Genomic DNA, 56,236 nt, shown 5'->3' with positions numbered 1-56,236 from the left:
GCGAGGGCGTGCGTTTCGAGCCAACCAATGGACCGTACGGAGGGGAACACGTTCGGTGCGCCAAGATCACCGTCCATAACGGTACGGCTGGGCCGCTCGTCCGCCCCTCGCTGTACGACGCCCGCATGAAGCAAATCCGGTCCTTCGGCGCTATCCGGGCGGGGGAGGCGGACGAAACGCTAGTCCCGGACGGTCACGCCCTGTTCCCGCAGGTGTGGCTGATGTTCACGGATGCGGAGGGCGGCCTCTGGCTGGCCTCCAGTGCCGGGGACCTGTTGGAAGCTGGCTCGGAGGAATTTAATCTGGTAACGGGAATTACACCTCGAAGCCGTGCAGATTCCCCTGACCGGGTCAGCCCTCAGCCCAACGCGCCAGCTCCTCCTGCGACGGCTCAGGCAGAGGACCCACCTGATCCGGGTGCCGCCAGCTGAACGTCAGGCGGGAGGTGTCGAGGCCGCGCCCGGTGCGCCCTCGCCGTACGGTGATGCGCTCCAGGGCGTCGTCCAGCACGGCCCGCTGAGCCTCGACGCCTTCGGCCTCGGCCCACGCCTCAGCGAAGAACCCCGCATCTTCGTACCGGAGCTCCGTTCTGGGAGCCTCAGCACGCTTCTGGTCACGCAGGTCCAGCAGGGCGTCCTGCTTCTGCTGGAGGCGGCGTCGAGCGGCCCGGTCAGGGGCGTCACGGATCGCGGCATCGAGCTCATCCAGCCGCGCCTCGATCTCGGGAAGCACTGCCGCCCCGCTCTCGTAGACCTCCCTGACCGGGGTCCAGCGGACGTGCTCGCCCTTGGCCCAGAGGAACTGTTCGACTACGTAGTCCTGGATGCGGCTGATGGTCTGGTGGCAGCGGGGGCAGGAGTACGACTCGCGGCCCTGGGTGGTGCCCCGGTGCATGCGGGCGTCGCACACTCCGCACCACACCAGGCCCGAGAGCAGCGCCGAGGTCTTCGAGCGGAGGGCGTGGGGCTTGGCGCGGGGGGAGTCGTTGTTGTCGAGTGCCGCTACCATCGCCCGCCACTCAGTCGGCGTCATGACGGCCACAGCGGGGTCCACCACGGGGAGGCCGTTCTCGTCTCGGAGGACGTCTGAGCCGCGCTCCTTGGAGGAGTTGCCGGGGTTGTAGGGGACCATGCCGGCCAGCACCGGATTCCTCAGCAGCCGCTCGACGGTCGTGTAGGCCCACCCGGTGCTCTTGCGGCGGGACTGCGAGGCGCGGGGGAGCGGGGCACCTACCTCATCCAGCCACTGCACGACGGAGTAGAGGGTGGCCCCACCCCTGACCCGGTCAGCGGCCCCCCGCACGTACTCGACGCGCTCAGGATCCTGGGCGAGGACGTATCCGGCCCCGTCAGGGTTGGGCAACGCGCGCCAGCCGTAGGGCACCGTCCCACCCGGGAGCCGCCCGTTCTGGAGCAGGTGCCGACGGGCGGCGGTCACGCGGTCACTGATGGCCTCGGCCTCCAACTGTGCGAAACCCGCCAGCACCCCCGCCACGATCTGCCCCACCGTCGAGGACATGTCCAGGTTGTCGCCGATTGAGACAAGCGCTCGGCCTCGGTCCTGCAGGTCCGTGACGGCGTCCCAGAAGTCCCGGATGCGTCGGGCCACACGGTCAATCTTCCAGACGATGACGTACTCGTGGGGGCGGTCGTAGCTCAGCAACGCGGTCCACCCTGACCGGGCCTGAGGGCTGTTGTGCGTGGCGCTCACACCGTCGTCGGTGAACACCTCGACGACCTCCCAGCCGCGTGAGGCGGCGTACTGCCGGGCGGACTCGACCTGACGATCGACCGAGACGGACTCCTCTTTGGTCACGGAGATACGGGCGTAGATGACGGCGCGGTGGGGCATGGAGCTCAGCCTAGCCGTGAACGTTGGTGTTTCTCAGCTGGCCCTACCCAGGCGGGCAAGACCACCCTGCTCAACTGCCTGGCTTCGGCCATCGGCCCGCGGGAGCGGGTGATCACCGTGGAGGAGATCTTCGAGCTGCAGATCCCGGTGCGCGACGTCGTCGGGCTGCAGTGCCGCCAGCCGAACCTGGAGGGCCACGGCGAGATCCCGCTGCGCCGCCTCGTCAAGGAGGCGCTGCGGATGCGCCCGGACCGCCTGATCGTCGGCGAGGTGCGCGAGGCCGAGGCACTGGACATGCTCGTGGCGCTGAACTCCGGCCTGGCCGGCATGTGCACGATCCACGCGAACTCGGCCGCGGACGCGCTCACGAAGCTCTGCACGCTGCCGCTGCTGGCCGGGGAGAACATCTCCCGGGACTTCGTCGTCCCGACGGTCGCCACGTGCATCGACGTCGTCGTGCACTGCGAGCGCGACCGTCAGGGCCGCCGGCGGGTGCGGGAGATCCTCACCGTCGGCTCACGGGTGGAGGGCGGGGTCATCGAGACGTCGGCGCTCTTCCAGCGTGACGCCGAGGGCGACCTGCGCCTCAACGAGGGTGCGAACCTGGAGTTCGAGGCGCTCGCCCGTCGCGGCGTGGACGTCCACGAGCTGGTGGGGCTGCGCTGATGGCCGCGCTGCTGGGGCTCGCGCTCGGCTGCGGCCTGTTCCTGCTGTGGTGGTCCCTCTGGTCCCCTCCCACGGAGAAACCCGGGGCCGCCCGCCCCGACTCGCGCCTGCGTGTGCTGATCGCCCAGTCCGGCATCCAGCGTCTCAGCCCGGCCGGCGTCGTGTCCGCCATGGCCGTCGGCGGTCTCGTGGTCGGGCTGCTCGTCCTGTCGCTGACCAGTACGTGGACCATCGCCGCGTGCTTCGCCGTCTTCGGCGCGGCCGTGCCCTGGCTGCTGTTGTCCTGGCAGGCCCGCCGGCGGTCCACGGCACTGCGCGAGCTGTGGCCGGACGCGATCGACCACGCCCGGTCGGCCATCCGCGCGGGCCTGACTCTCCCGGAGGCGCTCATCCAGCTCGGGGAGACCGGGCCGGAGGGGCTGCGCGAGCCGTTCCAGCAGTTCGCCCGGGACTACCGGGCCGGAGCCCGCTTCGTGGACGCACTGGACCGGCTCAAGGCCCGGATGGCCGACCCCGTCGCGGACCGCCTGGTGGTCTCGCTGCGCCTGACCCGCGAGGTCGGCGGCGCCGACATCGGCCGTCTGCTGCAGACCCTCTCCGAGTTCCTCCGGCAGGACGCCCGCATCCGCGCCGAGCTCGAGGCCCGGCAGTCGTGGACCGTGAACGCGGCCCGGTTGGCGGTGTGCGCCCCGTGGCTCGTGCTCCTGCTGCTGGGGACCCAGCCCGCCGCGGTCGCGGCCTACCGGTCCGCCGCCGGCGGGACCGTGCTCCTCGCCGGCATGGTGGCCTCCGTCGTCTGCTACCGCGTCATGCTCCGCATCGGCGCGCTGCCCCGGGAGAAGCGGGTGTTCGCATGACGTCCGCGCTGATCTGGGCCGCGCTCCTGGGCCTCACCCTCGGGGCGGGACTGCTCCTCATCCTGGTCACCCAGCCGGTGGGCTGGCGCCCCAGCCTCGAGCAACGGGTCGAACCGCAGCTGCGCCACCACATCCCGGCCTCCCGCCTCCTCGAGGAGGAACGTGCGGGCGCCTCACCCTGGGGAGCGTGGGGACGCATCCTCGATCCCGTGGTGCAGGCCGGAGTCGGCTGGGTCCAGCGCATCTCCCCGGGCGGGGTGGCGCTCGACCGCAAGCTGGCCGCCGCGGGGCTCGCGGTCACGTCGACGGACTTCCGTGCCCAGCAGGTCCTGAGCGGAGCCGCGGGGGCCGCCGTGGCGGCCGTCCTCGCGCTCAGCCTCACCGTCACGGGCCGCGTGCCGGTGATCACGGGGGTCGCCCTCGTGATCGCCGGCGGCATGGCCGGGTTCCTGCTCCGGGAGCAGCTGCTCTCCCTGCGGGTGCGACGGCGGCGCGAGGCCATCCTCTCCGAGTTCCCGTCCGTGGCCGAGCTGTTCGCGCTCTCGGTGGGCGCGGGGGAGAGCGCCGCCGGAGCGCTCGAACGCATCGCGGGGACGGCGCGCGGGGAGCTGGCCGGCGAGTTCCGCACCACGCTCGCCGACATGCGTGCCGGGGCGTCGCTGTCCGCGGCGCTCAAGGCCATGGGACGGCGCGTGCAGCTGGCCCCCGTCGAACGGTTCATCGGGGGCGTGCTCATCGCGCTCGACCGCGGCACGCCCCTCGCCGACGTCCTGCGCGCGCAGGCCCAGGACGTGCGTGAGATGGGTCGCCGCGAGCTCATGGAGGCCGCCGGCCGGAAGGAGATACAGATGATGGTGCCCCTCGTGTTCGGCATCCTCCCGCTCACGGTGATCTTCGCCGTCTTCCCCGGCATCTCCCTGATGCGCCTGGGGTTCTGAAGACCCACAACTGAATAGTCCATCCATCCACCCACGATCACCATCCACTCCGGCCGCACGGGCGGCCGGCCACCCGAGGAGGGGACCATGCTCCACCACCACGCCATCACCGTCCTGGCCGCCCTGCGCGCCCTCATCCACGACGACGTCCGCGACGAGCGCGGCGACGTCCCCGGCTGGGTGATGATCACCCTCATGTCCGCCGTGCTCGTGGCCGGCCTGCTGGCCCTCGCCCTGCCGGCGCTCCAGGGACTGTTCAACCAGGCCATCTCCCAGGTGTCCCAGGGCGGCTGAGCATGCCCCGGGGTGCTGCCCACGGCGCGCAGGCGCCCCGTGGCGGCCACACGGGTGTCCGCTGGCGGGACGACCGGGGCGCCGCGGTGGCCGAGTCCACCATGGTGATGACCCTGGTCGTCCTGCTCTTCGCGGCGCTGCTCCAGGCCGGCGTCGTGATCCACACGCGCAACGTGATGATCGACGCCGCCTCCGCCGGCGCCCGGTACGGGGCGCTCGCGGACCGGAGCCCCGAGGACGGCGTCCAGCGGGCTCGGGAGCTGCTCTCGGCCGGCGTGCCCGGCCAGTCCGGGGCCGACGTCGCCGCGGAGCTCACCAGCCAGGACGGGGTCCCGGTCCTGCGCGTCACGGTCTCGAGCTCGCTGCCCGGCCTGGGGTTCCTGCCGGGCCCGATCCCCGTGGAGGTGAGCGGTCATGCGTTCCGTCAATGACGTCCGCGACGAGCGGGGAGCGGCCACGGTCGAATTCCTGGGCCTCACCCTCGTCCTGTTGATCCCCGTGGTGTACCTGATGATCTACGTCTCCCAGGTCCAGGCCGCGGCGTTCGCCTCGGTCGCCGCCGCTGACCAGGCCGTCAAGGCCGTGGTCGCCGAGGCTGATCACCCCAGCGCAGGCGCCGCCCACGCCACCGTCGAGCTCACGCTGGCCGACTACGGCGTGGGCGCCGGCCAGTACGACCTGACCGTCGGCTGCGATCAGGGCGGCTGTGGCACGCTCGAACCGGGCGAGGTCGTCGCCGTGCGGGTGGACGTGGGGGTGCCCGTCCCTCTCACGCCGGCAGCGTGGTCGCTGACCCCCGTGACGGTGGGTTCCGACGCCCGGCAGACTGTGCCGAGGTTCTGATGCGCCGCCGCCTCACCGCTCGCCTGGGTCACGACGACGGGCAGACCACCGTCCTCACCGTCGGCCTGTGCGCCGTGCTCGTGGCCCTCATGCTGGTCATGCTCGCGGTCACCACCGTGCAGTTGCAGCACCGCCGCCTGCAGTCGCTCGCGGACTCGGCTGCCATCGCCGGGGCAGAGGAGCTCGGCTTCCGGCTGGGGGAGGACCCGGGCGTCGTGCTCGCCGACGACGACGTCGCCGCCTCCGCCAGCGCACACCTCGCGGCCGTCGGTGCCCAGGAGGCCGTGCCCGGGCTCGGCGGGATGAACGCCCGCGTGGCCGACGACGGCACCACCGTCGTCGTCACCCTCGACGCCCGGGCCGATCTGTTCGCCATGACCGGCCCGTTCGCGGGGACACTGCCCCTGTCGGTCCCCCTCGAGGCGACGGGCAGCAGTCGCACTAGCCTGGCCCGGTGATCCGCTTCCTCCACGGCATCGGTGGCCGGCCCGCCCACTTCGAGCCCCTTGCTGACGCCCTCGGCGCCGTGGCCGACCTCGCCGCCTCGCCCGCCCTGCCCGGCCACCCGGGCACGGACGCCGGCGGTCAGGGCCGCCCCCGGGCCGCACGGCCGGCGACCGATGCGGACCCCGTCCTCGACGCCGCCCGCACCTGGGCGGCGCAGGCCGGCCCCGTGCCGGGGCTGCTGATCGGCCACAGCACGGGCGGGGTCATCGCGCTGCGCGCCGTCGCCGACGGGCTGGTGCGGCCCCGCGCCCTCGTGGTCATCTACTCGAACGTCCCGGTGACGGACACCGCCCTGGCCGCCCGGGCGGCCAAGGCCCGCCTCGCCGCCCGCCCGGACTGGCGGAGCGTGCTCCGCGCCTCGCTCGCGCGGGACCTCCTCGTCCCGGAGCCGTGGCGCGAGCGGATCCTGACCGACCTGGACGCCACGCCGGACCATCCGATGCGCGAGCTCTGGGCCGCCGTCCTCGCCGCGGACACCCGTGCCCTCTGGGCCGGCATCACCGTCCCGACGCTATACGTGCGCAGCACCCGGGACGTCCACCAACGGGACCTGGACGCGGTCACGCAGCACGCCACCGTCGTCGATGTCAGCACGGGCCACTGGCCGCACGTCACGGAGCCCGAGGCCGTCGCGGCGGCGATCCGCCGCTGGCACGCGACCGTGGCCACCCAGGCTTCCCACCGCTGACCGCGCGCCCGCCGCCGACCGATCATGTGTGCCCCTCCGAAGCGGGCAACGCGTCGAGACGTCCCGCGCGCCGTACACTGATCTGACCGCATCCGGTGTGACGCACGTCTCGAGTGGTCAGTCCGGCGGAAGCCCGTCCTCCCCGCCTGAAAGCCCCGCATGAACCGCTCCATCCTCGGCACGCGCCTCGGCGCCTCCGTCCTCGTCGTCGCCGCCCTGGTCTCCGCGGCCCCGGCCGCCCCGGCGGTCACCTCCACCTCCGGGACGACGACCACCACCGCGACCACAGGGCTCGCGCCGGGCACCTACCTGGCCCAGTCTGGGGACACGTGGGCGTACATCGCCCCACGCGTGGGCGTCGAACTCGCGGACCTGCTCCGTGCCAACGGCGCCACGACCAGCACCGCGATCCGCGCCGGCCAACCCCTCGTCCTTCCGGCCGTTTCGAAGCACCTGCCGGCCACCTCGCGCACCGGCACCCCCTACTCCGGGCCGATGGCCCCCTCCTCGGCCGGTCGCCGGGTGACCGTGATCGGCGACTCCATCGCCCTCGGCGCGGCGTCCCTGATGAACCTCGAAATGCCGGGCCTGACCATCGACGCCCGCGAGGGCCGCACCTTCGCCCAGGGCCTGACACGCCTGGCCGAGCTCAAGCAGGCCGGCCGCCTCGGTGACGTCGTCGTGCTCGGCCTCGGCGTGAACGACGGCGGTGCCACGGCCACCCAGGTCCGCCAGGCGATGAACCTCGTCGGGACCGGACGCACACTCGTGCTGGTCACGGCCTCCGGCCCGGTCGCCTGGGAGACGTCCACCAACACGGCGATGCGCAACCTCGCCGCCACCTACCCCAGCCGCGTGGTGGTGGCGGACTGGAAGCGAGCCTCGGCCTACGTGACGGACTTCCGCGAGGACCGCATCCACCCCCGCGGGCAGGGTGCGAGCGTTTACGCGCGTCTGGTCCGCCTCGCCGTGGACACCGCGCCGGTGCTGCGGTCCACGACACCCCGGACCGTCACGGTCCAGGCCGGCGACACCCTGAGCCTCATCGCCATCCGCTACGGGGTTACCGGCGGCTGGCAGGCGCTGGCCACCCTCAACAAGATCTCCGACCCGTACGTGATCCGCATCGGCCAGACCCTGCTGCTGCCCACCACCTCCACCACGACGACGCCGGCCACCTACACCGTGCTCCCCGGCCAGGGCTGGTACGCGGTGTCCCGCGCCACGGGCGTCCCGGTCGCCCAGCTGCTCAGCCTGAACGGCGCCACGTTGACCACCGAGATCCACCCGGGCCAGCGGCTGCGCCTCCGCTGACCAGACGGGGACGGTGGGCCGGCGGCCCTCCGGCGACCCACCTTCCCGAACCCCACCTGCTCCCCACCGCACCGCTGTTCCTGGACGTCGCGCGGGTCTCGGCCCGGGAGGACTCGTCGTCACCGGCCGCGACCGGCGTCCACCCCACGCGGTAGGCTGGCCGAATCATGGCTGACACTGACTTCTCCGCGGAGATCGACTCCCTGCGCCACACCCTGGCCTCCATCGAGCAGGTCTCGGACCTCGACCGCATCAAGGCGGACATCGCCGAACTGGAGCAGCAGGCCTCCGCACCGGACCTCTGGGACGACCCGGAGGAGGCCCAGAAGGTCACCTCCAAGCTCTCCCACCGTCAGACTGACCTCAAGCGCATCACCTCCCTGGAGAGCCGCATCGAGGACCTGGAGACCATGGTCGAGCTCGCCGCGGAGGAGGACGAGCCCTCCCTCCTCGACGACGCGAACCAGGAGCTGACCTCCATCCGCAAGGCCCTGGAGGAACTCGAGGTCGTCACGCTGCTCAGCGGTGAGTACGACCAGCGCGACGCCGTCGTGACCATCCGCGCGGGCGCCGGCGGCGTGGACGCGGCCGACTTCGCCGAGACCCTCATGCGCATGTACCTGCGCTGGGCCGAGCAGCGCGGCTGGTCCACCAAGGTCATGGACACCTCCTACGCGGAGGAGGCCGGCCTGAAGTCCGTCACCTTCGAGGTCAACGCGCCCTTCGCGTTCGGCACCCTCTCCGTGGAGGCCGGCACGCACCGCCTCGTGCGCATCAGCCCCTTCGACAACCAGGGCCGCCGCCAGACGTCCTTCGCGGCGGTCGAGGTGGTGCCGCTGATCGAATCGGACGACTCCATCGAGATCCCCGAGTCCGACATCAAGGTGGACGTGTTCCGCTCCTCGGGCCCCGGCGGCCAGTCCGTGAACACCACGGACTCCGCCGTCCGCATGACGCACCTGCCCACCGGCATCGTCGTGTCCATGCAGAACGAGAAGTCGCAGATCCAGAACCGTGCCGCCGCCCTGCGCGTGCTCCAGTCCCGTCTGCTGCTGCTGCGCAAGGCCGAGGAGGACGCGAAGAAGAAGGAGATGGCCGGCGACGTCAAGGCGTCCTGGGGCGATCAGATGCGCTCCTACGTGCTGAACCCGTACCAGATGGTCAAGGACCTGCGCACAGGCCACGAAGAGGGCAACCCCTCCTCCGTGTTCGACGGCCACATCGACGATTTCGTGGATGCCGGGATCCGCTGGCGCGCCGAGCAGGTCAAGGCCGCCCAGGAGGACTGAGTCCCGCGGCGCGGCCCCGCCGCCCGGGCCACCACGACGCCGGCCCGCACCTCCGCAGTGAGGCGCGGGCCGGCGTCGTCGTTCAAGCCCCCGCAGGGGCCTCGGGCCTGGCCCGGGAGACCGGCCCGGTGGGATGCTCGAAGCACCGGGCAGGCGCCCCCGCGCTCCGGTCCGGCACCAGACTCCATCCCCACCCAGGAGGTCGACCAGCATGACCATGCGCGCCGCCCGTTGGCACGGCAAGAAGGACATCCGCATCGAGGAGATCGACTCGCCCACGGCCGGTCCGGGGCAGGTCCTCGTGGACGTCGCGTGGTGCGGCATCTGCGGCACGGACCTGCACGAGTACCTCGAGGGCCCGATCTTCATCCCGCCGGCCGGACACCCGCACCCGATCTCCGGTGACGACGCCCCCGTCACGCTCGGCCACGAGATGTCTGGCACCGTCGCCGCCCTGGGCGAGGGCGTCACGGACCTCGAGGTCGGCCAGAAGGTCGTCGTGGAGCCGTACATCGTGCGCGAGGAGGACCGGGACCGACCGGACTACAACCTCGCGCCGGACATGAACTTCATCGGCCTGGGCGGCGACGGCGGCGGACTGGCCGAGCAGATCGCGGTGCAGCGCCGCTGGGTCCACCCGGTGGCCGACTCCGTGCCCCTCGACCAGGCCGCGCTCATCGAGCCGCTCTCCGTGGCCCACCACGCGTGGGTGCGGGCCGGCCCTCCGACGTCGGGCGTGGCGCTGATCGGCGGCGCCGGCCCCATCGGCGCGCTCACCGCGGCCGTGCTCAAGGGCAAGGGCCTGACGGTGTACGTCTCCGAGCTCTCCGAGCTGCGCCGCCGGAAGGTGCTCGAGGCCGGCGTGGTAGACGAGGCATTCGACCCCCGCGAGGTGGACGTGCCCGCGAAGATCCGCGAGCTGCACGACGGCCAGGGCGCGGACGTGGGCTTCGAGTGCACCTCGGTGGACGTGGTGCTGGACATGCTGCTGGACGCGGTGCGTCCCGGCGGGGTGATCGTCAACGAGTCCATCTGGGGCCACGAGCCCGCCGTGGCCCTGCACAAGCTGGTGATGAAGGAGATCGACCTGCGCGGCACCATCGCGTACGCGAACGACCACGCGGACACCATCCGCATGGTCGAGGACGGCGCCGTGGACCTCGCGCCGTTCATCACCGGCAAGATCGGCCTCGACGACCTGGTCGACCAGGGCTTCGAGACCCTCATCCACCACAACGAGACGGCCGTGAAGATCCTCGTCTCGCCCACCGGCCAGGGCCTCTGAGGCTCCGGCCCGATCCCCGGACGTCCCGACGACGGCCCGCACCCGCGCGCTGCGGGTGCGGGCCGTCGTGGTCCCTGTGCCGCGGCGCGCCGTCACAGACGCGTCGCTCCCTGGCGCGCCTGTGACCGGGGTCATAGACTGCATTTGAGTGAATCGTGATGAACCGAGTTGAACGTCCCAGGAGGACCGCATGACCGCCGAGCTGCCCCAGCCTCAGCCCACCGATGCCGTGATCGTGGGCGGTGCCCGCACGCCCTTCACCCGGCTGCTCTCGCAGCAGGCCGACCTGCGCGCCGTGGACCTGGGCGCCCACGCGATCACGCACGCGCTCGAGCGCGCCGGCGTGGCCCCCGAGGACGTGGACATGGTCTACATGGGCCAGGTCGTGCAGGCTGGCGCGGGCCAGAACCCGGCCCGCCAGTCCGCGCTCGCCGCGGGCATCCCGTTGAACGTCCCGGCCATGACGATCAACAAGGTGTGCCTGTCCGGCCTCACCGCCGTGATCGACGCCGCCCGTCTCATCCGCCTCGGCGAGGCGGACGTGGTGGTGGCCGGCGGTCAGGAGTCCATGACCAACGCCCCGCACCTGCTGCCCGGCGCGCGCAAGGGCTTCAAGTACGGCCCGGCCACCATGCTCGACGCCGTCGCGTGGGACGGCCTCACCGACTCCCTGAGCCACGAGGCCATGGGCGAGCTGACCGAGTCCGGCAACGGCGAGCGGAACATCGCCCGCGCCGAGCAGGACGAGGTCGCCGCGGCCTCGCACCAGCGGGCCGCCCGGGCCCAGTCCGAGGGCGTCTTCGAGGGCGAGATCGCCCCGGTGGAGATCCCGCAGCGCAAGGGCGACCCGCTGGTCGTCTCCCAGGACGAAGGGGTCCGCCCGGACACGACCGCCGAGTCGCTGGGCGCCCTGCGCCCGGCGTTCGCGAAGGACGGCACCATCACGGCCGGCAACTCCTCGCCCCTGTCCGACGGCGCCGCCGCCCTCGTGGTGACCTCGCGGGCCTTCGCCGAGGAGAAGGGCCTGACGATCCTCGCCACGGTGGGCGCACCCGGCCAGACCGCCGGCCCGGACAGCTCGCAGCTGCACTCGCAGCCTTCGGACGCGATCGCCGCGGCGGTGCGGAAGCAGGGCTGGGACGTGGCCGACCTTGACTTCATCGAGATCAACGAGGCGTTCGGCGCGGTGGCCGTGCAGTCCCTGCGCGACCTCGGCTACCCGCACGAGAAGACCAACATCCACGGCGGCGCCATCGCCCTGGGCCACCCGATCGGCGCCTCCGGCGCCCGGCTGGCCCTGCACGCCGCCCTCGAGCTCGACCGGCGCGACGGCGGCCGCGCGGCCGTCTCGCTCTGCGGCGGCGGCGGCCAGGGCGAGGCCCTGATCCTCTTCCGCTGACAGACCGCCCCTGACAGAAAGGACCCCGGACATGGCTCTCGACAAGACCGTGGCCACGCCCGCCGAGGCGGTGGCGGACGTGCCGGACGGCGCGTCCCTGGCCGTCGGCGGCTTCGGGCTCTCCGGCAACCCCGTGCAGCTCATCGAGGCCCTGCTCGAGCAGGGCGCCACGGACCTGTCCGTCGTCTCCAACAACTGCGGCGTGGACGGCTGGGGCCTGGGCATCCTGCTCGGCGCGCGCCGGCTGCGGAAGATGACCTCCTCCTATGTGGGGGAGAACAAGGAGTTCGCCCGCCAGTACCTCAAGGGCGAGCTCGAGGTGGAGCTCGTCCCGCAGGGCACCCTCGCGGAGAAGCTCCGCGCCGGCGGCGCCGGCATCCCGGCGTTCTACACCCGCTCCGGCGTCGGCACCCAGGTGGCCGAAGGCGGCCTGCCCATGCGCTACGACGCGGACGGCACCGTGGTGAAGTCCTCGCAGGCCAAGCCCACGGACACGTTCGTGCTCGGCGAGGGCTACCTCAGCCAGACCCCGGACGAGCCCGAGACCTATGTGCTCGAACGCTCCATCGTCACCGACTTCTCCCTCGTGCACGCGTGGAAGGGCGACCGCCACGGCAACCTCGTGTTCCGCAAGGCCACCCGCCAGTTCGGCCCGCCCGCGGCCATGGCCGGCCGCGTGTGCATCGCGCAGGTGGAGGAGCTCGTCGAGCCCGGCGAGATCGACCCGGATGACGTGCACCTGCCCGGTGTCTTCGTGCACCGGATCGTGGAGGTCGGCACGGACATCGAGAAGCGGATCGAGAAGCGCACCGTGCGCGCGTCGGGGGAGGGGCGGGCATGAGCGAGCAGACCACCGGGCGTCCCCAGGGCCTGAGCCGCGACCAGATGGCGGCCCGCGCCGCGCAGGAGCTGCCGGACGGCGCCTACGTCAACCTCGGCATCGGCATGCCCACGCTGATCCCCAACCACATCCCCGCCGGGCGGTCCGTGGTGCTGCAGTCCGAGAACGGCATCCTCGGCACGGGCCCGTACCCCACGGAGGACGCCGTGGACCCGGACCTGATCAACGCGGGCAAGGAGACCGTCACCGTGAACCCGGGGGCGTCCTTCTTCGACTCCGCGCTGAGCTTCGGCATGATCCGCGGCGGCAAGATCGACGTCGCCGTCCTGGGCGGCATGGAGGTCTCCGCCGCGGGCGACCTGGCCAACTGGATGGTGCCCGGCAAGATGGTCAAGGGCATGGGCGGTGCGATGGACCTCGTCCACGGCGCCGGCCGCGTGATCGTCATGATGGACCACGTGTCCAAGGACGGCACCCCCAAGATCGTCGACCAGTGCACCCTGCCGCTGACCGGCCGCGCCGTCGTCGACCGCATCATCACGGACCTGGCCGTGATCGACGTCGTCGGCACCCCGGAACAGCCCCGCCTGGCGCTCGTGGAGACCGCGCCCGGCATCACCGAGGAGCAGGTCCGCGCGCTCACCGGCGCGCCGCTGGACTGAGCCGACGACGCCGCCCCGCGGCCCCGGCGCACCGCCTCGGCGGGCATCGGGCCGGCACGGGATAGACTGGACGGCCGCGCCCTGATCGGGGCGCGGCCGTCGCCGTGGACGCTGGAAGGACGTGAGGCCATGGGCAAGAACAGCAAGGGCAAGGCCGCCAAGCAGCCGGCCCCCGGCGAGCGCCAGGTGATCGCCAACAACAAGAAGGCGCGCCACGACTACACCATCCTCGACACGTACGAGGCCGGCATGGTGCTCACCGGCACCGAGGTGAAGTCGCTGCGCGAGGGCAAGGCCTCGCTCGTGGACGGCTTCGCGGTCTTCTACCGGGACGAGCTGTGGCTCGAGCAGGTCTACATCCCGGAGTACCTCAACGGCTCGTGGACCAACCACGCCGCCCGCCGCCGCCGCAAGCTGCTGCTGCACCGCGCCGAGCTGACGAAGATCTCCCGCCAGATCCAGGATCCGGGCCTGACCATCGTGCCGCTGTCCCTGTACTTCCTGAACGGGCGCGTGAAGGTGGAGATCGGCGTCGCGCGCGGCAACCGCGAATACGACAAGCGGCACAAGCTGCGCGAGCAGCAGGACAACCGCGAGGCCCAGCGGGCCATGCGGATGCGCAACCGGCGCGCCGGCGTGGCCTGAGCGCGGTGGACCCCTTGGGAATGCCTCGGGGGCGTGCTACGTTGTATCTCTCGCAGGGCCGGTTTCAGGACCGGCGGGCCTCGCGCCCTCCGCCTGCAGTGGTGATTGACAACCTCATAGAGGAGTCGCCCCCATGGGGCCGATCGGTTTCGACGGTGTGTGTCGCGTCGGGAGAAGCGGGCCGAGGATGCAGAGTCATCTCGTCAAACGCTCTCTGCAAACCAATAAGTGCCGAATCCAAGCGCACTGACTTCGCTCTCGCTGCCTGATCAGTGATCGAGTCCGTCACCCCGAGGTCGCTGTCGCCTCGGATCGTGGCGTCAGCTAGATAGCCACTGGGCGTCACCCTCGCCGGGGGTCGTGACGCCGACATCAATCCGGCTGGGTCCGGGTTGGCCGCCCGTCTGCGGGACGGCCAGGACCGAGCAACACCCACAGCAGACTGCGCCCGGAGAAGACCTGGCAACACCTCATCGGACGCGGGTTCAATTCCCGCCGGCTCCACTCACCACCACGGGAAGGCCCCGGAATCACCCCGATTCCGGGGCCTTCGTCGTGTCCATGCCGGTGTGCGGCGGCCCGCCCCTCAGCCGGCCAGGACGGCGTGCAGGCCCAGGCCGGCGCCCCAGCCGACGACGACGGCCACCAGCCCCAGCCCCAGATGCGCGGTCCACAGGCGGGCGGCTGTGCCCCATCGACGGGCGAGCGCGGCGTCAGCCGCCTCAGCGGCCACGGTGGACCACGTCCCCAGGGCGAGGCAGAACCCGGACACCACGGCGGACACCGCCGCGACGAGCACGAGCCCCTGCCCGTCGCCCCAGCTCTCGGAGGCGTACACCAGCTCCGGCACGGCCAGGCCGACGGTGACGCCGAGGAGCAGGGCCGCCGTCGTGTTGGCGGTGAGCAGACCCCGGGGGCCGAGCCGGTCGGTCAGGCGCCGGCGCACCAGGGCGCCGAGCGCCCCGCCCGCCGCGAGGCAGGCCAGGAGGGCCACCTGGAGGAGAGCGAAGACCTCGTATCCCGCGCCGCTCATGCGTCCTCCGCCGAACGATCCGTCCCGACCGCGCGCGACCCCGGGGCGCCACCGGCGCGCAGGCCGAGCACGGCCGCCGCCGTCGAGAGTGCAGCCATCAGCGCGAGCACCAGCAGCACCGCTACCGCCGCGGCGAGGACGCCACCCGCCCCGGACGCCGCGGCGCCCAGCCGCACCGGCCACAGCACCAGGGCGACGGCGCTGGAGATGGTGGTGAACGCACCGAGGAAGCCGGTTCCCAGCCCCGCCACCAGGCGTGGACGCCAGTCCGGCCCGCGGCGTCGCGAGGCCGCCCACAGCAGGCCGAGCAGGAACGAGCCGAGCACGTTCACCACGAACAGCGGCAGGGCCTGGACCAGCACGTCGACCGCCCCGAACGCGGCGCCGAACGTGCCGCGGAAGTTGGGCGCCCCGGCCAGCGCGGTCACCGCGTTCATCACCCCCGCACCGCACAGCACGCCCGCGGCACCGCCGAGGGCCACCGCACCCGCAGTGCCGGGCCGGCGATCTGTCCCGCGCCCGCCCCTCCGGTCGGCCGTCGTCTCCCCCCGCACTGCTATCAGGCGCCGCCCTCGGTCTCGTCACCCGCGCGGAGGCGGGCGAGGACGTCGTCGTGGAGCAGGCCGTTCGTGGCCAGCGCGTGCCCGCCGAACGGGCCGTCCTCGCCGTCCAGCGAGGTGAAGCGGCCGCCGGCCTCGCGCACGATCGGCACCAGAGCGGCCATGTCATGCAGCTCGAGCTCGGGCTCGGCCGCGATGTCCACGGCGCCCTCGGCGACGAGCATGTAGGACCAGAAGTCGCCGAAGCCGCGCACGCGCCACACGTCCGAGGTGAGCTGCAGGAACGCGCGGATCGAGCCGCGTTCGCGCCAGCCCTCGATCGAGGAGAAGGACAGCGACGCGTCCTCGACCCGGTCCACGCCGGACACGGTGATCCGCTGAGCACGCGTGAGCGAGGTGCCCGCGAAGGCGCCCTGGCCGGCCGCGGCCCACCAGCGACGGTGCAGGGCGGGGGCGGAGACGACGCCGACGACGGGCTCGCCGTCGATCAGCAGCGCGATGAGGGTGGCCCACACGGGCACGCCGCGCACGAAGTTCTTGGTGCCGTCGATGGGGTCGACCACCCACTGCCGGCCGGAGCGGCTCAGAGATCCGCCGAACTCCTCACCCACGATGCCGTCGCGCGCCCGGGCACGGGACAGGGTCGAGCGGATGGACTCCTCGGCGGCGCGGTCCGCATCCGTGACAGGGGTGAGATCCGGCTTGGTGCTGACCTCGAGGTCCTGGGCCTTGAACCGGGACATCGTGATCGAGTCCACGTTGTCCGCCAGCATGTGGGCCAGCCGCAGGTCCTCCGTGAGGTCGCGGCCGCGGGTCGCAGGGTTCTCAGGTCGCTCCATGCCGCCCACGCTATACCGCGCGGGCCGCCTCAGTCCTCGGACGACGCCGCGTCCTCCGCCCCCGAGGGGGCCAGCCGGTTGCCGAGCAGACGCCGCAGCGAGGCCAGGCGTGCCGCTCCCGAGGGGCCGGCGTGGCCCGCGGCCACCCATGCGTCCAGGCCGCAGCCGGGGGAGTCGGCGGTGTGGGTGCAGCCGCGCGGGCAGTCCGCCAGCCCGCCGGCGAGGTCGTCGAACGCCTCCACCACGCGGTCCGGCTCGACCCAGCCCAGCCCGAAGGACCGGATGCCGGGGGTGTCCACCACCCAGGTGTCCGGCAGGGGGGCGCCGTCGTCGCCCGTCAGCGGCAGTGCGAGCGCGGACGAGGAGGTGTGCCGGCCCCGGCCGGTGACGGCGTTGACGTGGCCGGTGGCCCGTTCCGCGCCGGTGAGCGCGTTCAGCAGCGTGGACTTGCCGACGCCGGAGGGCCCCACGAACGCGCTGGTGTGCCCGATCAGCCGCTCGGCCACCCGGGCCACGAGCGAGGCGTCCAGGGCGGTGTCCCCGGTCTCGGCCTCGAAGGTCGCCGCACCGGAGGTCATCACCTCCAGGTCCAGGGCCTCGTAGTGCGCCACCAGCTCGGCCGGATCACGCAGGTCGGTCTTCGTGATGAGGAGCACCGGGTGGATGCCCGCGTCGTAGCAGGCGACGAGGGCGCGGTCGATGAAGCCGGTCCGGGGCTCCGGATTGGCCGCGGCCACCATGATCACCAGCAGGTCGGCGTTGGCCACCACCACCCGCTCGACCTCGTCCGAGTCGTCCGCCGACCGGCGCAGGACCGTGCTGCGCTCCTCGACACGGACGATGCGTGCGAGCGTGCCCTCGTCCCCGGAGAGGTCCCCGACGACGGCCACCCGGTCGCCCGTGGCGATCGGCGTGCGGCGCAGCTCGCGGGCGCGCATCGCCGTGATCCGCTCGTCCAGGCGATCCGGCAGCACCACGGCGTACCGGCCGCGGTCCACCGTGGTGACCATGCCGACCTGCGCATCCTCGTGCTTGGGCCGCTCCTTGGTGCGCGGGCGGGTGCCGCGTTTGGACGGGCGCACCCGGACATCGGACTCGTCCCACGCGGAGGGATCGAGGCGCCGGGCCATCAGCGGGCCTCCTCGGCCGCATCGCCGGGTGCCACGAGCGCGGTCCACAGTGCGGGGAAGTCCGGCATCGTCTTCGCGGTGGTCGCCACGTCCACGATGCCGGTCCCCGGCACGCGCAGGCCGACGACGGCGGCGAAGGTCGCCATCCGGTGGTCGTGGTAGGTCTCGAGGGCGGCGGGCGACAGCGGCCCCGACGCGTCCGTCCCCGGGAAGCCGAGCGACGTCTCGTCCTCGTCCACGGTGATCCCCAGGCGGGCGGCCTCGGCGGTGAGCGCGGCGAGCCGGTCCGTCTCATGGCCCCGCAGATGGCCGATCCCCGTCAGGCGGGTGGGCCCGGAGGCCAGCAGGGCGAGCGCGGCCGCGGTGGGGGCGAGCTCGGCCGTGTCCGCGATCTCACCGGCGCCGGTGATGCGGGGCGTGCCGTCGTCGTGGACCGCCCCGGTCACCGTGAGGCGGCCGCGGGAGCGATCCATGCGGTCGACCGTGAGGGCCACGCTCGCCCCGAACTGCGGCAGGATCCGCCGCCAGCGGTCGCCGATCTGCGTCGTGCGGGTCGGCCAGTCCGGCACCGTCACGGAGCCGCCCGTCGCCACGGCGGCGGCCAGGAAGGGGCCCGCGTTGGACAGGTCCGGCTCGACGGTCGCCTCGTGTGCCGGGACGCGCCCCGGGGCCACGGTCCACGCCCCGGGAGACGTCTCGGCGACGTCCACCTCGAGCGCGCGCAGCACCCCGACGGTCATCGCGACGTGCTCCGGACTCGGCACGGTCTGCCCGGTGTGCCGCAGCCGGAGGCCGCGCGGCATCCCCGCGGCCGCCAGCAGCGCGGCGGACAGGAACTGGGAGGAGCCGGAGGCGTCGACCGCGACCTCCGGCACGTCGCCGTCGGGGGCCACCGTGGCCGCGTCCGCGCGGGTCGTCATCGTGAAGGGCAGGCGACCGGGCTCGCCCTCCTCGTTGACGGCCACCCCGAGCTGGCGCAGCGCGTCCAGGACCGGGGCCATCGGGCGCAGGCGCGCGCCGGCGTCGCCGTCGAAGCGGACCCGGCCGGGCCGCAGCGCGGCGACGAACGGGACGAAGCGCATGACCGTCCCCGCCAGTCCGCAGTCCACGGCGACATCCCCGGCCAGCGGCTCGCCGACCGGCATCGGATGCACCCGCAGTCCGCCGTCGGACAGGGGCTCGAACCGGGCCCCGAGCGCTGTGAGCGCCGTGCGCATCAATGCCGTGTCCCGCGACTCGAGGACGCCGTGCAGGACGCACGGACCGTCGGCGAGCGCGGCGAGCACGAGATGCCGGTTCGTCAGCGACTTCGATCCCGGCAGCCGCACCTCTCCGCGCACCGGGCCGCGCGCCACGGGCGCGGGCCAGGTCTCGGCGGCGTCGGGACGGGGGGCGGGGGAGTGCGCGGCGGCACGCGTGGGGCGGGTCACCGGACCAGCCTATCCGGCGGCTGTCGGCCGGGGTCGGCCTGTCGCGGGGGAATACCTGGAACGCTCCTGGCGCTCCACTGGACGACCCCGTACCCGTGTCGGCGCACCGGTCCCGCTCGCCGCGGACCGCAGCCGGAGAGGAGCCCCGCATGAGCGCCGCCCTGCTGACGCATCCCTCCCGGACCGTAGACTGGCCCGCGATGAGCACTGACAACAGCCGGCCGGAATTCGCCCGGCCCGAGGACGCCCCCGAGCACGACCGCGCCGACATCGACGTCGCCGCCGAGTCCGAACAGCAGCGCCGTGCCCGGTTCGAGCGTGACGCCCTCGAGTTCGTGGACCAGTTGTACTCCGCTGCGCTGCGCATGACGCGCAACCCGCAGGACGCCGAGGACCTGGTCCAGGAGGCGTACACGAAGGCCTACTCCTCGTTCCACCAGTACCGGCCCGGCACCAACCTCAAGGCCTGGCTCTACCGGATCCTCACGAACACGTACATCAACCTCTACCGCAAGCGGCAGCGCCAGCCCCTCGAGGCGGACAACCCTGAGGTGGAGGACTGGCAGATGGCCCGGGCCGCCGAGCACACCTCCGGTGGCCTGCGCTCGGCCGAGACGGAGGCCCTCGACCGGCTGCCCGACTCCCAGGTGAAGGACGCCCTGCAGGCGATCCCGGAGGAGTTCCGGCTCGCCGTCTACTTCGCGGACGTGGAGGGCTTCGCCTACAAGGAGATCGCCGAGATCCTCGACGTGCCGATCGGCACCGTCATGTCGCGGCTGCACCGCGGCCGCAAGCAGCTGCGCGAGCGCCTCGCGGACTACGCGGCCGCGCGCGGCATCAAGGCCCAGCCGAAGAAGAAGACCGGGCGCGGCGGCACGAAGCAGACCGAGACGAGCACGAAGGAGGCCACGCGATGACCGCGGACCAGCACGGCCATGAGTGCCGCGACGCCCAGGACGCCTCCCTGGAGCGGCTGTACCAGTACCTGGACGGCGCCCTGACGCCCGAGGACATCGAGCAGGTGCGCGCCCACGTGGCGGAGTGTCCGGACTGCCGGCACCAGAAGGAGCTCGAAGAGCTCATCCGCTCGGCGGTGCGTCGGAGCTGCCAGGAGAAGGCGCCCGCGCAGCTGCGGGCCACCATCATGACCCGCATCACCCAGATCTCGACGACGACCGTCACCTGGGGCTGACACCGCGACATGCGGACCCGTGGGCACCCGATCGGGCGCCCCGACGATGACGAAGGGCCGTCCCCTGAGGGGACGGCCCTTCGTGGTCTGCGGTCGCCGGGTGGCACCCGGCCGGTCCGCGACGCCGATCAGCGGATCAGGCGTTGGGACGCTTGCCGTGGTTGGCGCCGTTCCTGCGGCGGTCGCGACGCTTGCGTGCACGCTTGCTCATGACGTCTCCCTTCAACGAGTCGGTCGGTGGTCCATTCTGTCACATCAGGCCGTGGGCTCAGGCAGACCGAGCCACTGGTACCAGCCCCGGTGCAGCACGAGCCACGCGATGAGCCCGTGGCCCGCCTGGCCCGGCCGGCCCTGGCCGGAGGCGAGGTCCGCGCGCCACTGCTCGTGTCCCACCAGCGGGGTGAACGTGTCCACGTACACGTGGTTGCGCCGGTCGGCCACATCCAGGTAGGCGGCGTTGAGCTCGGCGAGCCGGGCGTTGCGCTGCTCGTCCAGGGTGGGCGTGGGGCCCACCACGAGCACCGGGATGTTCCGCTGCGAGGCGGTGTCCAGGACGTTGGCCAGGTTCAGCCGCGAGCGGGCGGTCGAGGTGGCCTCCAGGTCCAGGTCCGCGTCGGACAGGGCCACGACGAGGCGGTTCTCCGTCTCCTCGGAGAAGCGCCGCGAGGCCTCGCCCCACCAGCGCTCGTTGAGGTCCTCGGTGGTCTCGTGCGGCACGGCCAGCACGTAGTTCTCCAGCTCCACGTCGGGGGCCTGGGTGCGGGCGAGCACGCGGCCCCACCAGCCGATGGCGCGGGCGTCGCCCGCACCGGCCAGCAGCTGGTCGCCGACGGCGGCGATCCGGATCCGGCGGTTGTGCACAGTGTGTCCTTTCGTCGGCCGATCCGGCGCCGCCGCCGCACCGGAGGGTGCGGCGGCGGCGCAGGGTCGGTCCGGGTCAGCGGCCGAAGGCGGCGTCCAGCAGCGTGCTGAGCTCCTGGTCGTGGCGGCCCTTGGTGCCCGCGGAGGTCGCGGCCGAGGCCGGGCGGGACACGAGGGTCACGGGGCCGTCGAGCTGCGGCACGAGGTTCAGTGCCATGAACGGCCACGGGCCCTGGTTCGCGGGCTCGTCCTGCACCCAGGTGACGTCGGCGACCGGGTAGGCGCGGAGCGCCTTGCGGATCTCGTCGAGCGGCAGCGGGTAGAGCTGCTCCACCCGCACGATCGCGGTGGACGTGTCACCGGACTTCTCGCGGCGGGCGAGCAGGTCGTAGTACAGCCGGCCGGAGACCAGCACCACGCGCGTGACGTCCTTGGCGTCCACCCCGGCGTCCGGGATGACCGGCTGGAAGCCGCCCTCGGTGAAGTCCTCCACCGAGTTCGCGGCGGCCTTGAGGCGCAGCAGCTGCTTCGGGGTGAACACGATGAGGGGCCGACGCGGGCGGGCGTAGGCGTGCTCGCGCAGCAGGTGGAAGTGGTTCGCGCCCGTGGAGGGGTTGACCACGCGCATGTTGTCCTCGGCGCACATCTGCAGGAAGCGCTCGATGCGGGCGGAGGAGTGGTCCGGCCCCTGTCCCTCGTAGCCGTGGGGGAGGAGCAGGACCACGGACGAGGTCTGCGACCACTTCTGATCGGCCGAGGAGATGAACTCGTCGATGATCGTCTGCGCGCCGTTCACGAAGTCGCCGAACTGGGCCTCCCACAGCACGAGGGCGTCGGAGCGCTCCACGGAGTAGCCGTACTCGAAGCCGAGGGCGGCGTACTCGGACAGCAGCGAGTTGTAGACCCAGAACTTCGCCTGGTCCTCGGAGAGGTGCCTCAGCGGCGCCCACGTGTCGCCGGTGATCCGGTCGTGGAACACCGAGTGGCGCTGCGTGAAGGTGCCGCGCTGGGAGTCCTGGCCCGCCAGACGGACCGGCACGCCCTCCATGAGCAGCGAGCCGAAGGCCGCCAGCTCGGCGAAGCCCCAGTCGATGCCGCCGTCGACGGCCATCTTGGCGCGGCGCTCGAGCAGGGCCGCGAGCTTGGGGTGGACCGTAAAGCCCTCGGGCACGTCGATGTGCGCCTGCCCGATGGCCCGCAGCGTCTCGGCCGAGATGGCCGTGGACGCCGGCGCCTCCGGGGCCGCGTCCCGGTCCTCGGCCGGGCGGAGGCCCTCCCCGCCGGAGGCGGGCGCGTCCTCGTGGGTCTCCGCGAAGACCCGCTCCAGCTGCTGCTGGTAGTCCTTCAGGGCGCTGTCCGCCTCCTCCTGCGTGATGTCGCCGCGGCCCACGAGGGACTCGACGTACAGCTTGCGGGTGGAGCGCTTCTGCTCGATGAGGTTGTACATGCGCGGCTGCGTCATCGACGGGTCGTCGCCCTCGTTGTGGCCGCGGCGGCGGTAGCAGACGAGGTCGATGACGACGTCCTTGTTGAACCGCTGGCGGTACTCGAAGGCGAGCTGGGCCACGTGCACCACGGACTCCGGCTCGTCGCCGTTGACGTGGAAGATCGGGGCCTGGATGGTCTTGGCCACGTCGGTGGAGTACACCGCGGAGCGCGCCTGGGTCGGCGGCGTGGTGAAGCCCACCTGGTTGTTCACGATCACGTGGATCGTGCCGCCGGTGCGGTAGCCGGGCAGCTGCGAGAGCTGCAGGACCTCGGTCACGACGCCCTGGCCCGCGAAGGCCGCGTCGCCGTGCACGAGGATCGGCAGCACGGAGAAGGAGTCCGGGCGCTGGCCACCCAGATCGAGGCGGTCCTGCTTGGCGCGCACGACGCCCTCGAGGACCGGGTCCACAGCCTCCAGATGCGAGGGGTTCGCGGCGAGATACACGCGGGTGCTGTTGCCGGCGTCGGACACGAAGGTGCCCTCGGTGCCCATGTGGTACTTCACGTCGCCCGAGCCCGAGGCGCCGCCCGGGGTGGCCCCCTCGAACTCGCGGAAGACCTGGCTGTAGGTCTTGCCGGCGATGTTGGTGAGCACGTTCAGGCGACCGCGGTGCGCCATGCCGATGGCGACCTCGTCCAGTCCGGCGTCGGCGGCGTCGCCGAGGATGCCGTCCAGCAGCGGGATGAGGGACTCGCCGCCCTCCAGGGAGAAGCGCTTCTGGCCGATGTACTTGGTCTGCAGGAACGTCTCGAACGCCTCCGCGGCGTTGAGGCGGCCCAGGATGCGCAGCTGCTCCTCGCGGGTGGGCTTGGTGTACGGCTGCTCGAGCTTCTCCTGCAACCAGGCGCGCTCGGCCGGGTCCTGGATGTGCATGTACTCGACGCCGATGGTGCGGCAGTACGCGTCACGCAGCACGCCGAGGATCTTGCGCAGGGTCAGGCTGCTCGCCCCGCCGAAGCCGCCGGTGGGCCACTCGCGGTCCAGGTCCCACAGGGTGAGCCCGTGCTCGCGGATGTCGAGGTCCGGGTGGTAGGCCATCGAGTACTCGAGCGGGTCCACGTTGGCCAGCAGGTGGCCGCGGTCCCGGTATGCGTGGATGAGCTGCTGGATGCGGGCGACCTTGCCGACCTGCTCCTCCGGGTTCACCTGCACGTCCTGGGCCCAGCGGACGGGCTCGTAGGGGATGCGCAGGGAGTGGAAGACCTCGTCGTAGAAGCCGTCCTCGCCCAGCAGGAGGCCGTGCACGATCTTCAGGAACTCGCCCGAGCCGGCGCCCTGGATCACGCGGTGGTCGTACGTGGAGGTGAGGGTGATCGTCTTGGAGATCGCCAGGTCGTGCAGCGTGGACTCGGCGGCGCCCTGGAAGGCGGCCGGATAGGTCAGCGCGCCGACGCCGATGATGGCGGCCTGGCCCTGGGACAGGCGGGGCACCGAGTGCACGGTGCCGATGCCGCCCGGGTTGGTCAGGGAGACCGTGGTGCCGGCGTAGTCGTCCATCGTCAGCTTGTTCTTGCGGGCGCGCTGGACGAGGTCGTCGTACGCCTTCCAGAAGCCGCGGAAGTCGAGGGTCTCGGCGGCCTTCACGTTCGGGACCACGAGCGCGCGGGTGCCGTCCGGGCGGGGCAGGTCGATGGCCAGGCCGAAGTTCACGTGGGCCGGCTCCACCATGGTGGGCTTGCCGTCGCGCTCCTCGTAGGTCACGTTCATCGAGGGCATGGCCGCGAGCGCGCGGACCACGGCGTAGCCGATGAGGTGGGTGAAGGAGACCTTGCCGCCGCGGGTGCGGGCCAGGTGGCTGTTGATGACCACGCGGTTGTCGATCAGCACCTTGGCCGGCAGGTCGCGCACGGTGGTGGCGGTGGGCATGGATAGGGAGGCGTCCATGTTCGTGGCCACGGCCTTGGCCATGCCCTTGAGGACGGTGGCCTTCTCCTGCTTCTCGTCCGCGGTGGTGGTGGCGGTGTCGGCGGGCTCGGAGGGCACGGCCTGGGCCGCCGGGGTCTTCTTGGGCTTGGGGCCGGTGCTGACCGAGGTCTCCTTGGGCTGCGCACCCCGGGCCGGGGCGGTCGCCGCCTTCGGCTCGGTCACCTTGGCGGTGGCCTTCGGCTCGGCCTTGGCGGCGGTCTTCGGCTCGGTCTTGGCGGCGGCCTTCGGCTCGGCCTCGGCGGCGGGGGCGCTGGCCTCGAGACGGGCGAAGATCTGTGCCCACTGCCGGTCCACGGAACCGGAGTCCTCGCGGTACTTCCGGTAGATCTCGGCCACCAGCCGTTCGTTCCCCGGGAACTCCTGTGCGAGCCGGTCCGACGTGAGTTCTGGCACTGTGTAACGCCTCTTCCTGAGCCTTGGGATGCGATGTGCTGCGCCGGGCCACCCGCGCGGCGCGCGTGGGGCCGGGAACGCCTCGAGACATCATAGTTCTTCGACGCCCCCGGTCGGAATGCCGCGGCCTCGGCTCGACTCCGCTCCCGGCGGACGCGCGGGGGCCTCACGGCGTCCGCCTCGTCTGGGAGACTGACGCCATGCGCTTCCTCACCGACCCGGCCGTCGACCTGACGTACAACGACGTCTTCCTCGTGCCCTCACACTCGGACGTCGCCAGTCGCATGGACGTGGACATCGCCCCGGATGACGGCACGGGCGCCACCATCCCCCTGGTCTCCGCCAACATGACCGCCGTCACCGGGCGCCGGATGGTCGAGACCATGGCCCGGCGCGGCGGTCTCGGGATCCTGCCGCAGGACATCCCGGCGGACGTGATCCGGGACGTCGTGCGTCGGGTGAAGGCGGCCCACCCCGTGGCGGACACCGCCCTGACCGTCGGCCCGCAGGACACGGTGCTGGACCTGCTCCACCTCGTGGACCGCCGCAAACACGGGGCCGTCTGCGTGGTGGACGCGCACGGCGGGCTGCTCGGCGTGGTCCGCCCCCAGGACTGCGAGGACGTGGACCGCTTCACCTCGGCCGCCTCCGTCATGCACCCTCCGGTGGTGACCCTCACGCTCGCCGAGCTCGGCGGCACGGACGGCGCCCCGGACAAGGACGCGCTGCGGGCGGCCTTCGAGCGCCTGCACGCCGCGCACCAGGAGATGGCCCCCGTCGTGGACCCGGCGGTGGGCACCGCCGCCCCCGTGCTGCGCGGGGTCGTCACCGCGGCGGGCCTGCTGCGCTCGTCCTTGTTCACGCCCGGTCTCGACGACGACGGACGGCTCCGCGTCGGCGCCGCCGTCGGCATCAACGGGGCGGTGGGGGAGAAGGCCGCCGTCCTGGTCGAGGCCGGCGTCGACGTGCTCGTCGTGGACACCGCGCACGGTCATCAGCGGACCATGCTGGACGCGCTCGCCGCCGTGCGGGCCCTCGACCCCGGCGTGCCCGTGGTGGCCGGCAACGTCGTCTCCGGCGACGGCGTCCGGGACCTGGTCGCGGCCGGCGCGGACATCGTCAAGGTGGGCGTGGGACCGGGCGCGATGTGCACCACGCGCATGCAGACCGCGGTGGGCCGGCCCCAGTTCTCGGCGGTCCTGGAGTGCGCCGCCGCGGCCCGCGAGCTCGGGGCACGCGTGTGGGCGGACGGCGGGGTGAAGCACCCGCGGGACGTGGCGCTCGCGCTGGCCGCCGGAGCCAGCTCGGTGATGATCGGCTCGTGGTTCGCGGGGACGCTCGAGTCTCCGGGCGACCTCGTGCACGGTCCGGACGGTCGGCGGTACAAGGAGAGCTTCGGCATGGCCTCGGCCCGCGCGGTCCAGCACCGCACCCGCCACGAGGACGCCTTCACCAAGGCCCGCAAGGCGATGTTCGAGGAGGGCATCTCCTCCTCGCGCATGTACGTGGACCCGCGCCGCCCCTCGGTGGAGGACCTGCTGGACACCATCACGTCCGGTGTGCGCTCGTCGCTGACCTACGCCGGCGCCCACGACCTGGCGGAGTTCCGTGAGCGCGCCGTCGTCGGCCTGCAGTCCGCGGCGGGCTACGAGGAGGGCCGGCCGGTCGCCTCGTCGTGGTGAGGCGGCCGCATGCCCCTGCTCGTTCCGCCGGGGCCTGACGCCCCTATACTGGGCGGACTATGGATCACCCTGACACCTGTGTGCCAGACCGCTCGTCCGCCCACGCGGACGCGGCCGGATCGGAGCCTTCCAGTCCCGGTGCCCCGCACCGCCGCCCGGCCCGCCGTCGAGGGGGTGAGGTCGGGTGGAGTGGCTCCTGCTGATCCTCGGCCTGGCCCTGATCGTGGGCACCGGGTTCTTCGTGGCCGTCGAGTTCGCCATGATCGCGATCGACGTGCCCACCGTGCAGCGCATGGTGGACGCGGGTGACCGCGGCGCCGAGCCCCTGCTGCGCTGTCTCAAGTCACTCTCGACCCAGCTCTCCGCGTGCCAGCTGGGCATCACTCTGACCACACTGCTCACCGGCTACGTGATGGACCCGGCGATCAGCCGGCTCATCGACCCGCTGCTGCTCCAGGTGGGGCTGCCGGCCGGCGTGGTGGGCACCGTCTCGCTCGTCGTCGCGATGGTCGTGGCGACCCTGCTCTCGATGCTCCTCGGCGAGCTGATCCCCAAGAACATGTCCATCGCCGAGCCCATGGCGATCGGCCGCGCACTCGCCCGGCCCCAGCTCGTGTTCAGCACCGTGTTCAAGCCGGCGATCCTGGTCCTGAACGGGTTCTCCAACGGCGTGCTGGCCCGCGTGGGCATCGAGGCCAAGGAGGAGATCTCCGGCGCCCGCAGCCCCGAGGAGCTCTCCTCGCTGGTCCGCCGCTCGGCCCAGCTGGGCACGCTCGACGCGCAGACCGCCACGTTCCTGGACCGGACGCTGCGCTTCGCGGACCGCACCGCCGCGGACGTGATGACCCCGCGCATCCGCGTGGAGACGGTGAGGGAGGACCAGGCTCTGCCCGAGGTCCTGGACCTGGCCCGCAGCACCGGCTACTCGCGGTTCCCCGTGATCGGCGACTCCTCGGACGACATCCGCGGCGTGGTGCACGTGAAGAAGGTCGTGGCCGTGCCGCGGGAGCGCCGCGCCGACCTCGAGGCCGGTGCACTGATGACGGAGGTCATCCGCGTGCCGGAGACCGTGCACCTGGACCAGCTGCTGGCCGAGCTGCGCGACGCGAACCTGCAGATGGCCGTCGTCGTGGACGAGTACGGGGGCACCGCAGGGGTGGTCACGCTCGAGGACGTGGTGGAGGAGATCGTCGGCGAGGTCGCGGACGAGCACGACCGCGTCACCCCGGGGGTCCTCCAGACGGCCTCCGGCCGCTGGTACTTCCCGGCGGAGCTGCGGCCCGACGAGGTGCGGACCCAGATCCCGGCCCTTGTGGTGCCGGAGGACGGGGCCTACGAGACCGTCGGCGGGTACATCCTGGCCCGACTGGGGCGCCTGGCGGAGGTCGGGGACGTGGTGGACGTGGACGGCGGCACCCTGACGGTCGAGCGGATGGACGGCCGCCGCATCGAGCGCGTGCGCTTCGACCCGGCCGCTGAGGACGAGGAGACGCGCGCATGAACGGGGACGTCGTCGGACTGCTGTGGCTGGTGGTCCTGTTGGCCGCCAACGCCTTCTTCGTGGCGGGCGAGTTCGCCGTCATGGGCGCCCGCCGGGCGCAGATCGAGCCGCGGGCCGAGGCCGGCTCCCGCCAGGCCCAGGTGGCGCTCTACGCGATGGAGCACGTCTCCCAGATGCTGGCCGTCTGCCAGCTCGGCATCACGGTGTGCTCCCTGCTCATCCTCAACGTGTCCGAGCCGGCGCTGCACCACCTGCTCGTCGTCCCGATGGCCGCCCTCGGGGTCCCGTCCGCGGCGGCGGACGTGACCGCCTTCGTGCTCGCGCTGCTGGTGGTCACCTTCCTGCACGTGACCCTGGGCGAGATGGTGCCCAAGAACGCCGCCGTCTCGTTCGCGGACCGCGCCGTGATGCTGCTGGCCCAGCCGCTCGTGTGGCTCTCGAAGCTGCTGCATCCCGTCGTGGCCGCGCTGAACTGGACGGCCAACCTCGTGCTGCACGCCCTGCGCATCGAGCCGAAGGACGAGGTGGCCTCCTCCTACACGCTCGAGGAGGTGCAGTCGATCGTGGCCGAGTCCACCCGCTCGGGCACCCTGGAGGACGAGTCCGGCGTGCTGCACTCGGCCCTCGAGTTCTCGGACCACCGGGCCGGGGACGTGATGGTGCCGCTCGAGCGGGTCGTCACCGTCCCCGAGGGGATCACGCCGCACGACTTCGAGTGGACCGTGGGCCGCGTGGGCTTCTCCCGGTTCGTGGTCGAGGACCCCGACGGCGGCTACACCGGCTACCTGCACCTGAAGGACGTCCTCACCGTGGGCCCGTCGGGACACGACGAGCCGATCCCGCTCACGCGCGTGCGCTCGCTGGCCAACGTGCGGCTCGAGGACGAGGTCGAGGACGCACTCGCGCTCATGCAGCGCACGGGCTCCCACCTCGCCCGGGTCATCACGCCCGAGGGCGAGACCGCGGGCATCCTCTTCCTCGAGGACGTGCTCGAGGAGCTCGTCGGGGAGATCAACGACGTGACGCAGTCGCCACGTCGGTTCCGGCCCGCGTGAGCGTCGCGCGGGCGGCGCGGTGCTACTGTTGAGAACCGATTTCACACATCCTCCCGACACGAACGAGGTCGCCCCATGCTCCGCCGCCGTCGTCTGCCCGCCCTGACCGGGGCCCTCACCGCGCTCACCCTGAGCCTCGCCGCGTGCGGCGGGACCAGCGGCGACTCCGCGGGCGAGCAGGCCGCGGGCGCCTCTGCTGCCGCCGGGTCCGGCTCGGCCGCGGGCGCGCCCGTGGCCGTCGCCACGACGACGCAGCTCGGCTCCGTGCTCGACCGCGTGGTCGCGTGCGCCGACGCCCGCAGCGTCACGGTGATGGGCCCGGGGGATGATCCGCACGACTTCTCCGCCTCGTCCGCGCAGGTGAAGGACATGGTCTCCTCCGGCCTCGTGTTCTCCAACGGCCTCGGCCTCGAGGGCGGCATGGAGTCCGCCCTCGCCAACGCCGAGGCGGACGGCGCGACCGTCGTCGAGGTGGCGCCCCAGCTGGATCCGCTGCCCTTCGGCGGCCATGACCACGCCGAGGAGGGGGCGGGCCACGAGGGCCATGACCACGGGTCCGAGGACCCGCACGTCTGGATGGACGTCGCCCGCATGGCGAGGGCCGCCGAGCTGATGGGCGACACGCTCGCCCAGGAGCGGGGTGACGAGAGGTTCGCCGAGTGCGGCGCGACCGTGCGCGGGGAGCTCGAGCAGACGGACACGCAGGTCCGGGAGATCCTCGCCGGGGTCCCGGAGGACCGCCGCACGCTGGTCACGGACCACGACGCCTACGGCTACTTCAGCGAGGCCTACGACTTCACCGTGTCCGGCGTCGTCGTCCCGGGCGGCTCCACCGACGGCGAGCCCTCCTCCCAGGAGATCGCCGAGCTCGCCCGGTCCATCCGCGACGGCGGCGCAGACGCCGTGATCACGTCCGTGGGCGCGCGCAACAGCCTCGTGGACACCGTGGCCGAGGAGGCCGGCGACCTGCCGGTCATCGAGGTCTACGAGGGCGGCGTCGGCCCGAAGGACACCCCGGAGGCGGACTACGCCGAGGCCATGCTCCTCAACGCCCGCACCCTCGCCGACGCGCTGGAGGGCTGAGGATGGACTGGCTGCTCGAGCCCTTCCAGATGGGATTCCAGCAGCGCGCCCTCGTCGGCGGACTCATCGCCGTGGTGATGTGCTCGGTCGTGGGCACGTGGCTGGTGCTGCGCGGGATGAGCTTCTTCGGGGACGCGTTCGTGCACGGTGTCCTGCCGGGCATCGCCCTGGCGGTCGTCACCGGTGGCAGCCCCCACCTCGGTGCGGCGGTGGCCGCCGTCGTCATGATGGCGGGCATCTCGCTGGTGCACCGGGCCACCACCCTCAAGGAGGACACCGCCATCGGCCTGCTCTTCGTGGGGATGATGGCCCTGGGCGTGGTGATCATCTCCAAGTCGGACTCCTACACGGGATCGCTCACGTCGATCCTGTTCGGCGATGTGCTGGGGGTCAGCGTGGACGGCATCGTGACCCAGGCGGTCATCGCCGTCGTGGTGATCGCCCTGGCCCTGCTGCTCTACCGGCCCCTGCTGGCGCTGAGCTTCTCCGAGGTCAAGGCGCGCTCGCTGGGCATGCGACCGGGGCTGACGCACACGCTGCTGCTGGTGATGATCGGCGCGGCCGTGATCGGTTCGTTCCAGGCGGTGGGCACGGTGCTCGTGTTCGGCCTCCTCGTGGGACCGCCCGCGACGGCGGCGCTGCTGACGCGCAGCGTGCCCCAGATGATGCTCGTCTCCGTCGTGATCGGCGCGGCGTGCGTCGTCACCGGGCTCACCCTCAGCTACCGGCTGGGCACGGCGGGTTCGGCCACCATGGCGCTCATGCCGATCCTGCTGTTCTTCGTGGTGCTCGCCGTCCGCGCCGCCGTGCTGGCGCTCCTGGGCCGGCACGTGCGCTCGCGCGCGCAGCGTGAGCAGGAGGCGCCGGTCGTGGCCCTGCCCGGAGCGGAGGCCCCCCGATGAACGCGTCCTTCCCCGCGGGCGCCGCGGCGACCCCGCCTCCCCTCGCGGTCGCCCGGGCGCTCGAACTGCGCCACGGCTCGCACGTGGCCGTCCGACCCTCCGACTTCACCCTGCCGGCCCGGCGGCTGATCGCGGTGATCGGGCCCAACGGCTCCGGCAAGTCCACGCTGCTGACCGCCCTGGCGGGCCTGAGCGACCCGGCCTCCGGTGCGCTGGAGGTGCTCGGTGAGGACCCGCGGCGGCGCTCGCAGCGCACCTCCTTCGTGATGCAGTCCATCGGCGTGCCCCAGGGCGTGCCGGTGACGGTGCGCGACGTCGTCGGGATGGGCCGATACCCCACGCTCGGATGGTTCCGTCGGTTCCGGAGGGAGGACCGGGACATCGTGGGGGCCGCCATGGAGCGCATGCAGGTCGCGGACCTGGCGCGGCGGCACCTCGACCAGCTCTCCGGAGGCCAGCGCCAGCGCGCCTACGTGGCCCAGGGCCTCGCCCAGGACCACGACGTGCTGCTGCTCGACGAGCCGATGACGGGCCTCGACATCGTCTCCGCCCGCACGATCGACGACCTCCTCCACGAGGAGCCGACGCGCGGGGTGTCCGTGGTCTACACGACCCACGATCTCGACGAGGCCGCGGAGGCGGACCACGTGGTCCTGATGAGCGGGCGCGTCGTGGCCTCCGGCCCGCCGCGGGACGTGCTCACGGTCGAGAACCTGGACATCGCGTACGGCCGGGGCGCCCTGCACGGGCCCTCCACGGCGGTCGAGGACGCGGCGGAGTTCCTGGACGACCCCGCGGGCGGCATCCGCCACTGACCGGGGCCCGGCCCGGGGTCAGGCCGCGCGGGTGCGCCCCTCGGCCCGGCAGCGGGCACACACACCGGTGATCTCCACCGTGTGGTCCGCGTCCGTGAAGCCGTGCTCCGCGGCGACGGCGGTGGCCCATGCCTCGACGTGGGGGGCGGTGACCTCGACGGTGGTCCAGCAGATCCGGCACACCAGGTGGTGATGGTGGCCCTCGTCCTCGCACCGGCGGTACACGGACTCGCCGTCGTCGCGGCGGAGCATGTCCACGAGCCCGTCGTCGAGCTGCTGCTGCAGGGTCCGGTACACGGTGGCCAGCGAGACGCGTTCGCCCTGGTCCTGGAGGCGGGCATGGAGCTCCTGCGCGCTCACGAAGTCCGGGATGCGGTCCAGGGCTCGGTCGACGGCGGCCTTCTGCCGGGTCGCCCGGGGACGGGCGGCACGGGGGCTGGGCTCGGGGGCGCTCACGGTGCTCACGACTCCTTCTGCGGCGGCTGCCGCCTCCTCCGCGCGGTCCGGAACAGGTCCGCGCGGGCCATCCTCCAGGTTATCAGCGACGCCGAAGGGGGCGTGGAGTAGGGTGTCCGGGTGCACAGCGAGACCCCGGACCCATCCCCTGTCCCGGACCGCGACGGCGCCGCCCCCGATCGACCCGACCCGCTGATCGTCGTCGACGAGGGGCAGGGCCGCGTCGTCCCGGCGCCCACGGCGGCCCCGTCCTCGCCCCATGACGCCGGCGGCGACCCCGACGCGAACGCCGACGGCGTCGATCCCGAGGCTGCCGTGCCGCCCACCCTGGTGACGGTGGACGTGCTGGCCGGCTGGCTCGGCCTGGCCCCCGTCGAGGACCTGCCGCCGGTGCCCGAGGGCCCGGCCTACGCCCAGCCGGGACGATGCCGCCCGAACCGGGTGATCCTGCTCGACGTCCGGTTCCGGGCCACGGCGGGCGGGCCCGACCACGCCGCCTATCTCCAGGGCCATCTGCCGGGCGCCGTCTACGTCTCCCTGCCCAGCCAGCTCGCCGGCCACGCCGGCCCGGCGGCGGGGCGTCACCCCCTGCCGGACGCGCGCCAGTTCGCGGAGACCGTGCGGATGTGGGGGATCGACGAGGGCGACACCATCGTGGTCTACGACGACGACCACGGCCTGTCCGCCGCGCGCGCCTGGTGGCTGCTGCGCCACGCGGGGCTGCGGGACTCCATGCTCCTGGACGGCGGCCTCGAGGCGTGGCGCGCCGCGGGCCTGCCCCTGCAGCCCGGCGAGGTCATCCCGGTGCCCGGCACCGCCCGGCCGTCGTGGGGCCGCATGCCCGTCGTGGACACGGCCGGCGCGGAGGCGATGGCCTCCGGCGGTCTGCTCCTCGACGCGCGGGCGGCCGAGCGGTACCGCGGGGAGGTCGAGCCCTTCGACCCCGTGGCCGGTCACATCCCCGGGGCGCGGAACGTGTCCACGGCGGAGAGCATCGCCGAGGACGGCCGCCTGCGGCCCGCCGCGGAGCTGGCGGAGCGGTTCGACGCCGTCGGCGTGGACGACGCCACTCCCGTGGCCGTGTACTGCGGCTCGGGCATCACCGCGGCGCACGCCGTGCTCACCCTGGCCGTCGCGGGGCGACCCGGAGTGGCGCTCTACCCGGGTTCGTGGTCAGCATGGGTCCAGGACCCGTCCAACGCCGTCGCGGTCGGCCCCGAGCCCGACGGCGCGTCCGGCCGGGACTGACGAGCCCCGGGGCCCCGCCCCGCCGACCCCCAGGAGGACCCTTCATGGCCACCGTCTTCAGCAGGATCATCGCCGGCGAGCTGCCCGCCCGCTTCGTGTGGCAGGACCAGACGTGCGTCGCGTTCCTGTCCGCCGCGCCGCTCCAGCCGGGGCACGCGCTCGTGGTGCCCCGTGCGGAGGTGGACGAATGGGTGGAGGTCGACCCGGCGCTGGTCACGCACCTGACGACGGTCGCCCAGCAGATCGGCAAGGCGCAGGTGGCGGCGTTCTCCGCCCGCCGGGCCGGGCTCATGATCGCCGGCTATGAGATCCCGCACCTGCACGTGCACGTGTGGCCCTCCACCTCGCTGGCCGACTTCGACCTGGCCCGCGTGGACAACGCCCCCGATCCGGCGGACCTGGACGACGCCGCCGCCCGCCTCCGCGCGGCCCTGCGGGACCTGGGCCACGGCGAGGTCGTCCCGCAGGACTGACGGCCCGCGCCGCCCGGGCCCGGCTCAGGCGCGCGTGGCCCGGGCGAGCGCCTGACGCACCCGCTTCTCGGAGACCGAGACCGCCGTGCCCAGCTCCTGGGCGAAGAACGAGACGCGCAGCTCCTCGATGAGCCAGCGCACCCGCTCCAGCTCCGCGGGGACGGGCGTGCCCGCGAACCGGGCGCGATGGGCCGCGACGGCGGCGTCGAACTCGTCCTCGAGCCCCTGCACCACCGCCATGTGCTGCCCGTCGCGCTGCAGGTGGCCCCCGGCGTCCAGCCGGTCCAGGCGCGTCAGCATGCCCTGCAGGTAGCGCGGCAGGTGCTGCAGCCGCTCCCAGCCCGTGGCGGCCACGAAGCCGGGGAACACGAGCTGCTCGAGGTGTGCCTTCACGTCCGACAGCGCCGGTGCGAGGGCGAGCGAGACCGAGTCCTTGAGCCGGCGTCGCACCTGCGCGGCCCGGGAGAGCACCTGCTCCACCAGGGACGTGACGGCGAAGACCGTGTCGATCAGGTCGGCCCGCACCCGGTCGAACAGGGCGCGGAACGCGGCCTCGTCGAACGGCAGCTCGTCCCCGACGAGACGGTCCACGGCGGCCTGCGTGCAGTCCGCGACGAGGGAGTCCACCGAGCCGTGCGGGTTCTGGGTGAAGGTGAGCTTCTCCCTGTTGTCCAGGTGGTCCAGCACGTAGCGCTGAGGGCTGGGCAGGGTGGCCAGCAGCAGCCGGATCACCCCGGCCCGGTGCCAGGCCGCCTGGTCCTCCGCGGACCGGGCCACGGTCAGGCCGGCCGCGGGGCCGCCGTCGGGCGTGGTCTCGGGCACCAGGCTCGGGTAGCCCGTGATGGCGGGGCCGCGCGCCCCGGCCGCGGTGGAGACGGTCTTCGGCACCGTGCCGATGCTCCACGAGGTCAGCCCGTGCCGCTCCTCGAAGGCCGGCGTCGCGCCGGACCGCCCGGGGCCCTCCGGGCGACGGCGTCCCTCGGCCCCGGCCCGCGCGTCGGCCTGGGCACGGCCGCCGCGGCCCTTGCCGCGCGGCCCCGGCCGGGCCGAGGCGGGGTCGTCGGTGCCGGCGAGCCGGGCGGCGATCGCGGAGCGGTTGGCCTGCGCGAGCCGGGCCTGCAGCGCGGGCAGGTCCTGGCCGGCGCCCATCACGGCGCCGCGGGCGTCCACGACGCGGTAGTCCATCCGCAGGTGCAGGGGCACCGCGTCCGGGGCCCACAGTCCGGGCTCCACCACCACGCCGCGCACCCGACGCACGGCCGCGGACAGCGCCTCCGGCAGCTCGTCCCGCAGCGGGTCGGCGTGGGCCTCGAGGTCCGCCACGAGCTGCTGGGCCACGTCCGGGGCGGGCACGAGGTTCTTGCGCACCGCCTTGGGCAACGCCTTGATGAGGGCGGTGACGAGCTCGACCCGCAGGCCGGGGACCAGCCATGCGAAGGGACCGGGGGAGACCTGGTTGAGCAGCAGGATCGGCACGGCCACGGTCACGCCGTCGGTGCCGGCCGCGCCAGTCGGGTCGAACGTGTACTCGAGGTCGAGCTCCACGTCGCCGCCGGGCATCGGATACGCGAACGTGGTGGGGAACGCGTCGGTGTCCAGGTCCTCGGCGTCGGCGGTGAGCAGGGCGGCGACGTCGAGGTCCAGCAGGTCCGGCTGCTCCTGGCGCGCCTTCTTCCACCACGCGTCGAAGTGCCGCTCGGAGACGACGTTTCTCGGGATCCGCGCGTCGTAGAAGGCGAACAGGTCCTCGTCCCCGATCCGCAGGTCGCGGCGGCGCAGGCGCGTCTCGAGGGCGTCGACCTCCTCGAGCGCGGCCCGGTTGCGGGCGAAGAACCGGTGGCGCGTGCGCCAGTCGCCCTCCACGAGGGCGTGCCGGATGAACAGCTCGCGGGAGAGCTCCGGGTCGATGCGGCCGTACCGGACCGAGCGGTCCGGGATCAGGGTGACGCCGAACAGCGTCACCTTCTCGCGCGCGACGACGGAGCCCGCCCGCCGCGACCAGTGCGGCTCGTTGTAGGCCCGCTTGACGAGGTGGCCGGCGACCTCCTCGGCCCACTCCGGCTCGATCCGGGCCACCGTGCGCGCCCACAGCCGTGAGGTCTCCACGAGCTCGGCGGCCATGACGAACGGGTGGCGCTTCTTGAACAGGGCGGAGCCGGGGAACACGGCGAAGCGGGTGCCGCGGGCGCCCGCGTACTCGCGACGGCGCTCGTCGTAGGCGCCGATCTGCGCGAGCAGGCCGGTGAGCAGGGACTTGTGCACCGCCTCGTGCCGGCCCACCGGGTCCACGGGTCCGGCCTCGACGGTGAGGCCCACGTCCTTGGCGAGCTGGCGCAGCTGGCGCACCAGGTCCTGCCACTCCTGCACGCGCAGCCAGTTGATGTGCTCACGGCGGCACAGCTTCCGGAACTGGGAGCCGGAGAGCTCCTGCTGCCGTTCGCGCAGGTACGCCCACAGGTTCAGGATCGCGGAGAAGTCCGAGTTCTCGTCCGCGAACCGCCGGTGCAGCTCGTCCGCGGCCTCGCGCTGCTCCGTGGGGCGCTCGCGGGGGTCCTGGATGGTCAGGGCCGCGGCGATCACCATGACCTCCCGGACGCAGCCGCGCTCACCGGCCTCGAGGATCATGCGGCCCAGCCGCGGGTCCACCGGCAGACGGGCCAGGCGGCGTCCGACCCGGGTGATGGTGCCCGCGCGGGCGCCGCCGGCCTCGAGCGCCCCGAGCTCGGTGAGCGTGGTGGCGCCGTCGGTGACCTGACGGCCGTCCGGCGGCTGGACGAAGGGGAACTCCTTGACGTCGCCCGGGGTGCGGGCCACGCCGAGGGAGAGCATCTGCAGGATCACCGAGGCCAGGGAGGTGCGCAGGATCTCCGGGTCCGTGAACTCGGGGCGGGAGAGGTAGTCCTCCTCCGAGTACAGGCGGATCGCGATGCCGTCCGAGGTGCGGCCGGACCGGCCCGAGCGCTGGTTCGCGCTGGCCTGGGAGACACGCTCGATCGGCAGGCGCTGCACCTTGGTGCGGTTCGAGTACCGCGAGATGCGCGCGGTGCCCGTATCGATCACGTACTTGATGCCCGGCACGGTCAGGGAGGTCTCGGCGACGTTCGTGGCCAGCACGATCCGCCGGCGCACCCCGGCCCCGGCGCGGCCGAACACGCGGTGCTGCTCCGCCATGGACAGGCGGCCGAACAGCGGCAGGATCTCCGTGCCGGCCAGGCGCGTGGTGCCGGCGACGACGCCGGTCAGGTGGTCCGCGGCCTCGCGGATCTCCCGCTCGCCCGGCAGGAACACGAGGATGTCACCCGGCGGCTCGGCGGCCAGCTCGAGGACGGCGTCGCCGATCGCGTCGAGGGGGTCGCGGGTCTCGGCGGCGTCGTCCGCATCGTCCTCGGGGTCGTCGGGGGAGGGCTCGTCGGTCAGCGGCCGGTAGCGGATCTCGACGGGGTAGGTGCGCCCCGAGACCTCGATGATCGGCGCCGGGACCACGCGGCCGCCGTCGTCGGCCTCCACCGCGTCCGCATGGTCCTCGCCCGCGGCCAGCGGCCGGCCGAAGTGCCGGGCGAAGCGCTCCGGGTCGATGGTGGCCGAGGTGATGATCACCTTCAGGTCCGGGCGCTGGGGCAGCAGGTTGCGCAGGTAGCCCAGGAGGAAGTCGATGTTGAGGCTGCGCTCGTGGGCCTCGTCCACGATGATCACGGAGTAGCGGCGCAGCTGCGGGTCATGGGGGATCTCGGCCAGCAGGATGCCGTCCGTCATGACCTTGACCCGGGTGGCCTTCGAGGTCTGCGCCGTGAAGCGGACCTGGTAGCCGACCGTCTGCCCGATCTCCTCGCCCAGCTCCTGCGCGATGCGTTCGGCCACGGAGCGGGCGGCGATGCGCCGGGGCTGGGTGTGGCCGATCGAGCCGGCCTCCCCGAGCCCGAGGGCCAGGCACATCTTCGGCAGCTGCGTGGTCTTGCCCGAGCCGGTCTCGCCCGCGACGATCACCACCTGGTGGTCGCGGATCGCGGCCATGATCTCCTCACGGCGCTCCGCCACCGGCAGGTGTTCGGGGAACGTGATCGCGACGGCGTCGTGGGGCGTCGCCGACGGCTGCGCGGCGGGCGTGGAGGGCGGGGGAGTCTGCGTCATGACGGCCTCCATCCTAGGCGCGCGGGGGCCCGGGCCGACCCGGACGGGGCGAATCTGGGACGGACCTGGGACTGGGGCTGAGAGTCCGGATGTGATTCTCTGGAGCCCATGGACACGAACACCGTCTTCCTGTTGGCGGCGATCGGCCTCTATTTCCTCGCGATGATCGCGATCGGCCTGTACGCCTCCCGCAAGAACACCGACCTCGACGACTACATGCTCGCAGGACGCGACATGAAGCCGTCCGTCGCGGCGCTCTCCGCGGGTGCGTCCGACATGTCCGGCTGGCTCCTGATGGGCCTGCCCGGCGCGATCTACGCCGCGGGCCTGGTCGAGGGCTGGATGGCGGTCGGCCTGACCGTGGGCGCGTGGGTGAACTGGCGCGTGGTCGCCCCCCGCCTGCGCTCCTACACCGAGGTGGCCGGGAACTCGATCACGATCCCGTCCTTCCTCGAGAACCGATTCAAGGACCGCACGCACATCCTGCGGATCGTGGCCGGCCTGATCATCCTCGTGTTCTTCACCTTCTACGTGTCCTCGGGCATGGTGGCCGGCGGCAAGTTCGTCGAGTCCACCTTCGGCCCCGACTCCTTCTACGCCCAGGGCATCAGCATCAACTACCTCACCGGCATGCTCGTGGTCGCGGGCATCACGGTGCTCTACACCCTGTTCGGCGGCTTCCTCGGCGCCTCGCTGACGGACGTGGCCCAGGGCATCCTCATGTTCCTCTCCCTGCTGGCCGTCCCCATCGTCGTGATCCTGACCATGGGCGGCTGGGACGCCGTCGTCGAGGGCATCCGCGCCGCCGACGCCGCCGGCGGCGGAGTGAACCACTTCTCGATGTTCGAGAACGCAACGCTGATCGGCGTCCTGTCCTCCCTCGCCTGGGGCCTGGGCTACTTCGGCCAGCCGCACATCATCGTCCGCTTCATGGCCCTGCGCACCCCGCACGACGCGGCCGTCGCCCGGCGCGTCGGCATCGGCTGGATGGCGCTGTCCGTGTTCGGTGCCGTGATGGTGGCCCTCGTGGGCATCGCCTACTTCCAGGCCAACCCCGGCACCACGCTCGAGGACCCGGAGACCGTGTTCCTGGTGCTTGCCTCGATCATGTTCCACCCGTTCGTGGCCGGCCTGGTGCTGGCCGCCGTCCTCGCCGCGATCATGTCCACGCTCTCCTCGCAGCTGATCGTGTGCTCCTCCGCCCTGGTGGAGGACCTCTACATGCTGCGCGGGCGCACCGGTTCCCCGACGTTCACCCTGTGGCTCGGCCGCATCGGCGTGCTGGTGGTGGCGCTCGTGGCGGGGCTGCTCGCCCTCAACCCGGACTCCTCCGTGCTCGAGCTCGTCTCCTTCGCGTGGGCCGGCTTCGGCGCCGCCTTCGGCCCTGTGATCCTGCTCGCCCTGTACTGGCCGCGGTTCACCTCGTGGGGGGCGATGGCCGCCATGGTCACCGGCGCCGCCGTCGCCTGGGTGTGGTCCGAGGCCAGTGCCGAGACGTGGGAGTGGTTCGGCCTGTACGAGCTGCTGCCGGGCTTCGTCGCCGCCTTCGTGGTGGGTGTGGTGGTGTCCCTCGTGACCCAGCGCTCGCGCCGGGTGCAGCGGCGGATCGACGCCGAGTTCACCGGCGCGATCGACATCGTGGCCGGCCGCGAGCCGGACCCGGACGTGGCCCCGGCCGCCATGACGCGCGACGCCGCCGGGGGCTCGACCGCAGCCGCCACGGATCCGCGCGCGCAGGCGTGAGGCTCTTCCTCGCGATCCGTCCGCCGAGGGCCGTGCTCGACCACCTCGAGCCGGCCCTCGACGGCATCCGGGACCGGGCCGGGGGTCTGCCACCGCACGCTCTGGGTGGGCGGGCCCCGACGAACAGAGTGGTCACGACGTGCCGTCACCGGACTCCGGTGACGGCACGTCGTGACCACTCTGTGTGCGTCAGGCGGGCGACGGGGCGGCCGGAGCGGGAGACCCGCCCGGCCGACCCGGCCCCGGGTCAGCCCTCCAGGGGGCCCTGCACCGCGTACAGGCGCTTGTTGGCGAACTCGTCCACGGCCATGGGGCCGAGCTCGCGGCCGAAGCCCGAGCGCTTCACGCCGCCGAAGGGCAGGTTCGCGCCGGCGGCGGAGGCGAGGTTCACGTTCGCCATGCCCACCTCGAGCTGGTCGGCCACGCGCTTGGCCTCGTCCAGGTCCGTGGAGAAGACGGCGCCGCCGAGACCGTACTGGGAGTCGTTGGCCAGGGCCACGGCCTCCTCGGCCGAGGACACCTTGTAGACCACGGAGGCCATGCCGAACAGCTCCTGCGTGTAGGCGGGGTTCTCCTGGTCCACGTCCGTGATCACGGCCGGGGAGACGTAGAAGCCCTCGCCCTCGGGGCCGGAGACGCGCTCGCCGCCCACGTGGACGGTGGCGCCGGCCTCCTTGGCCGCGGCGATCTGCTCGGCGAGCCCGTCGGCCGCAGACTCGGAGGACAGCGGGCCGTAGACGTCGGCGTCGCGCGAGGTCGGGTCGCCGGGCTTCATCTCCGAGGAGCGCTGGACCAGCTCGTCCACGAAGTCGTCGTAGAGGTCCTCCATGACGATCATGCGCTTGTTCGAGTTGCAGGCCTGGCCCCAGTTGCCCATCCGGGTGGCCAGTGCGTCGCGGGCGGCGGCGCGGGCGTCCGGCGCGGAGAGCACGATGTACGGATCGGAGCCGCCGAGCTCGAGCACGACCTTCTTGAGGTGCCGGCCGGCCTGCTCGGCGACGGTGGCGCCGGCCCGCTCCGAACCGGTGAGGGACACGCCCTGCACGCGCGGATCGGCGATGATCGTGGAGATCTGGTCGTGGGTGGCGAACACGTTCTGGTACACGCCCTCCGGGAGCCCGGCTTCGGTGAAGAGCTCTTCCAGCAGCTGCGCCACCTGCGGGTTGATCTCGGCGTGCTTGAGCAGGATGGTGTTGCCCAGCACGAGGTTCGGCGCCACGAAACGGGCCACCTGGTACACCGGGAAGTTCCACGGCATGATCCCCAGCAGCGGGCCGAGCGGCAGCCGCTGGATGAACGCCTCCTGCCCGGAGAACTGCTTGATCGGCTGGTCCGCGAGCAGCTCCTCGGCCTCGTCCGCGTAGTACCCGAAGATCTGGGCGCTGTAGCGCACCTCGCCGACTGCCGCGCCGAGGGACTTGCCCATCTCCGTGGTGATCAGCGCGGCGATGTCCTTGGAGCGCTCGGCCAGCAGCTCGGAGATCCGCTTCACGACGGCGGCGCGCTCGGCCACCGACTTCCGGGACCACTGCTCGTAGGCGGCCTGCGAGGCGTCGAGGGCGTCGGCGATCTGCTGATCCGTGGCGTTGTCGAAGGACTTCAGCAGCTCCCCGGTGGCCGGGTTGATCGTGCGGTAGCCCTGAGAGGCGGAGGTGGTGGTCATCAGTCGTCACCCTTTCGTGTGGACGTCCTTTGTTGAGCTCCCCATCCTGCCGGAGGCCCCCGCTCACTCCCAGATCCCGGACGCCCCTCTTCGCCAGGAGCCGAGAAGGTGGGTGTCCACGATCCCGGCGGCCTCCATCAGGGCGAAGCACGTGGTCGGCCCCACGAATCGGCAGCCGTGCGCCTTCAGCGCCCTCGCGAGCGCGCGCGACTCGTCCGAGGTCGAGGGGACCTGCGCCACCGTCTCCGGCCGTGGGGTCGCGGCAGGCTGGTGCGCCCAGACCAGCCCCGGCAGACCGCGGACCGGCCGGTCGCCGTCGCCGTGCCAGGCGGGGCCCGCGCCGGGGGAGCCCGGGTGCAGCGGGGCGAACCGCTCGCCGCGCATCCCGACGACGGCTCGTGCGTTCGCGATCGCGGCCTCGATCTTGCGCCGGTTCCGGATGATGCCGGGGTCCGCCAGCAGCGCCTCGACCTCCGCGTCCCCGAACGCCGCGACGGCGTCCGGGTCGAAGCCCGCGAACACCTCCCAGAATTGCGGCCGCTTGGCCAGGACGGTCCGCCAGCTCAGGCCCGACTGGAACGCCTCGAGCACGAGGCGCTCGAACAGGCCCCGCTCGTCCGTGACGGGCAGGCCCCACTCCGTGTCGTAGTACTCCCGCAGCAGCGGATCCCGTGCCGCCCACGGCGGGCGGGCCCGCCCGTCCTCACCCACGACGACGCCACTCGGCGGCGCCTGTCGCCCGCCCGCCGGTGGGTCCTCGGCGAGGGTGGAGACGGGGACGGGGAGGCCGTCGTCGGCGTGGTGCGCGCTCATGCACCCGAGCCTAGGAGCGGCCCCGGACATCCGGAGCCGGAACGCGACGCCCGGGGACACAGCCCCGTCTGCGGACACCTGTGCAGGAGGCACGGCCAGACGTCGTCACTCGAGCCGCCCGGCCCGCAGCCGCCAGGTGTGGTCGCACCGGGCCGCCACGGCGGGGTCGTGCGTGACGACCACGATCGCCCGCCCCGGCTGGGACATGGAGCGGAAGAGCCCCATCACCTCGTCGGTGCGCTCCTCGTCCAGGGCGCCCGTCGGCTCGTCGGCGAGCAGCAGGGAGGGCCCCATGATCACGGCCCGGGCGATGGCCACGCGCTGGCGCTCGCCGCCGGAGAGCCGGCCGACGGGGTGGTGGAGACGGTCTCCGAGCCCGAGGCGCGTCAGAAGCTCGGCGGCCATGGTGCGGCGCTCCCGCTTCGAGGTGCGCGGCCGCGCGTAGAGCAGCGGCAGGGCCGCGTTGTCCACGGCGGTCGCCCGATCGATGAGCAGATGGTCCTGGAGCACGATGCCGCACGTCCGGTTCCGGTAGGCGTCGCCGTCGGACGACCACGGTGCCGGCAGGCTCCGCCCGGCCACACGGATGCTCCCGGCGTCCGGTGTGTCAAGGCAGGCGAGGAGCCGCAGCAGGGTCGACTTGCCGGACCCGGAGGGTCCCATGATCGCGTGGACGCCGCCCCCGGGGACCTGGAGCGAGACGCCGCGGAGCACGGGGACATCCCCGGCGGGGCCGCGGTAGGAGCGGTGTACGTCGTGCACGGTGAGCAGGGACATCACACGGTCCTTTCGACGAGTGCCGCCGTGCGGACGGCCCGGTGCAGCCGGCGGAGGGGATGACGGGTGCACGCAGCGGCGATCGCCAAGACGACCGCCAGCCCGACCACGACGACGGCAGGCGCCGGACGCAGTCCGCCCGCTTCCGAGGCGATGCCGAGGCCGAGCAACGATCCGAGCACGGCCGGAATGCCCCATACCGCGGCCACGGATGTGGCGATCCGGAGCCGGATCAGTCGTCTGGGCGCCCCGACCGTCAGGTGCGCCAGCCACGTGGGCGTGAGTCGACGGGTCATGGTCGTCAGGAGGCTCACCACCGTCACGACGGCGCTGGCAAGCCCGGCGGTGTAGGCGGTGACCATGAGCGCGGCACCGCGGGCTTCTCGGGCGATCGGAGACCTGGCCGAGGCGATCGGGGCCAACTCGGCGACCACGCCCGTCTCGTCCTCGAGGACGTCGAGTGCCGCTCTCACCTCGGAGGCCGCGTCCTGGCGTGCCACGACGGAACCGTAGACCGCCGCGAGCTGGGCCGGTTCGATCAGGCCGGCCATGGTCGTCGTGCTGGTGACGATGACGGGCGACTCACCCAGGGGCCAGAGGGATCCGTCGGCCCGCGGCGCGGCCGCGTCCCCGGGGAGTGGGCCGGCATAGCTGTGGGGTGTGGACCCCACGTACACGGTGCCGCCCGGTGCCCCGGAGGTGATCGCGGCGGGAGCGAAGTACACACCCTCGGCGGGACTGACGGCAGCAGCGGCGCCGAACTCCCGGGCCAGACCAGGCGTGGCGATGATCGCCCCCTGCAGCCGGGGGTCCTCGATTCCGATGGCGTCCGTCACGAGGAAGGCACGGGGGTCGACTCCGTCGACATGGGCGGCGAACGCCCGGGAGACGGTGTCGACGGCGCGGGGGTGGAGGTCGGTCGTGACGGCGGGGTCCAGGATCCTGGTTGCCACCAGGTCCGACGACTCGGCGTCCTCGAGCACCTCGAGCGCCGTGGTCACTCCGCCGGCGACGCCCAGGGCCAGTCCGAACACGACCGACGCCACGGTCGTGTGCAGCAGGGACAGGAACAGCAGTCCGGGCGTGTCGAACAGGTCGCGGAGGCCGTCCGCAACGGCCCGCATGGCTGCCGTCATGCGTGTGCCCTTCGGACCCAGAGGGTGGACAGGGTCGTGCCGAGGATGAGGATGGCGTCCACGACGAGCACGGCGGACCAGAGGAGAGCGGTGTCCCCCGTGAGCCCGATCTCCGCGTCCCACCGGGGCCATGCCACGAGCCAGACTCCGCCGGCACTCGCGGCGGCGGTCGTCCAGGCGAGCATGGCGGGCCGGACACCGAGCCGGGCCGCTCGCAGTGGGGAGGCACCGACGAGGCGGTGCGAGGTGACGGCAGGGAGCAGTCGACTGCGCAGGGTCGTGCGCCAGACGACCTGTGCGCCCAGCAGGGCGAAGCCGGCGATCACGGCGAGCAGGGGCACGTGGACACTGCGTCGCATCGCTGCCTCCCACGGCGGCGGGAGCGGGACGACGTCGACGACGACACCGGCCCGCCGCAGCGATTGGACGAGCTCGTCGACCTGGGCCGGTGAGCCGCCGATCACGCCGGCAAGGGACGAACTGTCGGTGGAGAGGAACGGGACCAGGAGGTCTGCTTCGGTGGCGCGATCCGGCGCGGAGGAGAGGTCTCGGACGACGACCCGATCGACGTCCGGCCAGCTCAGTTCGCCCGCAGCGGCACGTGCGGCGAAGGGGGAGGTGCTGGGGACGATCGCGGTCGGGGCGACGCCATCCGGGAGCACGTCCAGGGCAGGTCGGCCGGCGAGGGCCGTCACGTGGGGGCTCGTGGACGTGGCCGCAGAGCCGGAGTCCGGTCCCGTCAGCGACGTCCGGATCATGGGCCAGGCCTCGCCAGCGGGGAATGCCGAGATCTCGTACACCGTGCCGTCCATGCGCCAGCGGTCCTCCTTCTCCACCCCGACGTAGGACGCGAGGAGCGCTGCTGTTCCGAGCGTGATCAGGAGAAGGAGGAATCTCGAGACGAGCATCCGGGTCATCACGGCTGGCCCGAGGAGAGCTGAGCGGCTGGATGATGCCTCACCTGGGAAGTGCCCCTGGGGTGCGGACCGGCGGGGTCATGTCGACTTTCACGTCATATTCCCTCCACGCAATTCCTGTGGGCGAATGGGACACGCATCACAGGGGCCTGCCGGAATAGTGAGCCCAGTGTGTGTGAGTCAAGAGGCATCACCACTCGATCGACCACCGAGCGCACTGCCCCGTCCGTGGGGCCGCGCCTTCGCCGTCCCGGAGGGCCTTGTCCTGGCGATCGCGTCATGACCCGGTGGCGGTCCTCAGGTCATGACGCGATCGTCAGGTGGCGCAGGGGCGGGCCATCCCGCCCCACCTCACCCCGCGTCCCGGCCTCAGGCGTCCGAGGCGGTGCGGATCGTCGGCTCGGGCAGGTACACGGACCCGCCGGCGGCCCGGAACTCCGCGGACTTCGCGGCCATGCCGGCCTCGGCGATCCGCGCCTGCTCGGACGCGCCGCCGAACTCGCTGCGGATGTCCTGGCTGATGCGCATGGAGCAGAACTTCGGCCCGCACATCGAGCAGAAGTGGGCGGTCTTGGCGGGCTCGGCCGGCAGCGTCTCGTCGTGGTACTCCTCGGCGAGCTGCGGGTCCAGGCCGAGGCCGAACTGGTCGCGCCAGCGGAACTCGAAGCGCGCCTTGGACAGCGCGTCATCGCGGTCGCGGGCGCCGGGGTGGCCCTTGGCGACGTCGGCGGCGTGCGCGGCGATCTTGTAGGTGATCACGCCCGTCTTCACGTCGTCCCGGTCCGGCAGGCCCAGGTGCTCCTTGGGCGTGACATAGCAGAGCATCGCGGTGCCGTAGCGGGCGATCTCGGTGGCGCCGATGGCCGAGGTGATGTGGTCGTACGCCGGGGCGATGTCCGTGACGAGGGGGCCGAGCGTGTAGAACGGGGCGCCCTTGCACAGCTCCTGCTGGCGCTCCACGTTCTCCCGCACCAGGTGCAGCGGGATGTGGCCGGGGCCCTCCACCATGACCTGGACGTCGTACGCCCACGCCCGCTCCGTCAGCTCGGCGAGCGTGTCGAGCTCGGCGAACTGGGCGGCGTCGTTGGCGTCCGCCACGGAGCCCGGCCGCAGGCCGTCGCCCAGGGAGAACGCGACGTCGTAGCGCGCGAAGATCTCGCAGAGCTCGTCGTAGTTCTCGTAGAGGAAGTTCTCCTTGTGGTGGCCCAGGCACCAGCCGGCCATGATCGAGCCGCCGCGGGAGACGATGCCGGTCACGCGGTCCGCGGACAGCGGCACGTGGCGCAGCAGCACGCCGGCGTGCACGGTCATGTAGTCCACGCCCTGCTCGCACTGCTCGATCACGGTGTCGCGGAAGATCTCCCAGGTCAGGGCCTGGTGGTCGCCGCCGACCTTCTCGAGGGCCTGGTAGATCGGCACGGTGCCGATCGGCACGGGGGAGTTGCGCAGGATCCACTCGCGGGTGGTGTGGATGTCGTCGCCCGTGGACAGGTCCATCACGGTGTCCGCGCCCCAGCGGGTGGCCCACTGCAGCTTCGAGACCTCCTCGGCGATCGACGACGTCACCGCCGAGTTGCCGATGTTCGCGTTGACCTTCACGGCGAACGCCTTGCCGATGATCATCGGCTCCGACTCGGGGTGGTTCACGTTCGCGGGGATGATGGCGCGGCCGGCCGCGACCTCGGAGCGCACCAGCTCCACGTCCACGCCCTCGCGCAGGGCGACGTAGCGCATCTCCGGGGTGATCTCGCCGCGCCGGGCGTAGTGCATCTGGGTGACGCGCGCGCCCTCCTTGGCGCGCAGCGGGGGGCGGCGCTCGCCGGCCCACTCCTGTGAGGCGGCGCCGCGGCGCACGGCCGAGCGGCCGTCGTCGAGCAGGTCGCGCTCGCGGCCCTCGTACTCCTCGACGTCGCCGCGGGCGCGGATCCACTCGGCGCGCTGGGCGGGCAGGCCGCGCTCGGGCACGGAGCCCGGGCCCATGGTGCGGTAGACGGTCAGGGGCGGGTTGGGCGTGCCGTCGGGGGAGTCGTCCTGGTGGACCTCGGTGACGGGCACGCGGATGCCGTGCTCGGCGTCCTCGAGCCAGCCCAGACGGTGCGTGGGGTAGTTCTCCTCGGCGACGACCTCGGCCGTCGACTCGGCTGCGGGCAGGGGGGTGCGCTCGGAAACGGACATGGCCGCGGCTCCTTCTTCCTTCGCCGGAATGACCCGGACAGGTTCAGACGGTCTCCGGGCGGCGTCAGCCCGGTCTCAGCCCCGTGCCGTGGGGCTCCCGTGGGATGCGAGCGACCCTAGCACGTCCCCCGCGGGGTCTCACCGCCGCCGGCAGCGGCCATGCGGCGGGGCGCTCAGGCGCGCGCCGCGCGGGCCGCCCGGCGGCGCACCGTGGTGCGCTCGACGATCCACGTCACGACCAGCATCACGATGATGACGAGGCCGGCGTAGCCGAGGACGGGGTAGACGGTGCCCACGAGGTCGGAGAAGCCGACGCTCGAGAGCAGGGTGGCGGCCAGGGCCGTGACGACGGCGATGACCCAGCCCGGCACGCGGCGCATCGAGGACAGCAGGGCGATGCGCTCCACCCCGCCGTACAGGCACGAGACCGCCGTCGTGAACTGCGCCAGCAGCAGGACAACCGTGTACAGCAGGGCGGCCCAGCCGCCGATCATCGCGGCCAGCTCGACCATGGGCAGCTCGGCGCGGCCGATGAGCTGGGCGTGGGCGGTCATCGCGGCCATCACCGCGCCGGCCATCACCACGAGGCCCAGGGCCCCGAGCCCGGCCCCGGCGACGAGGGAGCGGCCCGACGAGGAGCTCTCCTCGCCGATCGGGGCGAGCACCGCGTAGGCCAGCTGGATGTTGAAGGCCACGTACAGCACGCCCGAGAGCCACCACTGGTTGATCAGCGGGGACGAGGTCACGAGCGCGGCGACGTCGTCCACCGCGGCCCCCGGGTTCGCCAACCCCCACACCGCGACGCCGACGGCGACCACGATGATCAGGGGGACCACCACGGCCTGGACGCGCACGAGGCCCGTGATGCCGGCCAGCACCGAGACCACGCAGACGGCGGCCATCACCAGCGAGCCCACGAGCGAGGGCAGCCCGAACGCGGTGTGCACCGCCGCCCCGGCCCCGGCCAGCATGATCACCAGCGTCCCCAGCAGGGACGTGGTGATGCACAGGTCCGCGAACCAGGTGGGCACGCGCGACGTCGTGGGGTTCACGATCCGGTGGATGTCCGTGGTCCGCAGCTTCTGCGCCAGCCGCAGCACGATCACCGCGAGCAGGAAGAACAGCGCGCCGGCGATCACGAGCGCCCCCGTGCCGCCCCAGAGGCCGAAGCTCACGAAGTACTGCAGGATCTCGTTGCCCGAGGCGTACCCGGCGCCGATGGTGGTGCCGATGAACGTGGCGGCGATCCCGAGCGGGGAGGTCGGCCGCAGCGGCGCCGACTCCTCGGCTCGGCCGGGGTGCGCGGGAGAGCTCTCTGTGACGTGGGACATGCGACTACATTCTCATGGGCGGGATCGGCCCGGCCCGGGCGGCCGATCCGCCCCGACCCGAAGGAGCCCCCGCATGACCTCCGCCGTCCCCCGTGTGCTCAGCATCGCCGGCTCCGACTCCGGCGGCGGCGCCGGTGTCCAGGCCGACCTGAAGACCATCGCCGCGTGGGGCGGCTACGGGATGACCGCGATCACCGCGATCACCGCCCAGAACACGCAGGGCGTGCAGGCCGTCCACCCGCTGCCGGTGGACGTGGTGCGCGCCCAGCTCGACTCGGTCGCCGCCGACATCGCCGTGGACGCCGTGAAGATCGGCATGCTCGGCACGGTGGAGCTCATGCGGGCCGTCGCCGGCTGGCTCGAGGAGACCCGGCCCGCCGTCGTCGTGCTGGACCCGGTCATGGTGGCCTCGAGCGGGGACGCCCTCACCGCGGTGGGCGACGACGACGGGCGCGCCGCGTGGGCCCGGCTGCTGCGGGTGGCGCACCTGGTGACACCCAACCTGCCCGAGCTGGCCCGGCTGACCGGGCGGGACGCGACGGACTGGGACGCCGCCCTCGACGCGGCGCGGGGCCTGGCCGCCGAGCACGGGGTGACGGTGCTGCTCAAGGGCGGGCACCTGGACGAGACCGAGGCGCCCGAGGCCGCAGCGGCGGAGGTGCCGGACGCCGTCGTGCGCGTGGGCGGGGCCGTGCACGAGGTGCGCGGCCCGCGCGTGACGACCCGCGCCTCGCACGGCACCGGCTGCACCCTCTCCTCGGCCCTGGCCACGCTGGCCGGGGCGGGCCTGAGCTGGGAGGACGCACTCGAGCGGGCCAAGCCGTGGCTGGCCGACGCGATGCGGGCGGGGGAGGCGCTCGCGGTCGGGGACGCCTCGCGGCCGACGTGGCACGGGCCCGTCGACCACGGTCATGCGCAGCGGGGCTGAGGGCGGGACCTCCGGGCTTCGACACGTTCGAGGCGGGAAATCCGGCGAATACGCACCTCGGGACGTCCCATGAGGTCGATTTCCCGCCTCGAATGCCGGTGACCCGGACCTCCCGCTCCGCTCGAGCGTCCGGGTCCGCAGAACGCAGAAGAGCCGGACCACCGTGTCGCCACGGGGGTCCGGCTCTGTTCGCTCGTGCCCCCGGCAGGATTCGAACCTGCGGCCTTCTGCTCCGGAGGCAGACGCTCTATCCCCTGAGCTACGGAGGCGGGGGTCGCGACGCGTCGAGCGCGTTGCGGACTCGTCGACTCTACACCATCAGGACGGCCCGTCCGTGACCTCCCCGCGGGGCGCGTCAGCCGGGCAGGCCCGCGCGCAGGGTCCGGGCCGCGGCCTCGGGGTCCTCGGCCTGCGTCACGGCGCGGACCACCACGATCCGTTCCGCCCCGGCCGCGCGGACCTCGGGCAGCCGGTCCGCGTCGACGCCGCCGATGGCGAACCACGGCCGCGCCCCCGCCGGGTCCTCGGCGTCCAGGCGTCCGGCGAGGGAGGGCAGCTCCAGTCCGACGGCGGCCCGGCCCGGCTTCGTGGGCGTCGCCCACACCGGTCCCGTGCAGAAGTAGTCCAGGCCGTCCTCCGCGCGGGCGGCGCGCACCTGCGCCTCGGTGTGGCATGAGCGGCCGAGCACCACGTCCGGGCCCAGCAGGGCGCGGCACTGCGCGGTGGTCAGGTCGGTCTGGCCCGTGTGGAACACGTCCACCCCGGCCAGGGCGGCGACGTCGGCGCGATCGTTGGCGGCCGAGAGCGCCCCATGCTCCCGGGCCAGCGGGACGAGCACGGCGAACGCGGCCAGCTCGACCGCCACGTCCACGGCCTTGTCCCGCACCTGGATCAGGTCCACTCCGCCGCGGAACGCCGCCGCGCAGAAGTGAGCGAACGCGGCCGTGTCGAGCGTGCCGTCCGGGCGCAGGAACCGCTGCAGGTCGGTGCAGACGTACAGCCGGGAGGCGGCGAGGCGGGCGCGGCGGCCCGCGCCGGGGCCGGTGCCGCCGTCGTCGTGGCCGGCCGCGGTCATCAGGAGCGGATCGGGGGAGTGCATGCGCCCACTGTGGCAGACTGGCCGGAGTTCCATGGGAGCCCGGGCCGCACACGCCGGGCTGAGAGGGCCGCAGGGGCGCACCGCGCCGGCGCGGCCGACCATCACCACTCGATGCGGGTCATGCCGCCGTGAGGAGGACCGGTCCGTGCACGTGGCCGTCGTCGGGGCCGGGATCATCGGCCTCACCGCCGCCGTGCGTCTGCGCGCCGCAGGCCACGCCGTCACCCTGATCGCCCCCGAGCTGGACGCCGCCGGGCGCCCGCACGCCGTGGCCGGGGCCACCCACGCCGCGGCGGGGATGCTCGCGCCGCTCGCCGAGACCCAGTTCAGCCAGGACGACCTCGCCCCGCTGCTGCAGGCCGGCTGGGAGGCCTACCCGGCCCTCGTGGACCTGCTCGCCGCCTTCACCGACGTCGAGACGGGCTTCCTCGCACAGGGCGCCTGGATCGTGGCCGCGGACCCCTCGGACGCCCGCGCGTGGGACCACGTGCTCGAGCACGCCTCGATCCTCGGTCGCCGGGTCGAGCCCGTCTCCGTCCGCGCGCTGCGCCGCGCCGAGCCCGCCCTGGCCCCCGGCCTGGCCGCCGGCTTCGACGCCCCGGACGACCATCAGGTGGACCCGCGACGGCTCGCCGCCGCCTGCGTCGCCGCCCTGCGCGCCGAGACCGGACCCGACGGCGGCCCGCTCCCGGCCGGTGCCGGACCCGCCGCCCGATTCGTGGCCGGACGCGTCACCGCCGCCGACCCGGAGGGCGAGGGAGTGCGCCTCACGCTCTCCGACGGGGGCGTCCTCACCGCCGACGGTGCGGTCCTCGCCGCGGGCCTGGGCCACCGCGGGATCGGCGGCGCGGCCACCGCCGTCGAGGTCCCGCTGCGACCCGTCCACGGCGACGTGCTGCGCCTGCGGGTGCGCCCCGAACAGCTGCTGCCGGGGGAGTCGCACCTGATCACCCGCACCGTCCGCGGCCTCGTCCACGGGCGCCAGGTCTACCTCGTGCCCCGCGCGGACGGCACCCTCGTGGTCGGCGCCTCGGCCCGCGAGGACGGCCTGGCCGGCACCTCCGCCGGGGCCGTGCTGGACCTGCTCGCCGACGCCGCCGCGATCCTGCCCGCCGTCCGCGAGTGCGAGCTCGTCGAGATCACCACCGCCGCCCGCCCCGGCACCCCCGACGACGCCCCGCGCGTGCTCGCCGTGCCCGAGGCCCCGGGCGCCGTCGTCGCCACCGGCTTCCACCGTCACGGGATCCTGCTCGCCCCCTGGGCGGCCGGGCGGATCCTCGAGCTGCTGGACGCCCGCCTGAAGGAGATCGCATGAGCACCCTCACCCTGACCCTCAACGGAGAGCCCGCCGAGCTGGCCGTGGCCACCGTCCGCGACGTCGTCGCGCACGTCACCGGGCGCGCGATCGGCGACGACGGCGCCGCCGCGGACGGGCGGCGGCTCGGCGTGGCCGTGGCGGTCGGCGGCGAGGTCGTGCCCCGGTCGGCCTGGGCCACCCGGGCGCTGGCCGCCGGGGACGAGGTCGACGTCGTCACCGCGGTGCAGGGGGGCTGAGCGATGGCCGAGCACCGCACCCCGCCCGCCGCCCCCGCGATCCCGCCGCTGCGGATCGGCGGCTACGACCTGGCCTCCCGGCTCATCATGGGCACGGGCGGCATCACCGACCTCACCGCGCTCGAGGGCGCCCTCGTCGCCTCCGGCACCACGCTCACCACCGTGGCACTGCGCCGCTGGTCCGCGGACACCCGTGACGGCCTGGTCGCGCTGTTGGACCGCCTCGGCATCGACGTGCTGCCCAACACCGCCGGATGCTACACCGCCCGAGACGCCGTGCTCACCGCCCGGCTCGGCCGGGAGGCGCTCGAGACCGACCTCGTGAAGGTCGAGGTCATCGCCGACGAGCGCACCCTGCTGCCCGACGTCGTCGAGACCCTCGAGGCCACCGAGCTGCTCGCCGCCGACGGCTTCACCGTCCTGGCCTACACCTCGGACGACCCCGCGATGGCGCTGCGCCTCGAGCAGGCCGGCGCCGCCGCCGTCATGCCGCTGGGCTCGCCGATCGGCTCGGGGCTGGGCATCCTCAACCGCGCACACCTGGAGCTGATCGTCTCCCGCGCCTCCGTGCCGATCGTGCTCGACGCCGGCGTGGGCACCGCCTCGGACGTCGCCCTGGCGATGGAGGCCGGCTGCGACGCCGTGCTCGCCGCCTCGGCGATCACGCGCGCCGCCGAGCCCGCCCGCATGGCCCACGCGTGCCGGCTCGCGCTCGAGGCGGGCTTCCACGCCCGCCGTGCCGGGCGCATCCCGCGCCGCGAGCACGCCCTGGCCTCCTCGCCGATGGCCGGGCGGGTCACGGCCGAGGAGGACGAGCGGTGACCGCCGCCCTGGACCCCGCCGCCCGCGAGCCCCGCGACCTCACCGCGCTGTCCGACACCCAGCTGGAGCGCTTCGCCCGCCACCTGAGCCTGGACGGCTTCGGCCCCGAGGCCCAGCTGGCGCTGCTGCGCTCCCGCGTCCTCGTGGTCGGCGCCGGCGGCCTCGGGGCGCCCGTGCTGACCTACCTCGCCGCCGCGGGCGTGGGGGAGGTCCACGTGATCGACGACGACATGGTGGACCGCTCCAACCTGCACCGCCAGGTGATCCACGCCGAGGCGGACCTCGGCCGCCCCAAGACCGCCTCCGCCGCCGCGACGATGCGCGGCCTGCACCCCGAGGTGCGCGTGGTCGAGCACCGCGAACGCCTGACCGCGGCCAACGCGCTCGAACGGGTCGGCGCCGTGGACCTCGTGCTCGACGGCACGGACAACTACGCGACCCGCTACCTCGTGGCCGACGCGTGCGAGATCGCGGGCGTGCCCGTGGTGTGGGGCGCGATCCTGCGGTTCGCGGGGCAGGTGAGCGTGTTCGCCCCGGGCGGGCCGCTGTACCGGGACGTGTTCCCGGAGCGGCCCGAACCCGGCGAGGTGCCCTCGTGCGCGCAGGCCGGAGTGCTCGGGGTGCTGCCCGGGATCATCGGCTCCCTCATGGCGGCCGAGGCGATCAAGCTGCTCTCCGGGGTGGGTGAGCCCCTGGTCGGGCGGCTGCTCTCCGTGGACGCCCTGACGATGCGCTTCCGTGAGCTGCGGCTCGTGCCCGACCCCGAGCGGACCCCCGTGACGGACCTGTCCGCCCACGCGGACCAGGCCCCCCGCCCGGACGACGCCGGCGCCCCCGGCTCGGCGGAGGCGTGCGGCGCCGCGGGCGGGGAGATCGCCCCCGCCGCGCTGGCCGCCCTGCTCGCCGACCCCGCCCGGGCCGCGTCCCTCACCCTGCTCGACGTCCGCGAGGACTGGGAGCGCCGCCTGCGCCGGGTCGAGGCCCCCGCGACGGTGGCCGATCGGCACGTCCCGCTCGAGGCCGTCCTCGCGGAGCCGGCGGCCCTCGCGCCCGGGCAGGACCGCGTCCTGGTGGTCTACTGCGCCGCCGGAGCCCGGTCGGCCCGGGCGCGGGACGCCGTCGTCGGGGCCGACCCGAGCGCCGGCGGGCGCGTCCTGTCCCTCGCCGGCGGCCTCGCCGCCTGGCCCGCCTGACCCCCACCCCGACGAACCCTGCGAGATGGCCCCCACCGCGGGCCGGAGGGGGCCATCTCGCAGGGTTCGTTCGCACGCGCACGGGCGCGGCGGCCCTTCCGTAGACTTGCGCGGGTGAAGCCCGAAGACCTCTCCGCCCTGCTGTCCGCTGTCCTCACCGACGCCGTCGATGCCGGTGACCTCCCCGCCGCGCTGCGGGAGGAGATCACCCCCGCGCGCGTGAAGGTGGAGCGACCCCGCAGCCGCGAGCACGGCGACTGGGCCACCAACGTCGCCCTCCAGCTGGGCAAGAAGGCCGGGATGGCCCCGCGCGACCTCGCCGGGCTCGTAGCCGAGCGCCTGACCGACAAGCCGGGCATCGCCGCCGTCGACGTCGCCGGCCCCGGCTTTCTCAACGTCACCCTGGACGCGGCCTCGGCCGGCGCCCTGGCCCGCGAGATCGTCGAGGCCGGCCCGGAGTACGGCCGCAACGACGCCCTGGCCGGGCACACCGTGAACATGGAGTTCGTCTCCGCCAACCCCACCGGTCCGCTGCACATCGGACACACCCGCTGGGCCGCGCTGGGCGACGCGATCGCCCGCCTCCTGCGCGCCTCCGGCGCGGACGTCACCGCCGAGTACTACGTCAACGACGCCGGCAACCAGATGAACGTGTTCGCCGACTCGGTCCTCGCCCGCCTGCACGGCCGTGACGTCCCCGCGGGCGGCTACCCGGGCGCGTACGTGCAGGAGCTGGCCGACGCCGTCGCCCTCGAGCACCCGGACGTGCGCGAGCTGACGGACGAGGCCGCCCGCCCGGTGGTCCGCGAGGCCGCGTACCGGCTCCAGATGCAGGACATCAAGGACACGCTCGCCGCCTTCGACGTGCACTTCGACGTGTTCACCTCGGAGCAGACGCTCCACGACTCCGGCGCGATCGAACAGGCCGTGCAGCGGCTGCGCGAACAGGGCCACATCGAGGACCGCGAGGGCGCCGTGTGGCTCAAGACCACCGACTTCGGCGACGACAAGGACCGCGTGCTCATCCGCGCCAACGGCGAGCCCACCTACTTCGCCGCCGACGCCGCCTACTACCTCCACAAGCGCGACCGCGGCTTCGAGGAGAAGGTGTACCTGCTCGGCGCCGACCACCACGGCTACGTGAACCGCCTCAAGGCGATCGCCGCCGCCGCCGGCGACGACCCGGCGACGAACATCGAGATCCTCATCGGCCAGCTCATCTCGGTCAACGGCGCGAAGCTCTCCAAGCGCGCCGGCAACATCATCGAGCTCAAGGACCTCGTGGAGTGGCTCGGCCGCGACGCCCTGCGCTACGACCTGGCCCGCTACCCCGCGGACTCGCCCCTGACGATCGACCCCGAGCTGCTGCGCTCCGCCACGAACGACAACCCCGTCTACTACGTGCAGTACGCCCACGCCCGCGCCTCGGGCGCGGCGCGCACCGCGCAGGCCCACGGCGTGGACCGCTCCGAGTTCGACGCCGCCCTGCTCACCCACGCCACCGAGTCGGAGCTGCTGGCCCAGCTGGCGGAGTTCCCGGCCGTCGTCGGCGCGGCGGCGCGCCTGCGCGAGCCGCACCGCGTGGCCCGCCACCTCGAGGTGATCGCCGGGGCCTACCACTCGTGGTACGCCGCCTGCCGCATCGTGCCCATGCCCACCGACGACGGCACGCCGCGTCCCGTCGAGACCCTCAACCGCACCCGCCTGTGGCTCAACGACGCCACCGCCCAGGTGCTGGCCAACGGTCTCGGCCTGCTCGGCGTGACCGCCCCGGAGAAGATGTGAGCGCCCGGATGACGACGCCGCAGCC

50 protein-coding genes, 1 tRNA gene, 1 other RNA gene and 1 pseudogene are annotated in these 56,236 nt (G+C 73.2%); 33 read left to right on the top strand and 20 right to left on the bottom strand.

The genetic code is table 11. The features are described 5' to 3' along the window. Positions 1 to 351 precede the first annotated feature (351 nt). Entirely contained in the window at positions 352 to 1,851 is a 1,500-nt protein-coding gene (locus J1M37_RS02050) for a recombinase family protein (RefSeq protein WP_206452016.1), read from the bottom strand. Positions 1,852 to 1,887: 36 nt separating this feature from the next. Here J1M37_RS02050 and J1M37_RS02045 point away from each other — a divergent pair. The 16 genes and pseudogenes from J1M37_RS02045 to ssrA form a co-directional block, all read left to right on the top strand. Then, positions 1,888 to 2,517 (top strand): annotated as a pseudogene (locus J1M37_RS02045) (ATPase, T2SS/T4P/T4SS family); the annotation flags it as partial. Then, the gene (locus J1M37_RS02040; protein WP_206452015.1) at positions 2,517 to 3,374 is read left to right on the top strand and encodes a type II secretion system F family protein; all 858 of its coding nucleotides are present in this window, start codon (positions 2,517 to 2,519) and stop codon (positions 3,372 to 3,374) included. The pseudogene J1M37_RS02045 and the gene J1M37_RS02040, both read left to right, overlap by 1 nt. After that, entirely contained in the window at positions 3,371 to 4,312 is a 942-nt protein-coding gene (locus tag J1M37_RS02035) for a type II secretion system F family protein (protein WP_041104286.1), read from the top strand. The genes J1M37_RS02040 and J1M37_RS02035 overlap by 4 nt, the downstream gene beginning before the upstream one ends. Positions 4,313 to 4,399: 87 nt before the next feature. Next, complete coding sequence (locus J1M37_RS02030; RefSeq protein WP_010079078.1) at positions 4,400 to 4,606, top strand: hypothetical protein; 207 nt, start codon at positions 4,400 to 4,402, stop codon at positions 4,604 to 4,606. Positions 4,607 to 4,608: 2 nt separating this feature from the next. Further along, a complete protein-coding gene (locus tag J1M37_RS02025) occupies positions 4,609 to 5,037 on the top strand; it encodes a TadE/TadG family type IV pilus assembly protein (RefSeq protein WP_036381779.1) in 429 nt (142 codons plus the stop codon). Next, positions 5,021 to 5,449 carry a hypothetical protein gene (locus J1M37_RS02020; protein ID WP_036313982.1) on the top strand — a complete coding sequence of 143 codons (429 nt, stop codon included), beginning with the start codon at positions 5,021 to 5,023 and terminating at the stop codon, positions 5,447 to 5,449. Before J1M37_RS02025 ends, J1M37_RS02020 begins: the two co-directional genes overlap by 17 nt. Next, complete coding sequence (locus J1M37_RS02015) at positions 5,449 to 5,907, top strand: pilus assembly protein TadG-related protein (RefSeq protein ID WP_129866796.1); 459 nt, start codon at positions 5,449 to 5,451, stop codon at positions 5,905 to 5,907. The genes J1M37_RS02020 and J1M37_RS02015 overlap by 1 nt, the downstream gene beginning before the upstream one ends. Beyond that, positions 5,904 to 6,644, top strand: coding sequence for an alpha/beta fold hydrolase (locus tag J1M37_RS02010; protein ID WP_036381772.1), 741 nt, complete (start codon positions 5,904 to 5,906; stop codon positions 6,642 to 6,644). Before J1M37_RS02015 ends, J1M37_RS02010 begins: the two co-directional genes overlap by 4 nt. A 159-nt stretch (positions 6,645 to 6,803) precedes the next feature. Next, positions 6,804 to 7,958, top strand: a complete 1,155-nt coding sequence (locus tag J1M37_RS02005) for a LysM peptidoglycan-binding domain-containing protein (RefSeq protein WP_129866797.1) — start codon at positions 6,804 to 6,806, stop codon at positions 7,956 to 7,958. Positions 7,959 to 8,125: 167 nt separating this feature from the next. Beyond that, complete coding sequence (prfB, locus tag J1M37_RS02000; RefSeq protein WP_144826078.1) at positions 8,126 to 9,247, top strand: peptide chain release factor 2; 1,122 nt, start codon at positions 8,126 to 8,128, stop codon at positions 9,245 to 9,247. Positions 9,248 to 9,464: 217 nt separating this feature from the next. Then, entirely contained in the window at positions 9,465 to 10,532 is a 1,068-nt protein-coding gene (locus J1M37_RS01995; protein WP_206452059.1) for a 2,3-butanediol dehydrogenase, read from the top strand. A gap of 190 nt (positions 10,533 to 10,722) precedes the next feature. Beyond that, positions 10,723 to 11,931, top strand: a complete 1,209-nt coding sequence (locus J1M37_RS01990; protein WP_041104293.1) for an acetyl-CoA C-acetyltransferase — start codon at positions 10,723 to 10,725, stop codon at positions 11,929 to 11,931. 31 nt (positions 11,932 to 11,962) lie between these two features. Beyond that, positions 11,963 to 12,772, top strand: coding sequence for a CoA transferase subunit A (locus J1M37_RS01985; protein ID WP_041104295.1), 810 nt, complete (start codon positions 11,963 to 11,965; stop codon positions 12,770 to 12,772). Continuing rightward, positions 12,769 to 13,434 carry a CoA transferase subunit B gene (locus tag J1M37_RS01980; RefSeq protein WP_044659239.1) on the top strand — a complete coding sequence of 222 codons (666 nt, stop codon included), beginning with the start codon at positions 12,769 to 12,771 and terminating at the stop codon, positions 13,432 to 13,434. The genes J1M37_RS01985 and J1M37_RS01980 overlap by 4 nt, the downstream gene beginning before the upstream one ends. A 129-nt stretch (positions 13,435 to 13,563) precedes the next feature. Beyond that, positions 13,564 to 14,079, top strand: coding sequence for an SsrA-binding protein SmpB (smpB, locus tag J1M37_RS01975; RefSeq protein WP_044659238.1), 516 nt, complete (start codon positions 13,564 to 13,566; stop codon positions 14,077 to 14,079). A 135-nt stretch (positions 14,080 to 14,214) separates the two neighbouring features. After that, positions 14,215 to 14,586: a transfer-messenger RNA gene (gene ssrA / locus J1M37_RS01970) on the top strand. 79 nt (positions 14,587 to 14,665) lie between these two features. On the opposite strand, the gene J1M37_RS01965 is transcribed toward ssrA, so the two are convergent. The 5 genes from J1M37_RS01965 to aroA form a co-directional block, all read right to left on the bottom strand. Next, entirely contained in the window at positions 14,666 to 15,112 is a 447-nt protein-coding gene (locus J1M37_RS01965) for a CrcB family protein (protein ID WP_041104299.1), read from the bottom strand. Then, complete coding sequence (locus J1M37_RS01960) at positions 15,109 to 15,594, bottom strand: FluC/FEX family fluoride channel (RefSeq protein ID WP_041104301.1); 486 nt, start codon at positions 15,592 to 15,594, stop codon at positions 15,109 to 15,111. The genes J1M37_RS01965 and J1M37_RS01960 overlap by 4 nt, the downstream gene beginning before the upstream one ends. Positions 15,595 to 15,671: 77 nt before the next feature. Next, positions 15,672 to 16,511: a histidinol-phosphatase gene (gene hisN / locus J1M37_RS01955; protein ID WP_041104303.1), complete on the bottom strand. Its 840-nt coding sequence runs from the start codon at positions 16,509 to 16,511 to the stop codon at positions 15,672 to 15,674. Positions 16,512 to 16,540: 29 nt separating this feature from the next. Beyond that, on the bottom strand, positions 16,541 to 17,641 hold the full coding sequence (gene rsgA, locus J1M37_RS01950) for a ribosome small subunit-dependent GTPase A (RefSeq protein ID WP_101965581.1): 1,101 nt from the start codon (positions 17,639 to 17,641) through the stop codon (positions 16,541 to 16,543). Then, complete coding sequence (gene aroA / locus J1M37_RS01945) at positions 17,641 to 19,071, bottom strand: 3-phosphoshikimate 1-carboxyvinyltransferase (protein ID WP_206452014.1); 1,431 nt, start codon at positions 19,069 to 19,071, stop codon at positions 17,641 to 17,643. The genes rsgA and aroA overlap by 1 nt, the downstream gene beginning before the upstream one ends. A 200-nt stretch (positions 19,072 to 19,271) precedes the next feature. On the opposite strand from aroA, the gene J1M37_RS01940 reads away from it, so the two are divergent. After that, positions 19,272 to 19,988 carry a sigma-70 family RNA polymerase sigma factor gene (locus tag J1M37_RS01940; protein WP_036314006.1) on the top strand — a complete coding sequence of 239 codons (717 nt, stop codon included), beginning with the start codon at positions 19,272 to 19,274 and terminating at the stop codon, positions 19,986 to 19,988. Further along, positions 19,985 to 20,263 carry a mycothiol system anti-sigma-R factor gene (rsrA, locus tag J1M37_RS01935; protein ID WP_073115764.1) on the top strand — a complete coding sequence of 93 codons (279 nt, stop codon included), beginning with the start codon at positions 19,985 to 19,987 and terminating at the stop codon, positions 20,261 to 20,263. Before J1M37_RS01940 ends, rsrA begins: the two co-directional genes overlap by 4 nt. 136 nt (positions 20,264 to 20,399) lie before the next feature. Here the strand turns inward: rsrA and J1M37_RS11760 are convergent, their stop codons facing one another. From J1M37_RS11760 to J1M37_RS01925, 3 genes are all read right to left on the bottom strand, one after another. Beyond that, the gene (locus J1M37_RS11760) at positions 20,400 to 20,474 is read right to left on the bottom strand and encodes a 50S ribosomal protein bL37 (protein ID WP_095346645.1); all 75 of its coding nucleotides are present in this window, start codon (positions 20,472 to 20,474) and stop codon (positions 20,400 to 20,402) included. A gap of 44 nt (positions 20,475 to 20,518) precedes the next feature. Continuing rightward, positions 20,519 to 21,124: a GDSL-type esterase/lipase family protein gene (locus J1M37_RS01930; RefSeq protein ID WP_041104309.1), complete on the bottom strand. Its 606-nt coding sequence runs from the start codon at positions 21,122 to 21,124 to the stop codon at positions 20,519 to 20,521. Positions 21,125 to 21,200: 76 nt separating this feature from the next. Then, entirely contained in the window at positions 21,201 to 24,932 is a 3,732-nt protein-coding gene (locus J1M37_RS01925) for a multifunctional oxoglutarate decarboxylase/oxoglutarate dehydrogenase thiamine pyrophosphate-binding subunit/dihydrolipoyllysine-residue succinyltransferase subunit (protein ID WP_206452013.1), read from the bottom strand. Between the two features lie 200 nt (positions 24,933 to 25,132). Between J1M37_RS01925 and guaB1 the strand changes: the two genes are divergently transcribed. The 6 genes from guaB1 to J1M37_RS01895 all read left to right on the top strand — a co-directional run bounded on the left by guaB1 (position 25,133) and on the right by J1M37_RS01895 (position 31,970). Beyond that, positions 25,133 to 26,614 carry a GMP reductase gene (gene guaB1, locus J1M37_RS01920; protein ID WP_134376946.1) on the top strand — a complete coding sequence of 494 codons (1,482 nt, stop codon included), beginning with the start codon at positions 25,133 to 25,135 and terminating at the stop codon, positions 26,612 to 26,614. 184 nt (positions 26,615 to 26,798) lie between these two features. Then, complete coding sequence (locus J1M37_RS01915; protein WP_041104315.1) at positions 26,799 to 28,115, top strand: hemolysin family protein; 1,317 nt, start codon at positions 26,799 to 26,801, stop codon at positions 28,113 to 28,115. After that, a complete protein-coding gene (locus J1M37_RS01910; protein WP_041104317.1) occupies positions 28,112 to 29,170 on the top strand; it encodes a hemolysin family protein in 1,059 nt (352 codons plus the stop codon). Before J1M37_RS01915 ends, J1M37_RS01910 begins: the two co-directional genes overlap by 4 nt. Before the next feature lie 75 nt (positions 29,171 to 29,245). Then, complete coding sequence (locus J1M37_RS01905; RefSeq protein ID WP_041104319.1) at positions 29,246 to 30,253, top strand: metal ABC transporter substrate-binding protein; 1,008 nt, start codon at positions 29,246 to 29,248, stop codon at positions 30,251 to 30,253. Between the two features lie 2 nt (positions 30,254 to 30,255). After that, positions 30,256 to 31,155: a metal ABC transporter permease gene (locus J1M37_RS01900; RefSeq protein ID WP_041104321.1), complete on the top strand. Its 900-nt coding sequence runs from the start codon at positions 30,256 to 30,258 to the stop codon at positions 31,153 to 31,155. Beyond that, the gene (locus J1M37_RS01895) at positions 31,152 to 31,970 is read left to right on the top strand and encodes a metal ABC transporter ATP-binding protein (protein WP_049147192.1); all 819 of its coding nucleotides are present in this window, start codon (positions 31,152 to 31,154) and stop codon (positions 31,968 to 31,970) included. Before J1M37_RS01900 ends, J1M37_RS01895 begins: the two co-directional genes overlap by 4 nt. An 18-nt stretch (positions 31,971 to 31,988) precedes the next feature. Here J1M37_RS01895 and J1M37_RS01890 read toward each other — a convergent pair whose 3' ends face one another. Beyond that, positions 31,989 to 32,435, bottom strand: coding sequence for a Fur family transcriptional regulator (locus J1M37_RS01890; RefSeq protein WP_036381728.1), 447 nt, complete (start codon positions 32,433 to 32,435; stop codon positions 31,989 to 31,991). Positions 32,436 to 32,546: 111 nt separating this feature from the next. Here J1M37_RS01890 and J1M37_RS01885 point away from each other — a divergent pair, with 111 nt between their 5' ends. Both J1M37_RS01885 and J1M37_RS01880 read left to right on the top strand, forming a co-directional pair. After that, complete coding sequence (locus J1M37_RS01885) at positions 32,547 to 33,674, top strand: rhodanese-like domain-containing protein (RefSeq protein ID WP_206452012.1); 1,128 nt, start codon at positions 32,547 to 32,549, stop codon at positions 33,672 to 33,674. Between the two features lie 44 nt (positions 33,675 to 33,718). Next, positions 33,719 to 34,147: an HIT family protein gene (locus J1M37_RS01880; RefSeq protein WP_036316605.1), complete on the top strand. Its 429-nt coding sequence runs from the start codon at positions 33,719 to 33,721 to the stop codon at positions 34,145 to 34,147. Between the two features lie 24 nt (positions 34,148 to 34,171). Here the strand turns inward: J1M37_RS01880 and hrpA are convergent, their stop codons facing one another. Next, positions 34,172 to 38,275: an ATP-dependent RNA helicase HrpA gene (gene hrpA / locus J1M37_RS01875; RefSeq protein ID WP_206452011.1), complete on the bottom strand. Its 4,104-nt coding sequence runs from the start codon at positions 38,273 to 38,275 to the stop codon at positions 34,172 to 34,174. Positions 38,276 to 38,383: 108 nt separating this feature from the next. On the opposite strand from hrpA, the gene putP reads away from it, so the two are divergent. Beyond that, complete coding sequence (gene putP / locus J1M37_RS01870; RefSeq protein WP_206452010.1) at positions 38,384 to 40,018, top strand: sodium/proline symporter PutP; 1,635 nt, start codon at positions 38,384 to 38,386, stop codon at positions 40,016 to 40,018. 247 nt (positions 40,019 to 40,265) lie between these two features. On the opposite strand, the gene J1M37_RS01865 is transcribed toward putP, so the two are convergent. The 7 genes from J1M37_RS01865 to J1M37_RS01835 all read right to left on the bottom strand — a co-directional run bounded on the left by J1M37_RS01865 (position 40,266) and on the right by J1M37_RS01835 (position 48,830). Beyond that, positions 40,266 to 41,681, bottom strand: a complete 1,416-nt coding sequence (locus tag J1M37_RS01865) for an NAD-dependent succinate-semialdehyde dehydrogenase (protein WP_206452009.1) — start codon at positions 41,679 to 41,681, stop codon at positions 40,266 to 40,268. Positions 41,682 to 41,744: 63 nt separating this feature from the next. Beyond that, the gene (locus J1M37_RS01860) at positions 41,745 to 42,494 is read right to left on the bottom strand and encodes a DNA-3-methyladenine glycosylase I (RefSeq protein ID WP_135039777.1); all 750 of its coding nucleotides are present in this window, start codon (positions 42,492 to 42,494) and stop codon (positions 41,745 to 41,747) included. Between the two features lie 105 nt (positions 42,495 to 42,599). Further along, on the bottom strand, positions 42,600 to 43,271 hold the full coding sequence (locus J1M37_RS01855) for an ABC transporter ATP-binding protein (RefSeq protein ID WP_206452008.1): 672 nt from the start codon (positions 43,269 to 43,271) through the stop codon (positions 42,600 to 42,602). Next, positions 43,271 to 44,407 (bottom strand): hypothetical protein, encoded by a 1,137-nt coding sequence (locus J1M37_RS01850; RefSeq protein WP_241250743.1) that lies wholly within the window; start codon positions 44,405 to 44,407, stop codon positions 43,271 to 43,273. Before J1M37_RS01850 ends, J1M37_RS01855 begins: the two co-directional genes overlap by 1 nt. Next, positions 44,404 to 45,324: a hypothetical protein gene (locus tag J1M37_RS01845; protein ID WP_206452007.1), complete on the bottom strand. Its 921-nt coding sequence runs from the start codon at positions 45,322 to 45,324 to the stop codon at positions 44,404 to 44,406. The genes J1M37_RS01850 and J1M37_RS01845 overlap by 4 nt, the downstream gene beginning before the upstream one ends. Positions 45,325 to 45,693: 369 nt before the next feature. Then, complete coding sequence (thiC, locus tag J1M37_RS01840) at positions 45,694 to 47,499, bottom strand: phosphomethylpyrimidine synthase ThiC (RefSeq protein WP_206452006.1); 1,806 nt, start codon at positions 47,497 to 47,499, stop codon at positions 45,694 to 45,696. A 173-nt stretch (positions 47,500 to 47,672) separates the two neighbouring features. Beyond that, positions 47,673 to 48,830 (bottom strand): YkvI family membrane protein, encoded by a 1,158-nt coding sequence (locus tag J1M37_RS01835; RefSeq protein WP_144824249.1) that lies wholly within the window; start codon positions 48,828 to 48,830, stop codon positions 47,673 to 47,675. A 73-nt stretch (positions 48,831 to 48,903) separates the two neighbouring features. Between J1M37_RS01835 and thiD the strand changes: the two genes are divergently transcribed. Then, on the top strand, positions 48,904 to 49,758 hold the full coding sequence (gene thiD, locus J1M37_RS01830) for a bifunctional hydroxymethylpyrimidine kinase/phosphomethylpyrimidine kinase (RefSeq protein ID WP_069941950.1): 855 nt from the start codon (positions 48,904 to 48,906) through the stop codon (positions 49,756 to 49,758). 196 nt (positions 49,759 to 49,954) lie between these two features. Here the strand turns inward: thiD and J1M37_RS01825 are convergent. Together J1M37_RS01825 and thiE are read right to left on the bottom strand one after the other, a co-directional pair. Next, positions 49,955 to 50,027: transfer RNA gene (locus J1M37_RS01825), tRNA-Arg, on the bottom strand. An 86-nt stretch (positions 50,028 to 50,113) separates the two neighbouring features. Further along, entirely contained in the window at positions 50,114 to 50,857 is a 744-nt protein-coding gene (thiE, locus tag J1M37_RS01820) for a thiamine phosphate synthase (protein WP_206452005.1), read from the bottom strand. Positions 50,858 to 51,002: 145 nt separating this feature from the next. Between thiE and thiO the strand changes: the two genes are divergently transcribed. The 5 genes from thiO (at position 51,003) to argS (ending at position 56,211) form a co-directional block, all read left to right on the top strand. Then, the gene (thiO, locus tag J1M37_RS01815) at positions 51,003 to 52,172 is read left to right on the top strand and encodes a glycine oxidase ThiO (protein ID WP_206452004.1); all 1,170 of its coding nucleotides are present in this window, start codon (positions 51,003 to 51,005) and stop codon (positions 52,170 to 52,172) included. Next, positions 52,169 to 52,411 carry a sulfur carrier protein ThiS gene (thiS, locus tag J1M37_RS01810; protein WP_036316587.1) on the top strand — a complete coding sequence of 81 codons (243 nt, stop codon included), beginning with the start codon at positions 52,169 to 52,171 and terminating at the stop codon, positions 52,409 to 52,411. Before thiO ends, thiS begins: the two co-directional genes overlap by 4 nt. 3 nt (positions 52,412 to 52,414) lie before the next feature. Then, the gene (locus J1M37_RS01805) at positions 52,415 to 53,233 is read left to right on the top strand and encodes a thiazole synthase (protein ID WP_087114105.1); all 819 of its coding nucleotides are present in this window, start codon (positions 52,415 to 52,417) and stop codon (positions 53,231 to 53,233) included. Beyond that, positions 53,230 to 54,426: a molybdopterin-synthase adenylyltransferase MoeB gene (moeB, locus tag J1M37_RS01800; RefSeq protein WP_041105268.1), complete on the top strand. Its 1,197-nt coding sequence runs from the start codon at positions 53,230 to 53,232 to the stop codon at positions 54,424 to 54,426. Before J1M37_RS01805 ends, moeB begins: the two co-directional genes overlap by 4 nt. Positions 54,427 to 54,540: 114 nt before the next feature. Beyond that, on the top strand, positions 54,541 to 56,211 hold the full coding sequence (argS, locus tag J1M37_RS01795) for an arginine--tRNA ligase (protein ID WP_115165162.1): 1,671 nt from the start codon (positions 54,541 to 54,543) through the stop codon (positions 56,209 to 56,211). Positions 56,212 to 56,236 lie beyond the last annotated feature (25 nt).

Source organism: Micrococcus sp. KRD012, from assembly GCF_017168555.1.
GTDB lineage: Bacteria > Actinomycetota > Actinomycetes > Actinomycetales > Micrococcaceae > Micrococcus > Micrococcus luteus.
This window is presented reverse-complemented; position numbering and strand designations above follow the sequence as displayed.

Excerpts from the sequence above, each read along its gene's own strand:
- J1M37_RS02050 (WP_206452016.1), bottom strand. The coding sequence starts at position 1,851 with ATGCCCCACCGCGCCGTCATCTACGCCCGTATCTCCGTGACCAAAGAG.
- J1M37_RS02040 (WP_206452015.1), top strand. The coding sequence starts at position 2,517 with ATGGCCGCGCTGCTGGGGCTCGCGCTCGGCTGCGGCCTGTTCCTGCTG.
- J1M37_RS02035 (WP_041104286.1), top strand. The coding sequence starts at position 3,371 with ATGACGTCCGCGCTGATCTGGGCCGCGCTCCTGGGCCTCACCCTCGGG.
- J1M37_RS02030 (WP_010079078.1), top strand. The coding sequence starts at position 4,400 with ATGCTCCACCACCACGCCATCACCGTCCTGGCCGCCCTGCGCGCCCTC.
- J1M37_RS02025 (WP_036381779.1), top strand. The coding sequence starts at position 4,609 with ATGCCCCGGGGTGCTGCCCACGGCGCGCAGGCGCCCCGTGGCGGCCAC.
- J1M37_RS02020 (WP_036313982.1), top strand. The coding sequence starts at position 5,021 with ATGCGTTCCGTCAATGACGTCCGCGACGAGCGGGGAGCGGCCACGGTC.
- J1M37_RS02015 (WP_129866796.1), top strand. The coding sequence starts at position 5,449 with ATGCGCCGCCGCCTCACCGCTCGCCTGGGTCACGACGACGGGCAGACC.
- J1M37_RS02005 (WP_129866797.1), top strand. The coding sequence starts at position 6,804 with ATGAACCGCTCCATCCTCGGCACGCGCCTCGGCGCCTCCGTCCTCGTC.
- prfB (WP_144826078.1), top strand. The coding sequence starts at position 8,126 with ATGGCTGACACTGACTTCTCCGCGGAGATCGACTCCCTGCGCCACACC.
- J1M37_RS01995 (WP_206452059.1), top strand. The coding sequence starts at position 9,465 with ATGCGCGCCGCCCGTTGGCACGGCAAGAAGGACATCCGCATCGAGGAG.
- J1M37_RS01990 (WP_041104293.1), top strand. The coding sequence starts at position 10,723 with ATGACCGCCGAGCTGCCCCAGCCTCAGCCCACCGATGCCGTGATCGTG.
- J1M37_RS01985 (WP_041104295.1), top strand. The coding sequence starts at position 11,963 with ATGGCTCTCGACAAGACCGTGGCCACGCCCGCCGAGGCGGTGGCGGAC.
- J1M37_RS01980 (WP_044659239.1), top strand. The coding sequence starts at position 12,769 with ATGAGCGAGCAGACCACCGGGCGTCCCCAGGGCCTGAGCCGCGACCAG.
- smpB (WP_044659238.1), top strand. The coding sequence starts at position 13,564 with ATGGGCAAGAACAGCAAGGGCAAGGCCGCCAAGCAGCCGGCCCCCGGC.
- J1M37_RS01965 (WP_041104299.1), bottom strand. The coding sequence starts at position 15,112 with ATGAGCGGCGCGGGATACGAGGTCTTCGCTCTCCTCCAGGTGGCCCTC.
- hisN (WP_041104303.1), bottom strand. The coding sequence starts at position 16,511 with ATGGAGCGACCTGAGAACCCTGCGACCCGCGGCCGCGACCTCACGGAG.
- rsgA (WP_101965581.1), bottom strand. The coding sequence starts at position 17,641 with ATGGCCCGGCGCCTCGATCCCTCCGCGTGGGACGAGTCCGATGTCCGG.
- J1M37_RS01940 (WP_036314006.1), top strand. The coding sequence starts at position 19,272 with ATGAGCACTGACAACAGCCGGCCGGAATTCGCCCGGCCCGAGGACGCC.
- rsrA (WP_073115764.1), top strand. The coding sequence starts at position 19,985 with ATGACCGCGGACCAGCACGGCCATGAGTGCCGCGACGCCCAGGACGCC.
- guaB1 (WP_134376946.1), top strand. The coding sequence starts at position 25,133 with ATGCGCTTCCTCACCGACCCGGCCGTCGACCTGACGTACAACGACGTC.
- J1M37_RS01910 (WP_041104317.1), top strand. The coding sequence starts at position 28,112 with ATGAACGGGGACGTCGTCGGACTGCTGTGGCTGGTGGTCCTGTTGGCC.
- J1M37_RS01905 (WP_041104319.1), top strand. The coding sequence starts at position 29,246 with ATGCTCCGCCGCCGTCGTCTGCCCGCCCTGACCGGGGCCCTCACCGCG.
- J1M37_RS01900 (WP_041104321.1), top strand. The coding sequence starts at position 30,256 with ATGGACTGGCTGCTCGAGCCCTTCCAGATGGGATTCCAGCAGCGCGCC.
- J1M37_RS01895 (WP_049147192.1), top strand. The coding sequence starts at position 31,152 with ATGAACGCGTCCTTCCCCGCGGGCGCCGCGGCGACCCCGCCTCCCCTC.
- J1M37_RS01880 (WP_036316605.1), top strand. The coding sequence starts at position 33,719 with ATGGCCACCGTCTTCAGCAGGATCATCGCCGGCGAGCTGCCCGCCCGC.
- hrpA (WP_206452011.1), bottom strand. The coding sequence starts at position 38,275 with ATGACGCAGACTCCCCCGCCCTCCACGCCCGCCGCGCAGCCGTCGGCG.
- putP (WP_206452010.1), top strand. The coding sequence starts at position 38,384 with ATGGACACGAACACCGTCTTCCTGTTGGCGGCGATCGGCCTCTATTTC.
- J1M37_RS01865 (WP_206452009.1), bottom strand. The coding sequence starts at position 41,681 with ATGACCACCACCTCCGCCTCTCAGGGCTACCGCACGATCAACCCGGCC.
- J1M37_RS01860 (WP_135039777.1), bottom strand. The coding sequence starts at position 42,494 with ATGAGCGCGCACCACGCCGACGACGGCCTCCCCGTCCCCGTCTCCACC.
- J1M37_RS01855 (WP_206452008.1), bottom strand. The coding sequence starts at position 43,271 with ATGTCCCTGCTCACCGTGCACGACGTACACCGCTCCTACCGCGGCCCC.
- J1M37_RS01850 (WP_241250743.1), bottom strand. The coding sequence starts at position 44,407 with ATGACGGCAGCCATGCGGGCCGTTGCGGACGGCCTCCGCGACCTGTTC.
- J1M37_RS01845 (WP_206452007.1), bottom strand. The coding sequence starts at position 45,324 with ATGACCCGGATGCTCGTCTCGAGATTCCTCCTTCTCCTGATCACGCTC.
- thiC (WP_206452006.1), bottom strand. The coding sequence starts at position 47,499 with ATGTCCGTTTCCGAGCGCACCCCCCTGCCCGCAGCCGAGTCGACGGCC.
- J1M37_RS01835 (WP_144824249.1), bottom strand. The coding sequence starts at position 48,830 with ATGTCCCACGTCACAGAGAGCTCTCCCGCGCACCCCGGCCGAGCCGAG.
- thiD (WP_069941950.1), top strand. The coding sequence starts at position 48,904 with ATGACCTCCGCCGTCCCCCGTGTGCTCAGCATCGCCGGCTCCGACTCC.
- thiE (WP_206452005.1), bottom strand. The coding sequence starts at position 50,857 with ATGCACTCCCCCGATCCGCTCCTGATGACCGCGGCCGGCCACGACGAC.
- thiS (WP_036316587.1), top strand. The coding sequence starts at position 52,169 with ATGAGCACCCTCACCCTGACCCTCAACGGAGAGCCCGCCGAGCTGGCC.
- J1M37_RS01805 (WP_087114105.1), top strand. The coding sequence starts at position 52,415 with ATGGCCGAGCACCGCACCCCGCCCGCCGCCCCCGCGATCCCGCCGCTG.